The organism is Blastococcus sp. TF02-09 (assembly GCF_003319105.1).
GTDB lineage: Bacteria > Actinomycetota > Actinomycetes > Mycobacteriales > Geodermatophilaceae > Blastococcus.
Genome location: NZ_QOHH01000002.1, coordinates 56,963 through 114,633 on the forward strand (window position 1 = coordinate 56,963; position 57,671 = coordinate 114,633).

At 74.5% G+C, this 57,671-nt stretch carries 48 protein-coding genes (1 of these 48 cut by a window edge); 26 read left to right on the top strand and 22 right to left on the bottom strand.

Features of this window, described 5'->3' with window-relative positions; genetic code table 11:
* A protein-coding gene (locus tag DQ239_RS02735; protein WP_113832742.1) for a phosphomannomutase/phosphoglucomutase crosses the window boundary here: on the bottom strand, window positions 1-1,058 show its 5' portion. Its footprint begins 307 nt before the window's first position; 1,058 of the gene's 1,365 nt are visible here — the first part of the coding sequence; it begins with the start codon at window positions 1,056-1,058; the stop codon falls past the left edge of the window.
* Between the two features lie 101 nt (window positions 1,059-1,159).
* A complete protein-coding gene (locus tag DQ239_RS02740) occupies window positions 1,160-1,567 on the bottom strand; it encodes a DUF3499 domain-containing protein (protein WP_348519320.1) in 408 nt (135 codons plus the stop codon).
* A gap of 44 nt (window positions 1,568-1,611) precedes the next feature.
* Here DQ239_RS02740 and DQ239_RS02745 point away from each other — a divergent pair, with 44 nt between their 5' ends.
* The 3 genes from DQ239_RS02745 to DQ239_RS02755 are packed head-to-tail and all read left to right on the top strand — an operon-like array spanning window position 1,612 to window position 3,819.
* Window positions 1,612-2,364: an SDR family NAD(P)-dependent oxidoreductase gene (locus DQ239_RS02745; RefSeq protein WP_233488679.1), complete on the top strand. Its 753-nt coding sequence runs from the start codon at window positions 1,612-1,614 to the stop codon at window positions 2,362-2,364.
* A 40-nt stretch (window positions 2,365-2,404) separates the two neighbouring features.
* On the top strand, window positions 2,405-2,869 hold the full coding sequence (locus tag DQ239_RS02750; protein WP_113832744.1) for a metallopeptidase family protein: 465 nt from the start codon (window positions 2,405-2,407) through the stop codon (window positions 2,867-2,869).
* Between the two features lie 38 nt (window positions 2,870-2,907).
* The gene (locus tag DQ239_RS02755; protein ID WP_147251975.1) at window positions 2,908-3,819 is read left to right on the top strand and encodes a hypothetical protein; all 912 of its coding nucleotides are present in this window, start codon (window positions 2,908-2,910) and stop codon (window positions 3,817-3,819) included.
* A gap of 129 nt (window positions 3,820-3,948) precedes the next feature.
* On the opposite strand, the gene DQ239_RS02760 is transcribed toward DQ239_RS02755, so the two are convergent.
* Window positions 3,949-4,203, bottom strand: a complete 255-nt coding sequence (locus DQ239_RS02760; protein ID WP_233488764.1) for a WhiB family transcriptional regulator — start codon at window positions 4,201-4,203, stop codon at window positions 3,949-3,951.
* Window positions 4,204-4,536: 333 nt separating this feature from the next.
* Here DQ239_RS02760 and cofD point away from each other — a divergent pair, with 333 nt between their 5' ends.
* The 4 genes from cofD to DQ239_RS02780 all read left to right on the top strand — a co-directional run bounded on the left by cofD (window position 4,537) and on the right by DQ239_RS02780 (window position 9,368).
* Window positions 4,537-5,496, top strand: coding sequence for a 2-phospho-L-lactate transferase (gene cofD, locus DQ239_RS02765; protein ID WP_233488681.1), 960 nt, complete (start codon window positions 4,537-4,539; stop codon window positions 5,494-5,496).
* On the top strand, window positions 5,489-6,544 hold the full coding sequence (locus tag DQ239_RS02770; RefSeq protein ID WP_113832748.1) for a coenzyme F420-0:L-glutamate ligase: 1,056 nt from the start codon (window positions 5,489-5,491) through the stop codon (window positions 6,542-6,544). The genes cofD and DQ239_RS02770 overlap by 8 nt, the downstream gene beginning before the upstream one ends.
* A gap of 29 nt (window positions 6,545-6,573) precedes the next feature.
* A complete protein-coding gene (rfbA, locus tag DQ239_RS02775) occupies window positions 6,574-7,443 on the top strand; it encodes a glucose-1-phosphate thymidylyltransferase RfbA (RefSeq protein WP_113832749.1) in 870 nt (289 codons plus the stop codon).
* Window positions 7,444-7,574: 131 nt separating this feature from the next.
* Window positions 7,575-9,368 (top strand): hypothetical protein, encoded by a 1,794-nt coding sequence (locus DQ239_RS02780; RefSeq protein ID WP_113832750.1) that lies wholly within the window; start codon window positions 7,575-7,577, stop codon window positions 9,366-9,368.
* Between the two features lie 7 nt (window positions 9,369-9,375).
* Here the strand turns inward: DQ239_RS02780 and DQ239_RS02785 are convergent, their stop codons facing one another.
* The 3 genes from DQ239_RS02785 to DQ239_RS02795 form a co-directional block, all read right to left on the bottom strand.
* The gene (locus DQ239_RS02785) at window positions 9,376-10,227 is read right to left on the bottom strand and encodes a DNA-3-methyladenine glycosylase 2 family protein (RefSeq protein WP_233488682.1); all 852 of its coding nucleotides are present in this window, start codon (window positions 10,225-10,227) and stop codon (window positions 9,376-9,378) included.
* 181 nt (window positions 10,228-10,408) lie between these two features.
* A complete protein-coding gene (locus DQ239_RS02790) occupies window positions 10,409-11,509 on the bottom strand; it encodes a sugar phosphate nucleotidyltransferase (RefSeq protein WP_113832752.1) in 1,101 nt (366 codons plus the stop codon).
* A 1-nt stretch (window position 11,510) separates the two neighbouring features.
* Entirely contained in the window at window positions 11,511-12,479 is a 969-nt protein-coding gene (locus tag DQ239_RS02795) for a glycosyltransferase family 2 protein (RefSeq protein WP_113832753.1), read from the bottom strand.
* 152 nt (window positions 12,480-12,631) lie between these two features.
* Between DQ239_RS02795 and DQ239_RS02800 the strand changes: the two genes are divergently transcribed.
* The 3 genes from DQ239_RS02800 to DQ239_RS02810 are packed head-to-tail and all read left to right on the top strand — an operon-like array spanning window position 12,632 to window position 17,726.
* Window positions 12,632-14,581, top strand: coding sequence for an arabinofuranosyltransferase (locus DQ239_RS02800; RefSeq protein WP_113832754.1), 1,950 nt, complete (start codon window positions 12,632-12,634; stop codon window positions 14,579-14,581).
* 54 nt (window positions 14,582-14,635) lie between these two features.
* Complete coding sequence (gene glf / locus DQ239_RS02805; RefSeq protein ID WP_113832755.1) at window positions 14,636-15,823, top strand: UDP-galactopyranose mutase; 1,188 nt, start codon at window positions 14,636-14,638, stop codon at window positions 15,821-15,823.
* A 7-nt stretch (window positions 15,824-15,830) separates the two neighbouring features.
* Complete coding sequence (locus tag DQ239_RS02810) at window positions 15,831-17,726, top strand: glycosyltransferase (protein WP_113832756.1); 1,896 nt, start codon at window positions 15,831-15,833, stop codon at window positions 17,724-17,726.
* A gap of 3 nt (window positions 17,727-17,729) precedes the next feature.
* Here the strand turns inward: DQ239_RS02810 and DQ239_RS02815 are convergent, their stop codons facing one another.
* Genes DQ239_RS02815 through DQ239_RS02825 form a run of 3 tightly spaced genes read right to left on the bottom strand, consistent with a single transcriptional unit; the run spans window position 17,730 to window position 20,270 of the window.
* Window positions 17,730-18,653: a glycosyltransferase family 2 protein gene (locus DQ239_RS02815; RefSeq protein WP_233488683.1), complete on the bottom strand. Its 924-nt coding sequence runs from the start codon at window positions 18,651-18,653 to the stop codon at window positions 17,730-17,732.
* The gene (locus DQ239_RS02820; protein WP_113832757.1) at window positions 18,650-19,423 is read right to left on the bottom strand and encodes an ABC transporter ATP-binding protein; all 774 of its coding nucleotides are present in this window, start codon (window positions 19,421-19,423) and stop codon (window positions 18,650-18,652) included. The genes DQ239_RS02815 and DQ239_RS02820 overlap by 4 nt, the downstream gene beginning before the upstream one ends.
* Before the next feature lie 13 nt (window positions 19,424-19,436).
* Window positions 19,437-20,270: an ABC transporter permease gene (locus tag DQ239_RS02825; RefSeq protein ID WP_113832758.1), complete on the bottom strand. Its 834-nt coding sequence runs from the start codon at window positions 20,268-20,270 to the stop codon at window positions 19,437-19,439.
* Between the two features lie 143 nt (window positions 20,271-20,413).
* On the opposite strand from DQ239_RS02825, the gene DQ239_RS02830 reads away from it, so the two are divergent.
* Complete coding sequence (locus DQ239_RS02830) at window positions 20,414-23,488, top strand: arabinosyltransferase domain-containing protein (RefSeq protein ID WP_113832759.1); 3,075 nt, start codon at window positions 20,414-20,416, stop codon at window positions 23,486-23,488.
* Between the two features lie 31 nt (window positions 23,489-23,519).
* On the opposite strand, the gene DQ239_RS02835 is transcribed toward DQ239_RS02830, so the two are convergent.
* Window positions 23,520-25,427 (bottom strand): arabinofuranosyltransferase, encoded by a 1,908-nt coding sequence (locus DQ239_RS02835; protein ID WP_113832760.1) that lies wholly within the window; start codon window positions 25,425-25,427, stop codon window positions 23,520-23,522.
* A gap of 229 nt (window positions 25,428-25,656) precedes the next feature.
* Here DQ239_RS02835 and DQ239_RS02840 point away from each other — a divergent pair, with 229 nt between their 5' ends.
* The 3 genes from DQ239_RS02840 to DQ239_RS02850 all read left to right on the top strand — a co-directional run bounded on the left by DQ239_RS02840 (window position 25,657) and on the right by DQ239_RS02850 (window position 29,251).
* The gene (locus DQ239_RS02840) at window positions 25,657-27,216 is read left to right on the top strand and encodes an LCP family protein (protein ID WP_113832761.1); all 1,560 of its coding nucleotides are present in this window, start codon (window positions 25,657-25,659) and stop codon (window positions 27,214-27,216) included.
* A 65-nt stretch (window positions 27,217-27,281) separates the two neighbouring features.
* Complete coding sequence (locus tag DQ239_RS02845) at window positions 27,282-28,886, top strand: methyltransferase domain-containing protein (RefSeq protein WP_113832762.1); 1,605 nt, start codon at window positions 27,282-27,284, stop codon at window positions 28,884-28,886.
* Window positions 28,865-29,251 (top strand): DUF6752 domain-containing protein, encoded by a 387-nt coding sequence (locus DQ239_RS02850; protein WP_113832763.1) that lies wholly within the window; start codon window positions 28,865-28,867, stop codon window positions 29,249-29,251. The genes DQ239_RS02845 and DQ239_RS02850 overlap by 22 nt, the downstream gene beginning before the upstream one ends.
* Here the strand turns inward: DQ239_RS02850 and DQ239_RS02855 are convergent.
* From DQ239_RS02855 to DQ239_RS02870, 4 genes are read right to left on the bottom strand one after another with little or no spacing between them, the layout of a single operon-like run.
* Window positions 29,248-30,003, bottom strand: coding sequence for a decaprenylphospho-beta-D-erythro-pentofuranosid-2-ulose 2-reductase (locus DQ239_RS02855; RefSeq protein ID WP_113832764.1), 756 nt, complete (start codon window positions 30,001-30,003; stop codon window positions 29,248-29,250). The genes DQ239_RS02850 and DQ239_RS02855 overlap by 4 nt on opposite strands.
* Window positions 30,000-31,349 (bottom strand): FAD-binding oxidoreductase, encoded by a 1,350-nt coding sequence (locus DQ239_RS02860; protein WP_113832765.1) that lies wholly within the window; start codon window positions 31,347-31,349, stop codon window positions 30,000-30,002. Before DQ239_RS02860 ends, DQ239_RS02855 begins: the two co-directional genes overlap by 4 nt.
* Complete coding sequence (locus DQ239_RS02865; RefSeq protein WP_113832766.1) at window positions 31,342-32,325, bottom strand: decaprenyl-phosphate phosphoribosyltransferase; 984 nt, start codon at window positions 32,323-32,325, stop codon at window positions 31,342-31,344. Before DQ239_RS02865 ends, DQ239_RS02860 begins: the two co-directional genes overlap by 8 nt.
* Complete coding sequence (locus DQ239_RS02870; RefSeq protein ID WP_113833281.1) at window positions 32,322-32,855, bottom strand: phosphatase PAP2 family protein; 534 nt, start codon at window positions 32,853-32,855, stop codon at window positions 32,322-32,324. The genes DQ239_RS02865 and DQ239_RS02870 overlap by 4 nt, the downstream gene beginning before the upstream one ends.
* A 91-nt stretch (window positions 32,856-32,946) precedes the next feature.
* On the opposite strand from DQ239_RS02870, the gene DQ239_RS02875 reads away from it, so the two are divergent.
* The 4 genes from DQ239_RS02875 (at window position 32,947) to DQ239_RS02890 (ending at window position 40,773) form a co-directional block, all read left to right on the top strand.
* Window positions 32,947-33,786 (top strand): TIGR03089 family protein, encoded by an 840-nt coding sequence (locus tag DQ239_RS02875; protein ID WP_233488685.1) that lies wholly within the window; start codon window positions 32,947-32,949, stop codon window positions 33,784-33,786.
* A gap of 187 nt (window positions 33,787-33,973) precedes the next feature.
* Complete coding sequence (locus tag DQ239_RS02880; protein WP_113832767.1) at window positions 33,974-34,582, top strand: hypothetical protein; 609 nt, start codon at window positions 33,974-33,976, stop codon at window positions 34,580-34,582.
* Window positions 34,579-37,518 (top strand): lysozyme M1, encoded by a 2,940-nt coding sequence (locus DQ239_RS02885; protein ID WP_113832768.1) that lies wholly within the window; start codon window positions 34,579-34,581, stop codon window positions 37,516-37,518. The genes DQ239_RS02880 and DQ239_RS02885 overlap by 4 nt, the downstream gene beginning before the upstream one ends.
* A 78-nt stretch (window positions 37,519-37,596) precedes the next feature.
* Complete coding sequence (locus tag DQ239_RS02890; protein WP_113832769.1) at window positions 37,597-40,773, top strand: arabinosyltransferase domain-containing protein; 3,177 nt, start codon at window positions 37,597-37,599, stop codon at window positions 40,771-40,773.
* 39 nt (window positions 40,774-40,812) lie between these two features.
* Here DQ239_RS02890 and DQ239_RS02895 read toward each other — a convergent pair whose 3' ends face one another.
* On the bottom strand, window positions 40,813-41,403 hold the full coding sequence (locus tag DQ239_RS02895) for a hypothetical protein (protein WP_113832770.1): 591 nt from the start codon (window positions 41,401-41,403) through the stop codon (window positions 40,813-40,815).
* A 178-nt stretch (window positions 41,404-41,581) separates the two neighbouring features.
* Between DQ239_RS02895 and DQ239_RS02900 the strand changes: the two genes are divergently transcribed.
* Window positions 41,582-42,877: a HupE/UreJ family protein gene (locus tag DQ239_RS02900; RefSeq protein ID WP_113832771.1), complete on the top strand. Its 1,296-nt coding sequence runs from the start codon at window positions 41,582-41,584 to the stop codon at window positions 42,875-42,877.
* On the opposite strand, the gene DQ239_RS02905 is transcribed toward DQ239_RS02900, so the two are convergent.
* The 3 genes from DQ239_RS02905 to DQ239_RS02915 form a co-directional block, all read right to left on the bottom strand.
* Window positions 42,852-44,006 (bottom strand): acyl-CoA dehydrogenase family protein, encoded by a 1,155-nt coding sequence (locus tag DQ239_RS02905; protein ID WP_113832772.1) that lies wholly within the window; start codon window positions 44,004-44,006, stop codon window positions 42,852-42,854. The genes DQ239_RS02900 and DQ239_RS02905 overlap by 26 nt on opposite strands.
* Before the next feature lie 73 nt (window positions 44,007-44,079).
* On the bottom strand, window positions 44,080-44,589 hold the full coding sequence (gene purE / locus DQ239_RS02910) for a 5-(carboxyamino)imidazole ribonucleotide mutase (protein ID WP_113832773.1): 510 nt from the start codon (window positions 44,587-44,589) through the stop codon (window positions 44,080-44,082).
* A 9-nt stretch (window positions 44,590-44,598) separates the two neighbouring features.
* Window positions 44,599-45,810: a 5-(carboxyamino)imidazole ribonucleotide synthase gene (locus tag DQ239_RS02915; protein ID WP_113832774.1), complete on the bottom strand. Its 1,212-nt coding sequence runs from the start codon at window positions 45,808-45,810 to the stop codon at window positions 44,599-44,601.
* A 56-nt stretch (window positions 45,811-45,866) separates the two neighbouring features.
* Here DQ239_RS02915 and DQ239_RS02920 point away from each other — a divergent pair, with 56 nt between their 5' ends.
* Window positions 45,867-46,430 carry a GtrA family protein gene (locus tag DQ239_RS02920; protein ID WP_113832775.1) on the top strand — a complete coding sequence of 188 codons (564 nt, stop codon included), beginning with the start codon at window positions 45,867-45,869 and terminating at the stop codon, window positions 46,428-46,430.
* Between the two features lie 36 nt (window positions 46,431-46,466).
* Here DQ239_RS02920 and DQ239_RS02925 read toward each other — a convergent pair whose 3' ends face one another.
* Both DQ239_RS02925 and DQ239_RS02930 read right to left on the bottom strand, forming a co-directional pair.
* Entirely contained in the window at window positions 46,467-49,427 is a 2,961-nt protein-coding gene (locus tag DQ239_RS02925; protein WP_113832776.1) for an SMC family ATPase, read from the bottom strand.
* Complete coding sequence (locus DQ239_RS02930; RefSeq protein ID WP_113832777.1) at window positions 49,424-50,584, bottom strand: exonuclease SbcCD subunit D; 1,161 nt, start codon at window positions 50,582-50,584, stop codon at window positions 49,424-49,426. The genes DQ239_RS02925 and DQ239_RS02930 overlap by 4 nt, the downstream gene beginning before the upstream one ends.
* Before the next feature lie 139 nt (window positions 50,585-50,723).
* Here DQ239_RS02930 and DQ239_RS02935 point away from each other — a divergent pair, with 139 nt between their 5' ends.
* Window positions 50,724-51,224, top strand: coding sequence for a hypothetical protein (locus DQ239_RS02935; protein WP_147251978.1), 501 nt, complete (start codon window positions 50,724-50,726; stop codon window positions 51,222-51,224).
* Here the strand turns inward: DQ239_RS02935 and DQ239_RS02940 are convergent.
* Complete coding sequence (locus tag DQ239_RS02940) at window positions 51,211-51,801, bottom strand: PH domain-containing protein (protein ID WP_113832779.1); 591 nt, start codon at window positions 51,799-51,801, stop codon at window positions 51,211-51,213. The two genes, DQ239_RS02935 and DQ239_RS02940, sit on opposite strands and share 14 nt — an antisense overlap.
* A gap of 31 nt (window positions 51,802-51,832) precedes the next feature.
* Complete coding sequence (locus DQ239_RS02945; RefSeq protein WP_113832780.1) at window positions 51,833-52,672, bottom strand: biotin--[acetyl-CoA-carboxylase] ligase; 840 nt, start codon at window positions 52,670-52,672, stop codon at window positions 51,833-51,835.
* Between the two features lie 94 nt (window positions 52,673-52,766).
* Here DQ239_RS02945 and DQ239_RS02950 point away from each other — a divergent pair, with 94 nt between their 5' ends.
* The 5 genes from DQ239_RS02950 to DQ239_RS02970 all read left to right on the top strand — a co-directional run bounded on the left by DQ239_RS02950 (window position 52,767) and on the right by DQ239_RS02970 (window position 57,584).
* Window positions 52,767-54,395: an acyl-CoA carboxylase subunit beta gene (locus DQ239_RS02950; protein WP_113832781.1), complete on the top strand. Its 1,629-nt coding sequence runs from the start codon at window positions 52,767-52,769 to the stop codon at window positions 54,393-54,395.
* Complete coding sequence (locus DQ239_RS02955) at window positions 54,392-54,616, top strand: acyl-CoA carboxylase subunit epsilon (protein ID WP_113832782.1); 225 nt, start codon at window positions 54,392-54,394, stop codon at window positions 54,614-54,616. Before DQ239_RS02950 ends, DQ239_RS02955 begins: the two co-directional genes overlap by 4 nt.
* A 73-nt stretch (window positions 54,617-54,689) precedes the next feature.
* Entirely contained in the window at window positions 54,690-55,298 is a 609-nt protein-coding gene (locus DQ239_RS02960) for a Maf family protein (RefSeq protein WP_113832783.1), read from the top strand.
* A 67-nt stretch (window positions 55,299-55,365) separates the two neighbouring features.
* Entirely contained in the window at window positions 55,366-57,093 is a 1,728-nt protein-coding gene (locus DQ239_RS02965; RefSeq protein WP_113832784.1) for a serine hydrolase, read from the top strand.
* Window positions 57,090-57,584 (top strand): hypothetical protein, encoded by a 495-nt coding sequence (locus DQ239_RS02970; protein ID WP_113832785.1) that lies wholly within the window; start codon window positions 57,090-57,092, stop codon window positions 57,582-57,584. The genes DQ239_RS02965 and DQ239_RS02970 overlap by 4 nt, the downstream gene beginning before the upstream one ends.
* The last annotated feature ends 87 nt before the right edge of the window (window positions 57,585-57,671 follow it).

Below are 57,671 nucleotides of genomic sequence, written 5' to 3' on the forward strand. Positions count from 1 at the left end.
AGCGCGGCCAGCACGTGCATCGCGGCCAGCATGCCGGTGTCGGCCCGCCAGAAGTCGCGGAAATAGTAGTGCGCCGAGTGCTCCCCGCCGAAGACGGCGTCGGTGCGGGCCATCTCGGCCTTGATGAACGAGTGCCCCACCCGCGTGCGCACCGGCTCGCCGCCGTGCTCGCGGACGATCTCGGGCACCGCCTTCGAGGTGATCAGGTTGTGGATGATCGTCGTCCCGCGGCCCTTGGCCAGCTCGCGGACGGCGACCAGGGCGGTCACCGCCGAGGGGCTCACCGGCTCGCCGCGCTCGTCGACGACGAACACCCGGTCGGCGTCGCCGTCGAAGGCCAGGCCGATGTCGGCGCCGTGCTCGCGCACCGCGGCCTGCAGGTCGACGAGGTTCGCCGGGTCCAGCGGGTTGGCCTCGTGGTTGGGGAAGGAGCCGTCGAGCTCGAAGTACAGCGGGACGATCTCCAGGGGCAGGTCGGCCAGGACCACCGGCACGGTGTGCCCGCCCATGCCGTTGCCGGCGTCGACGACGACCTTGAGGGGGCGGCCGCCGGACAGGTCGACCAGCTCGCGCAGGTGCGCGGCGTACTCGTGGATGATGTCGCGCTGGCTGACCGCGCCGACGCGGCCGGGGTCGCGGTCGTAGGCGTTCCGCTCGGCCATGGCCCGGATCTCGGCCAGGCCGGAGTCCTGCCCGATGGGTGCCGCGCCCGCGCGGCACATCTTGATCCCGTTGTACTTCGCGGGGTTGTGGCTGGCCGTGAACATCGCGCCCGGGATGTCCAGCGAGCCGGCGGCGAAGTACAGCATGTCGGTCGAGCCCAGCCCCGCCTCGACGACGTCGAGACCGCGGCTGATCACGCCCTCGGCGAAGGCCCGCGACAGCGGCACCGAGGACTCCCGCATGTCGTGGGCGGTGACGATCTGCGTCGCACCGCTCTCGGCGTGCACGAACTCGGCGAAGGCGGCCCCGATGGCCCGGGCGACGTCCTCGTCCCACTCGTCGGGAACGACACCCCGGACGTCGTAGGCCTTGATGATCGATGAGAGGTCAGCCACGTGCCGGACGATAGCCGCGTACGCGAACGCGCGCGCGCACGGCCACCCTTCAGGGACCCGCGCCGAGCTCGCGAGGCGTGGGGGGAAGGGTGGTCCTTCTACTACTGGAGGTCGGGGAGGACGCGCAGGTGGCCGCGCCGGGTGCCGCGGCCGTCGTCGGCCGGGTCGCGCGGCGGCTCGGGACGGGCGGCCTCGCGCACGGCGTCGGCCAGGGCGAGCAGGTCGTCACCGGTCGGGCCGACGTCGTCGAGGTCGATCTCGTGCCGGACGACCTCCCAGCCGCGCGGCACGGTCAGCCGCTCGGCGTGGAACTCGCAGAGGTCGTAGCTGTGCGGCTCCGAGAAGGTCGCCAACGGGCCGACAACGGCCGTGGACTCCGCGTACACGTAGGTCAGAGTCGCCGCTGCCGGTTGCGCGCAGCCGCTGCGCGAGCAGCGACGTGACTGCCTCACCACCGGTTCCTCACCCGAGCACCGTAAACCCGCGTGCTGGCACTCCGCAGCAGGCACACCGGGATTTCGGAAGCGGCCGTCCCATCCTGCACGATGACCCCGTGGGCATCGACACAGGTCCGGTCCTCGTCCTCGGGGGTCGCAGCGAGATCGGCACGGCCGTCGCCGTCCGGCTCGCGGCGCTCGGGTGCGGCACGTTCGTGCTGGCCGCGCGCCGCGTCGCCGACCTGGACGAGCAGGAGGCGGAGCTGCGTGCGGCGGGCGCCACCACCGTGGTCCGCGTGGCCTTCGACGCCGACGACCTGGCCGGTCACACGGCGGTCCTGGACGAGGTGGAGGCCCGTGTCGGCGTCCCCGCGACCGTGGTCGTGGCCTTCGGGGTGCTGGGCGACCAGGCCACCGCCGAGCGCGACCCGGCCGCCGCGGTCGCGATCCTGCACACCGACCTCACCGCCCAGGTGCACGTGCTCACCCTGCTGGCCGGGCGGCTGCGTGCGGCCGGCCGCGGCACCCTCGTCGTCTTCTCGTCGGTGGCCGGGGTCCGGGTGCGCCGGGCCAACTACGTGTACGGCTCGGCGAAGGCGGGGCTCGACGGGTTCGCCAGCGGGCTGGCCGACGCCCTGGCCGGGTCCGGCGTCCGGCTGCTGCTCGTCCGGCCCGGCTTCGTCGTCGGCCGGATGACCGAGGGCATGTCGCCGGCCCCGTTCTCCAGCACCCCGGACCAGGTGGCCGACGCCGTCGTCGCGGCGCTGCGCGGACGGCGGGGCGAGGTGTGGGTGCCGGGCGTGCTGCGGCCGGTCTTCTTCCTCATGCGCCTGCTGCCCCGCGCCGTGTGGCGCCGGCTCCCGCGGTGACCACCCCGCCCGCTCCGCGCGCCGTAGGCTTCCCGGCGTCATGACCGGTCCCTCGCGCCGCCCCGCCCGCTCCCGCCGCGACCGGCACGGCCGCGGCCTGCGTGGCCGACTGGTCCCGGCGGAGGTGCCGCTGGCGCGCAGCCGCGCCGAGCAGTTCGACGACCTGGTGCTCGACGCCGTCGAGGACCTCGAGCGGCGGTGGGAGCGGGAGCTCGCCGGCGTGGAGTTCGCCGTCGAGGACGTGCCGTGGGTCGACCACACGAGCCCCGACGACGTCGTGCTCGACGCCGACGTGCTGGACGACGCCAGCGTGCCGCTGGCCCGCGTGCTCCCCGCCCACCGCGAGGACGGCCGCGACGTGCCGCCGCGGATCATCGTCTACCGGCGCCCGCTGGAGCTCCGGGCCGGCGACCGGGACGACCTGGCCGACCTGGTGCGCGACGTCGTCGTGGACCAGGTGGCCGTGCTGCTGGGCCGCGATCCCGAGGAGATCGACCCCACCTGAGCTGCTGAGACGGCTCGGCGGCTGCGATGCTGGGCGCGATGGACGTCCCCGCCGCGCCCTGGATCGCGCTCGGCGCCGTGCTGGGGGCGCTGCTGCTGCTCGCGGTCGCCGCCACAGCCCTCCGGCTGCGCGTCCCGGCGCGGCCGGAGCCGGCCACCCCTCCCCCGGCGGGCGAGCCGCGCGACGACCTCGCGGACTTCCTCGACCACCCACCGGGCACCCGGAGCGGGCCGGCCGACGACGGCGACGCCTGGGTCCCGCTCGCGTCGCCCGCCCCGCCGGTCCGGCACGAGGAACCCGCACCGCCCCCGGCGGGCACGGGCCCGGCCGGGGTGCTGGCGGGGCTCGCGGTCGGCGCGCTGGTGCTCGTCGGGATCGCGGCCGCGCTCGCCGCGGCGCAGCGGGCACCCGCCGCGGAGCCGGACGCGCCGTCCACGAGCACGTCCCCGTCGGGCGCCGCACCGTCGGACGCGGGCCGGGAGGGCACCGTCGCCCGGCTGGCCTTCGGCGGCGTCGTCCTGGAGGAGCACGCCGTCGGCATCACCGCGGCCTACCCCGAGCTGGAGGTGGGCGTGGACGGCGAGGGACGGGACGTCGCGCGGCTGCGGCTTCCGGCGGTCAACTGCCTGGCGGTGACCGCACCGCCGGAGCCCGGCGACCCCGGCTGCCGCGCCGCGCGGACCGAGTACGCCGAGCTGGCGGCGCCGGCCCTGCGGGTCGAGCGGGACGGCGACCGGCTCACCGTGACCGGCCGCTTCGCCACCGCGCTGCGCTCCCCCGGGGCCGCGGCCGAACCCACCGGGCGGAGCTACGCGGTCGAGGTGACCGTCGCCGCCGCGGGCGACGGGGGCGCGGAATGGCGGCGGGCGGAGGGTGAGCTGCGCTGGGACGACCAGCGCACCGCCACCCGCGAGGACGGTCCCGCCAGCGTCCTCCGCGCCGAGGGCTGAGGCCCGGCCCCGGAACGCACAGCAGCCGCCGACGAGGGGTCGTCGGCGGCTGCGGTGAGGCGCTGGAACGGCCCCTCCACAGGGGCCCACCGCGAGCGTGCGAGCGGTGGGGGGTGGAGGGGTCCTTCCTCAGATGGCGCGGCGGCGCAGGCGACGGCGCTCGCGCTCGGACAGGCCGCCCCAGATGCCGAAGCGCTCGTCGTTGGAGAGCGCGTACTCGAGGCACTCGGCCTTGACCTCGCACCCGGTGCAGATCTTCTTTGCCTCCCGGGTCGAGCCGCCCTTCTCCGGGAAGAACGCCTCCGGGTCGGTCTCGGCGCACAGGGCGCGCTCCTGCCAGGACTGCCCCTCGGTCTCCAGGCCGATGCCCAGCAGGTCACCGATGCCGGCCGCGGGGACACCCCCCAGACCCTGCCCGGCACCGAACCGGTCGGTCGTCCGGTCGCTCCCGTTGACGTAGTCGCTCAACCACGAGACCTCGGCCATGACGATGCGTCCCCTCTCGCTCTCGTCCCGGTGCGCGGCTCCCGGGAGGTTCCCGACCGCTCATCACTCGATGACGTCTGCGGAATTACACGCGTGTCGTTGCCCGGCCGTCAACTTCGCCCGGTGTAAGCGACACGCCACACCAGTCACTCCGGTCACACCCCGTTCGTCACATCTCGTGCGCTACCCCGACACGCCCGTGGAACAGTGCACAACTGCCTATGGGGCACGATGCGTTTCGTGCAGATCGTGGTGCTGGCGGGTGGGACCGGAGGGGCGCGATTCCTCCGCGGGGTGAGGGCGGCGGCGCCGGACGCGGAGATCACCGCCGTGGTGAACACCGGTGACGACGTGACGCTGCACGGGCTGCGCATCTGCCCGGATCTCGACACCGTCGTCTACACCCTCGGCGGCGGCATCGACGAGGAGCGCGGCTGGGGCCGGGCGGACGAGAGCTGGACGGTCAAGGAGGAACTGGCCGCCTACGGCGCCGACCCCGACTGGTTCGGCCTGGGCGACCGCGACCTCGCCACGCACCTCATCCGCACCCGCATGCTCGACGCCGGTTACCCCCTCTCCGAGGTCACCGCGGCGCTCGCCGACCGCTGGCAGCCCGGCGTCACCGTGCTGCCGATGAGCGACCAGCGGGTCGAGACGCACGTCGTCGTCACCGACCCGGAGAGCGGCCGCCCGCGCGCCATCCACTTCCAGGAGTGGTGGGTCCGGCACCGCGCCGGCCTGGAGGCGTCGGCCTTCGTGCAGATCGGTGTGGACGCCGCCCGTCCCGCCCCCGGGGTGACCGAGGCCTTCGCCGCCGCGGACGCCGTGCTGCTGGCGCCGTCGAACCCGGTGGTGTCGATCGGCACGATCCTCGGGGTGCCGGGGCTGCGCGAGGCGCTCCTGGCCACCCCGGCGCGCATCGCCGGCGTCTCCCCGGTCGTCGGCGGCGCCGTCGTGCGGGGGATGGCCGACCGCTGCCTGCCCGTGCTCGGCATCGAGGTCAGCGCGGAGGGCGTGGGCCACCACTACGGCGCACGGTCCGACGGCGGCCTGCTCGACGCCTGGCTCGTGGCGCCCGGGGACCCCGCCGACGTCGCCGGCGTCGACGTCCGGCAGGTGCCGCTGCTCATGTCCGACCCCGACGCGACGACGGCGCTGGCCCGCGCCGCCCTGGACGCGGCCGGTGTCTAGGCCCCCGGCGGGCCTCTCGATCCTCCCGGTACCCGGGCTGCCGGAGTTCGCGCCCGGCGACGACCTGGCCGGCGCCATCGCGGGCGCGGCCCCCTGGCTGGCCGACGGCGACGTCGTCGTCGTGACCTCCAAGGTCGTCTCGAAGGTCGAGGGCGCGCTGGTCCGGATCGAGCCCGGCGCCGACCGCGAGGCCGCCCGCCAGGCGGCGATCGACGCGCAGACCGTCCGGGTGGTGGCCCGCCGGGGCCCGCTGAAGATCGTGCAGACCCCGCACGGCTGGGTGGTGGCCGCCGCGGGCATCGACGCGTCCAACGTCGACCAGGGCTCGCTGGTCCTCCTCCCCGAGGACGCCGACGCCTCCGCCCGCGGCCTGCGGACCCGGCTGGCCGAACTGCTCGGCGTCGACGTCGCGGTGGTGGTGAGCGACACCTTCGGCCGCACCTGGCGGGAGGGGCTCACCGACGTCGCCGTGGGCGCCGCGGGCATCCCGGCACTGGTGGACCACCGGGGCGCGGTCGACGCCCACGGCAACCGGTTGGAGACCACCCGCATCGCCGTCGTCGACGAGCTGGCCTCGGCCGCCGACCTGGTCAAGGGCAAGCTCGACGGCGTCCCGGTCGCGGTGGTCCGCGGCCTCTCGATCGACGAGCCCGCCGACGACGAGGGCACCCGCCCGCTCGTGCGGCTGCCCGCCGAGGACCTCTTCCCCTACGGCTCCCGCGACCTGGTCGGGTCCCGCTCCCCCGGCGCCGACCCGGTGCCGCGCGGCGGCGAGCTGGACGCGGTCGCCGCGGCCTTCCGGACCGCCAGCGCCGCGCTGCCGGAGTTCCCGGTGGTGCTGCGCTACGGCGGGGAGGGCGACGGCGTGGTCGACGTCCACCTGAGCGACGCCGTCACCACGACGACCGCGCTGAACCTGGGCGCCCTGCTCGGCGCCGCGGTCGTGCAGCTGCACGCCGAGGGCTGGGCCACCCGCTGGGAGCCCGCCGCCACGGCCGGCGGGACCTCGCTGGTCGGCAGGCTGTGGGTGGGCACTCCTCCCGACTGACCAGCGGGCACTCGGTAGCGTGCCTCACCATGCGCGGGATCATCCTGGCCGGTGGCACGGGAAGTCGGCTCTTCCCCATCACCCAGGCCGTGAGCAAGCAGCTCATGCCGGTCTACGACAAGCCGATGATCTACTACCCGCTCTCGACGCTGATGATGGCCGGCGTCCGCGAGGTGCTGATCATCACCACGCCCGGGGACTCCGAGGCGTTCCGCCGGCTGCTCGGCGACGGCAGCCGCCTGGGCATGCGCATCGAGTACGCGGTCCAGCCGCGCCCCGAGGGCCTGGCGCAGGCGTTCCTCATCGGGGCGGAGTTCCTGGACGGCGCGGCCGCCGCGCTCGTGCTGGGCGACAACATCTTCTACGGCGCGGGCCTCGGCACCGCGCTGGCCCGGCTCCCGGAGCCGGCCGGTGGGCACGTCTTCGCCTACCACGTCGCCAACCCCCAGGAGTACGGCGTCGTGGAGTTCGACCGCGACGGCCGGGTGCTCTCCATCGAGGAGAAGCCGGCCGCACCCAAGAGCTCCTACGCCGTCCCGGGGCTGTACTTCTACGCCGGCGACGTCGTCGACGTGGCCCGGGGCATCCGTCCCAGCGCGCGCGGCGAGCTGGAGATCACCGCGGTCAACGAGCACTACCTGCGCGAGGACCGGCTCACCGTCTCCGTCCTGGACCGCGGCACCGCGTGGCTGGACACCGGCACGTTCGCCTCGCTGCGCCAGGCCACCGAGTTCGTCTCGGTGGTCGAGGAGCGGCAGGGCCTGAAGGTCGGCTGCATCGAGGAGGTCGCCTGGCGCAACGGCTGGCTGGACGACGACGGCCTGGTGCGCGCCGCCGAGCCGCTGGCGAAGAGCGGGTACGGCGACTACCTGCTGGGCCTGCTCGCCGAAGGGCGCTGATCCCGCCCTCACCGGGGGGCATCCGGGCCTAGGCTGGACCACGGGCCTCCGGGCCGGCGGGTCCTCCCGGCGCGCCGACGTCCGGGGTCACGGGGACGACCGTGCACCCGCGCAGGACGGACGGCCCTCCCGTGTCCAGCACCGCCCCGGACCTCGCCGCCGACGGGACCGCGGACGTCCCGGCCGGACCGCGGGCGCCCGCGCTCCCCGGCCCCCTGACCACCGTCGAACGGGTGCTGTACGCCGCCGTCGTGCTCGCCGTGCTGGTCGCCGGCTGGGCCCGCCGCTGGACGTCGGACGACGCCTTCATCACCTTCCGCGTGGTCGAGAACCTCCTCGCCGGCAACGGCCCGGTGTTCTCCGCCGGAGAGCGGACCGAGGTGGCCACGAGCCCGGCCTGGCTCGCCGTGCTCACCCTCGCCGAGGCGGTGGTGCCCGGCGACGCGGTGGCCTGGAGCTCGGTCGTCCTCGGGATCGCCGGGACGGCGACCGGCGTCCTGTTCGCCATGCTCGGCGCGCGGCGGCTGTTCGCGGGCAGCGGCGCGCGCCTGTCCGTGCCCCTGGGCGTCGTCGTGTTCCTCGCCCTGCCGCCCACCTGGGACTTCACGACGTCGGGCCTGGAGACCGGCATGTCGTTCGCCTGGCTCGGCACCTCGTTCTGGGCGCTGGTCCGCTGGCTGCAGACCGGGCAGCGGCGCGCGGGCCGGCCGGTGTGGCTCTACGTGCTCCTCGGCCTGGGGCCGCTGGTGCGGCCGGACCTCGCCCTGATCGCCGCGATCCTGCTGCTGTGGCTCACCGTGGCCGCCGAGGGGCGGTGGTGGCGCCGCGGGCTGGGCCTGGTCGCCGCGGGGGTAGTGCCGGTGGCCTGCCAGGTGTTCCGGATGGGGTTCTACGGCCTGCTCGTGCCGAACACCGCCGTCGCCAAGGAGTCCGCCCGCCCGCTCTGGGGCCGCGGCGCCGGCTACCTGGCCGACCTCGTCGGGCCCTACCTGCTCTGGCTCCCCGGCCTGCTGCTGGTGGCGACGCTCGTCGCGCTGCTGCCCACCCTGAGCTGGCGCGCGGTCGAGTGGTCGCTCGTGGCCACCGTGTGGCTGGCCGCCGTGGCGCACGCGCTGTACGTGGTGCGGGTCGGCGGCGACTTCATGCACGGGCGGCTGCTCATGCCGAGCCTCTTCCTCCTCCTGTGCCCGCTGGCCACCGTGCCGCTGACCCGGGTCCGGTTCCGGGCAGGCGCGGTGCTGCTCGCCGCGACCGGCGTCTGGGCGGTAGTCGCGGCCGCCACGCTGCGCGTCGACTACGCCGACGGCGTCTCCGCCGACGGCATCGCCGACGAGCGGGGCTTCTACGCGGCCCTGGCCGGGGTGGCGCACCCCGTCACGATCGAGGACCACGGGGGCGCCGGCGTCGCGGGTTACGTCGACCGCGTCAACCGGCTGGCCGCCGACGGCGCGGACCTCGTCGTGCTGCAGGTGACGCCCGTGCGCCCCGACACCCCCCTCGACGTCCTCGCCCCGTCCGCGGGCCGCCTGGTGTTCTCGGTCGGCAACGCCGGGTTCTACGGGTACGCCAGCGACCTCGACGTCGTCGTCGTCGACGGCCTGGGCCTGGCCGACGCGGTGAACAGCCACCTGGAGCCGGGCCCACCCGGGCGGCCGGGGCACGAGAAGGTCTACCCGGTCTGGTACCTGCTGGCCCGCCACGGCTCCCCGGCCCTGGCCGCGCGGCAGGTCGAGGGGCTGCCCGACCCCGACCTGGTCGCGGCGTCGCGGGCGGCGCTCGCGTGCGGGGACCTCGCCGAGCTCGTCGAGGCGACCACCGCGCCGCTGACCCTCGAGCGGTTCACCGACAATCTGCTCGGCGCGCGCGAGCGCACCTCGCTGCGCGTCCCGGTCGACCCGTTCGCGGCCGAGCGCCGGTTCTGCTGAGCGGCCCTCAGATGCGGCGGTGGTCGACGGGGGCGTTGCGCGGCCCGAAGCGGGGCGCCCGCGCCACCCCGTTGACCAGCAGCAGGCGCACCACCCGGTGCCGCTGACCGGTCCACGGCTCGAGCAGCGCCATCATCGCGTCGTCGTCGGTGCGGGCGGCGCCGGTCAGCGCGAAGCCGACCTGGTTCTTCAGGTGGTAGTCGCCGTAGCTCACCGTGTCGGGGCAGCCGAACACCCGCTGCACGACCTCGGCGGCGGTCCACCGCCCGATGCCGGGGACCGTGGTGAGCCGGCGCTGCAGGTCCGCGGAGTCGCGCGCCTCCGGGGGTTCCATGCGGGCGGCCACCGAGGCGACCGCGCGCAGCGCCCGGCGGCGGGCGCCGTCCAGGCCGCAGCGGTGCCACTCCCAGTCGGTCACCTCGAGCAGCCGGCGGGGCGAGGGCGGCACCCGCATGCCCTCGGGAGCCGGTCCGGGCGCGGGCTCCCCCGCCAGCCGCAGCAGCGCCCGCCAGACGCGGTGCGCCTCCGTGGTCGTGACCTTTTGCTCAAGGACCGCGGGCACCAGGGCGTCCCACGTCCGCTCGGTGCGGCCCAGCCGCAGCCACGGGGTCGTGCGCTGCAGCCGGGTGAGCAGCGGATGGCCGCCGCAGTCCAGCGCGTCGGCGTCGTCCAGGGCTCCGAGCCATCCGGGAACCCGCCGGGCGGCCCAGTCCGCGCCGGGCCCCCAGGCCTGGATGCGGACCTCGCCTCCGACCACGGTGAGGCGGACCGTCGCCGCACCTTCGGGCGTGGTCGTCACCCGCCACGTCCCGTCCGGCGCGAAGCGCAGCGTCGGGTCGCCGGTGCCGCGCAGGTGCACCCCCAGCGTCCGGCGGACGTCCAGCGGCCAGTCCGGCCGGAAGGCCGACTCGACGGCGGGGGCAGCGCCCTGCGGAGGGGCCTGCGGAGGGGTGCTCAGGGCGTGCTCCGGGGTGGGCGGTGGGCGGTGCTCGCCTCGGACGGGTCAGCGGTGCACGACGGTACCCGCGCGCGGGCGGCCGTCAGCCGAAGCGGCCGGCGAAGCGGGCCTCCACCTCGGCGAGCAGCTGCTTGACCCGCTCGGCATCCGCCACGGGGCAGACCATGGTCACGTCGGCGGTGTGCACCACGACGCAGTCGCGGACCCCGACCAGGGCCACGAGGTGCTCCGGGTCGTCGGAGAGGACGACATTGCCGGAGCTGTCCAGCAGCACCCGCAGACCCCGCCCGGCGTTGCCGTCGTCGTCGGTCTCGAGGGTGTGCGCCAGCGCCGGCCACGACCCGATGTCGAGCCACTCGACGTCGAGGTCGACGACGGCGACCCGCCCGGGCTCGGCGGCCGCCGGCTCCAGCACCGCGTAGTCCACGCTGATCTTCGGCAGGGTCGGGAAGACCTCGGCGAGGACGGCGTCGCGCGCAGGTCCCGCGGGGGCGGCCACGATCCGCGCCAGCCCCTCCGCCGACTCCGGCAGGTGGTCGGCCAGCGCGTCGAGCACCGTCTGGGCCCGCCAGACGAACATCCCGGAGTTCCAGAGGTAGTCCCCCGACGCCAGGTAGGCCTCGGCGGTGGCCCGGTCCGGCTTCTCCCGGAACGAGACCGCCTCGGCTGCGCCCGGCACCTCCGTCGGTGCGCCCTTCTGCACGTAGCCGAAGCCGGTCGCCGGGGACGTCGGCGTGACCCCGAGGGTGACCAGCGCCGTGGGCCGGGCACCGAGGAGGTCGTAGGCCGTGGTGAGCGCTGCGGCGAACGCCTCGACCGGCCGGATGACGTGGTCGGCGCTCACGACGGCGAGCTCGGCGTCGGGGTCGACGTCGGCCACCAGCGCGGCGGCCAGCCCGACGGCGTTGGCGGTGTCCCGGGCCGTCGGCTCCAGCACCAGCCGGTCGGGCCGCAGCCGCGGGAGGGCCGCGCGCACCAGCTCGGCGTAGCGGGCCGCGGTGCACACCCAGATGCGGTCCGGCGGCAGCACCGTCTCCAGCCGGGCGAAGGCCTCGGCCAGCAGGCTGTGCGCCCCGCCGTCGGCATCGGCCACGACGTCCAGCAGCTGCTTGGGGCGCTGCGCCCGCGACAGCGGCCACAACCGGGTGCCCGAGCCGCCCGCCATGATCACCGCGTGCCGCACCTCAGCGCTCCCCGGTGTCGGCCTGGCCGGCCGCGGTCGACCGGCGCGCCTCGGCGGCGGCCAGGGAGTCCAGGTCGGCGGCCCGGCGCTGGAAGCGGGCGCCGGCGGCCACCCGGCCGCTGAGGTAGGAGAGCAGCATCCGGGCACCGAGACCGGCCCGGAGCGCGGCGCGCAGCGGTAGGTTCGACGGACCGGGGTACTGCCCGGACATGTAGCGCAGCGCGCTGGTGTGGTGCACCCGGCGCATGCGGTAGGGGTCGCGCTGGGTGGCGTGACCGCCCTCGTGGACCACCACGGCCGACGGCACGTAGACGTGCAGCCAGCCGCGGCGGCCGAGGCGCTCGGCGAGGTCGACGTCCTCGAAGTACATGAAGTAGCCCGGGTCGAAGCCGCCCACCGACCAGAACGCCTCGAGGTTGACCAGCAGGCAGGACCCGGACAGCCAGCCGGCGGGGCGCTCGCGCGGCGCCTCGCGCTCCCGCCGGTACCGCGCCGTCCAGGGGTTCGCCGGCCAGGCCCAGCCCAGGAGCGCGTGCCCGGCCCCGGTGGACAGCCGCGGCAGGTCCCGGGCCGAGGGGTAGAGGTCGCCGTCCGGCGTCTTGATGGCCGGTCCGATCGTGGCCGCCCGCGGCCAGCGCTCCGCCGCCTCCAGCAGCGCGTCGATCGAGCCGGGCTCGAAGTGCAGGTCGGGGTTGGCGACGATCGCGTAGCCGCTCGTCAGCCCGGCGAGCCCGGCGTTGGCCGCGGCGCCGTAGCCGACGTTGCCCCCGGTGCGCAGCACCGTGACGTTCCCGTGCTCCGCGGCCGCCCGCTCCGGCTCGCCGTCGGTCGAGCCGTTGTCCGCCAGCACGATCTCGACCGGGCGGCTGGTGGCCGCCTCGACCGACGCGACGAAGTCGCGGAGGACGGCGCCGGGCGAGTAGGTGACCGCCACCACCCGGAGCGGGAGGTCGGCAGGGGCTGATCGCATGAGGAGAACGTAACGGGCGCAGGCATCGGGCACCGGCGGCCGCCCGGCGGCCCGGCCCGCGTGGCCGACCGCCGGACGCGCGCGGTCGTGTATGCAGGGACAGTTGCCGCGGGCCACCCGACCGGCCCGGCACGACGACCCCGAGGGCGGAGATGAGCACGCAGGTGTCCCCGAGGACGACCCCCGCCGGGCCGGCCGCGCCGACCGAGGCCGGACCGGGCTCCGCGGCCCGCACCGGCCGCCGCTCGCTGCTCCTCCCGTGGGTCCTGGTCCCCCTCGCCGTCCTCGCCGGGTACCTGGTCCTGCCCCCGGCGGCGGAGCTGCGGGCGCAGTACCAGGCCTCGGCCCTGGTGCTGGTGGCCGCACCGCTGCTGGCCTGGCTGCTCACCCGCGCCTCGCCGGTCGCGCACTCCTGGGCGGGGGCGATCACCGCGGCGGTGCTGCCGGCACTGACCCTCGTCGCCCTGAACGGCACCGACTGGTACTTCTCCGGCCCGCGGGGCGACCAGTCCTTCCGGATGGAGTACGTCACCCGCTTCGCCGACTCCCTGGCGCTGCAGGACTACACCTACCGCGACGTCCCGGCGTTCTACTCCCCCGGCTGGTTCTGGCTGCAGGGCCTGGCCTCCCAGCTGACCGGCGTCGAGGGCTGGCGGATCTACAAGTGGGCCTCGATCGTCACGCTCTACCTCGCCGCCGTCGTGGCGTTCGCGCTGTGGCGCCGGACCTGCAGCAGCCGGCTGTCGGCGCTGCTGGTGGCGGTCACCGTCGTCGGCCTGCCCGCGGTCGGGTCCGCGTGGCTGGGTGCGCAGACGCTGTTGTTCTCCGGCGCCTACGAGCCCTACGGCTGGCTCGTCGCGCTGCCCCTGCCCGCCCTGCTCGCCTGGTTCGCCGCTGCCCGCGGGCCCGCCTCCTGGAAGCGGGGGGTGGCGCTCGGGGCGATGCTGGCCGCGGCGGCCTGGCTCTACCTCCTCTACGCGCTGGTCGCCGTCGTCGGTGTGCTGGCCGTCGCGGCGTGGCGCCGGCGCGACACCGCCCGCCTGCGCGAGGTCGGGGTGGCCGGCCTGACCTCGATCGTGCTGGTGTCCCCGTGGCTGGGCCGGTTCGTGGTCGAGTACGTCGCCGCGGGTCTCCCGCCCGCGGCGGCCACCACCTGGGTCGAGGGAGAGGACTCCTACGTCCACCTCGTGACGCTGGGCCCCTCCCCCTGGCTGTGGGTGGCCCTGCTCGGCGCCGTCGGCCTGCTGGTGCTCGACGGCGAGCGGCACCCCCGGCTCCGGGGCGTGCAGGCCCTCGGCGTCGCGGTGCTGCTCCTCGGCGTGGTCCAGCTCGTGGCCGGCCAGGCCTCGGGCGGCGTGCTGTTCCACCGCATCCTGCTCGTGCTGGGCGTGTGCCTGCTCGCGGCGGCGGTGCTGACGCTGGCCGCGGTCGCTCCCGACCTGCGGTCCCGCCTGCGCGCCGTCCGGCCGGGGCTGCCCCTGCGCCGGCTGGCCTTCGCCGTCCTCACCGTGCTGCTGTTCCTCAACCTCTCGGCGCACGCCCGCGAGTGGATGAACCGGGACGTCGACCTGAGCCGGCTGGCCTTCAACCACCCCTATCCCGACGGGACGCTCCCCGCGCTGGCGTCGACCGAGGACCGCGAGGAGGCCGAGGACGAGGAGCCGGGCGAGCCGCCGGTGACCGAGGTGGCCGACGCCATCCGGGCCTCGGCGCGCGCGGCGGGCCAGGAGGGGGACGTCGTCGTCCTCACCGACCGCATCCCGCTGCTGGCCACGCAGCCCTTTACCGCCTACCAGCAGTGGTGGGGTCTGTACGCCAACCCGCTGGGCGAGTACGCGGAGCGGCGGACCTTCCTCGAGTCCCTCGAGGGCCTGCCGGCCGACCGGTTCGTCGAGCGGCTGCGCTCCGACGACCGGGCCCCCACCGTGTTCGCCCTGGAGGTCGAGGACGGCGAGGTGACGTTCGACTCCACCGACCGGGACGCCGGCGGGGACCGCGGATCGGCCTGGACGGCGAGCTTCCCGGTGGAGCTCCTGGAAGGGCCCGAGTTCGAGAGCACCCGCGTCGGCGACTGGCTCGTGGCGGCTCTCCGGAAGGAGTGAACGACCCCCGGTTGCGCCCAGCCGGATCGCCTTCTCCCGGTATCGTCACGACACGTGACCTCCACCGGACCTGAACTCGTCGTCGTCGGCTCCGGGTTCTTCGGGCTCACCGTGGCCGAGCGCGTCGCCAGCCAGCTGGACAAGCGGGTGCTGGTCATCGACCGCCGCGACCACATCGGCGGCAACGCGTACTCCGCGCCCGAGCCCGAGACCGGCATCGAGGTCCACGTCTACGGCGCGCACCTGTTCCACACCTCCAACGAGCGCGTGTGGAACTACGTGAACCAGTTCACCGAGTTCACCAACTACCAGCACCGGGTCTTCAGCACCTACCAGGGCCAGGCCTACTCGCTGCCGATGAACCTGGCCACGCTCAACCAGTACTTCGGCAAGAGCTTCTCCCCCGCCGAGGCCCGCGCGCTCGTGGCCGAGCAGGCCGGCGAGATCGACACCGCCGAGGCCGCCAACCTCGAGGAGAAGGCGATCTCCCTCATCGGGCGGCCGCTCTACGAGGCCTTCATCCGCGGCTACACGAAGAAGCAGTGGCAGACCGACCCGACCGAGCTGCCCGCGGCGATCATCGCCCGGCTGCCGGTCCGCTACACGTTCGACAACCGCTACTTCAACGACACCTACGAGGGTCTGCCGAAGGACGGGTACACCGCCTGGCTGCAGCGCATGGCCGACCACCCGAACATCGAGGTGCGGCTGGAGACCGACTTCTTCGACGTGCGCGACGAGCTGCCCGCCGACGTCCCGACCGTCTTCACCGGCCCGATCGACAAGTACTTCGGCTACGAGGCCGGCGAACTGGGCTGGCGCACGCTGGACTTCGAGACCGAGGTCCTGCCGATCGGCGACTTCCAGGGCATCGCGGTCATGAACTACGCCGACGAGGACGTGCCGTACACCCGGATCCACGAGTTCCGGCACTTCCACCCGGAGCGGGACTACCCGGCGGACAAGACCGTCGTCGTGCGCGAGTTCTCGCGGTTCGCCCAGACCGGCGACGAGCCGTACTACCCGATCAACACCCCGGAGGACCGGGCGAAGCTCGAGCGGTACCGGGAGCTGGCGAAGAAGGAGGCCGAGGAGAAGCGGGTGCTCTTCGGCGGCCGGCTGGGCACCTACAAGTACCTCGACATGCACATGGCGATCGGGTCGGCCCTCACCATGTTCGACAACCGCATCCGGCCCTTCTTCGACCAGGGCGGGTCGCTCGACGGCCGGCTGGAGGACTGATCCCCCGATGACCACCACCACCGCACGACCGGACGCCACCGGCACGACCGACGCCGCCGGCCCGGCCGGCACCCTGCTGCAGCGGGTCCTCCTGCCGCGCACCGAGGACCCCGCGAAGGTGCGCACGCTCTACGTCGAGGAGGACGCCGACCGGCTGCGCGTCGTCGACCGCGCCCGCGGCTCGGTCCCCGCAGGGGCCGAGATCTCCTTCGCCACCTACTTCAACGCCTTCCCCGCCGCCTACTGGCGGCGCTGGACGACGCTGCCCAGCGTGCTGCTGCGCCTGGAGCTCCGCGGCACCGGGCGGGTCGACGTGCACCGCTCCAAGGCCGACGGCACCGCCGTCCACGACCGCTCGGTCACCGTCACCGGCGACGGCCGCGTCGAGCTGGAGCTCGACCTCACGCCGTTCGTCGACGGCGGCTGGTACTGGTTCGACCTCGTCGCCGACGGCGAGCTCGAGCTGGTCGAGGCCGGCTGGTACGCCACCCGGGCGCCCGAGCGCGAGGGCCGCCTGGCCGTGGGCATCTGCACCTTCAACCGCCCCGCCGACTGCGTCGCGGCGATGTCGACGATCGCCGCGGACCCGGTGGTCTCCGCCGAGCTCAGCGCCGTCGTCGTCGCCGACCAGGGGAACAAGAAGGTGCGCGACGACGCCGGGTTCGCCGACACCGCAGCCGCGCTGGGCGACCGGCTGCGGCTGGTCGAGCAGGGCAACCTCGGCGGCAGCGGCGGCTTCGCTCGCGCCATGTACGAGACGCTCGAGCACACCGACGCCACGCACCTGCTCTTCCTCGACGACGACGTCCAGCTCGAGGCCGACAGCCTGCACCGGGCGCTGACCTTCAGCCGGTACACCACCGAGCCGGTGCTCGTCGGCGGCCAGATGCTGCACCTGCAGAACCGCTCCGTGCTGCACACCATGGGCGAGGTCGTCGACCGGCACGCGTTCCTCTACCGCCCGGCCGCCTACGCGCAGATGCAGCACGACTTCGCCGAGGAGTCCCTGCGCGAGACCGCCGAGCTGCACCGCCGGGTCGACGTCGACTACAACGCCTGGTGGATGTGCCTGATCCCCCGCGAGGTGCCGGAGAAGATCGGGCTGCCCCTCCCGCTGTTCATCAAGTGGGACGACGCCGAGTACGGGCTGCGCGCCAAGTCCGCCGGGTACCGCACGGTGACGCTGCCCGGCGCCGCGATCTGGCACCTGGCCTGGACCGACAAGGACGACGTCAGCGACTGGCAGGCGTACTTCTTCGCCCGCAATCGGCTGATCGCGGCCGCGCTGCACAGCCCGCACGCCGACGGCGGCGGCATCCCGGCCAGCGCGGTGAAGGCCGACCTCAAGCACCTGCTCAAGCTCGAGTACTCGGCCGTCGCGCTGCACGTGAAGGCCTACGAGGACTTCCTCGCCGGCCCGTCGGCGGTGTTCGCCTCGCTGCCCACGGCGCTGGCCGACGTGCGCGCGCTGCAGCAGGAGTACGCCGACAGCACGGTGCTGACCGGCGACGTCCCCGAGCCGGAGATGGACGCGGTCGTCGTCGAGGGCATGGCGACGCCCCCCGTGGGCACGGTGGCCATCGGCAAGGCGCTGCTGCGCGCCGCGCGCCAGGCCCTGCGGCCGGCCCGTCCGGTGGGCGGGCGGCCCCAGCTGCAGGTGCCCGCCCAGGACGCGCAGTGGTTCGTGCTGTCCCGGCTGGACAGCGTCACCGTGGGCACCGCCGACGGCCGCGGCGTCACCTTCCGGCACCGCGACCCGGCGACGGCCAAGCGGCTGGGCAAGCGCTCCCTCGAGCTCAACCGGGAGATCCGCCGCCGCTTCCCCGAGCTGTCGCAGCAGTACCGCGCGGCGTGGGACGACCTGACCTCCAAGGACGCCTGGCGGGCGACGTTCGGCGAGTAGCCGTCAGGGGCGGGTGAAGCGCTCCCGGCGTCCCTGACGGACCAGGCCCAGCCACGACCGCAGGCCCGGGACGTCGCGGCGGGCAAGGAAGAACCAGGAGAACCGCACCAGCTCCAGCGGGAACAGCCACCGCATGCCCGGCTGCGCCATCAGGTAGCCGCGGTTGCGGTAGGTGAAGAAGCGCTTGGCCTCGTCGGCGGGGTACTGCGCCGACAGCCGCCCGGCGAGGATCGGCTGGAACTCCTCGGTCCCCTCGGGGTGGAGGTAGGCCGCCTGCAGGCAGGTGCCGAACGGCAGGCCCGAGCGGACCAGGCGGCGGTGCAGCTCGGTCTCGTCCCCGCGCAGGAAGAGCCGGTAGTCCGGCACGCCGACGGCGTCCAGCGTCGACGCGCGGAACAGCGCCCCGTTGAACAGCGAGGCATAGCCCGGCAGCAGCTCCAGGCCCGCGAAATCGGCCCGCGTCCGGCGCCACCGCAGTCCCCGGCGCAGCGGGAAGGCCAGCAGGTCGGGGTCGGCCTTGTCGACGACGGCCGGGGACACCTCGGCCAGCTCGTGGGTCCGCGCGCACTCCAGCAGCGTGGCCAGCACGGTCCCGTCCGCGGGGCGCCCGTCGTCGTCGGCGCACCACACCCAGTCCGCGCCCTGCGCCAGCGCGGTGAGCATGCCCAGCGCGAAGCCCCCGGCGCCGCCGAGGTTGCGCTGCGAGGGCAGGTAGGTGGTGGGGACGTCGGCGGCCGCGACCACCGCGGCGGTCTCCTCGTCGGCCCCGTTGTCGACCACCACCACCGCGTCCACCGGCCGGCTCTGCCCGGCCAGCGCCGCCAGGCTCTCCGCCAGCAGCGCGGGGCGCCGGTGGGTGACGACGACGGCGACGACGCGGTCGGGCCGCTCGGCGCCGGCGGCCGGCACCGGAGCCGGGAGGGTCACGTGCGGCTCGGCGCGTCGTCGAGGAACGGGTCCCTGCCCTTGTAGGCGGTGAGCACCTCGCGCAGGCCGCCGCGCTGCTTGACCCGGCCGTGCTCCATCCAGATGGCCGAGGTGCACAGCCGGCGCAGGAACTCGTCGGAGTGCGAGGCGAAGACCAGCAGGCCGGCCCGCTTCACCAGCTCCTCCAGCCGGTCGCGGGCCTTCTCCAGGAACGCGGCGTCGACGGCGCCGATGCCCTCGTCGAAGAGCAGGATCTCCGGGTCGATGCTGGTCACCACTCCGAGGGCGAGCCGCACCCGCATGCCGGTGGAGTAGGTGCGCAGCGGCATCGAGAGGAAGTCGCCCAGCTCGGTGAAGTCGGCGATCTCGTCGACCCGGGACTCCATCTGCTTGCGGGTCATGCCCAGGAAGAGCCCGCGGATCATGATGTTCTCGTAGCCGGAGATCTCCGGGTCCATCCCGACGCCGAGGTCGAACACCGGCGCGACCCGGCCCTCAATGACCGCGGTCCCGCTCGTCGGGGCGTAGATGCCCGACAGCAGCCGCAGCAGCGTGGACTTGCCGGCACCGTTGTGCCCGACGAGAGCGACCCGGTCGCCCTCCTCGATGGTGATGTCGATGTCGTGCAGGGCCTGGATGACCGGCACCTTGCGGTCGTCGGAGCTGATGTTGCCGCCGACCATGCCCAGGACGGCCTTCTTCAGCGAGCGGGTCTTGGCGTCGAAGATGGGGAAGTCGACGCTGGCCTGCCGGGTCTCGATCCGGACCACGTAGTTGTTCCTCTCAGACCCAGTAGGGGACGCGGGTGCGGTAGCGGCGCATCGCCCACAGGGTCACCGCCCAGCCGACGAGCGTGAGCACCAGGACGACCGCCCAGTGGCGCCAGACCGTCTCCTCGCCGAGCATCGGCCGTCGGATCATCTCGATGTAGTGCAGGAACGGGTTGATCTCGGCCAGGCGCGCGCGCTCGGCGATGGCCGGGTTGGGGCTGTTGAGGAAGTCCTGGTAGATCCAGACGATCGGGGTCAGGAAGAACATCAGCTGCACGACGCTGCCGATGATCGGGTTGAGGTCGCGGAACCGGCTGCTGGCCATGCCGAACAGCAGGGCGACCCAGGCGCCGTTGACCGCCAGGAGCGCGAAGGCGGGCAGGGCCAGCAGGCTCGACCAGCCCAGCGGCTGCGGCCAGATGAACAGCATGACCACGTAGACGATCAGGTTGTGCGCGAACAGCAGCGTCTGGCGCCACACCAGCCGGTAGACGTGCACGGAGACCGGCGCCGGGAGGTGCTTGATCAGCCCCTCGTTCTTGATGAAGACGTCGGCGCCCTCGAGGATGCAGCCGGAGATGAACGCCCAGACGATGAAGCCGACCAGGATGTAGGGCAGCTGCTCCTCGAGCGGGTTGCCGAACAGGCCCGCGTAGAGGATGCCCAGCGCGATGGCCGTGACCGCCATGCTGATGGTGATCCAGATGGGCCCCAGCACCGAGCGGCGGTACCGCTGACGGATGTCCTGCCAGCCCAGGTGCGCCCACAGCTCACGGGAGCGCCAGCCGGCGACGAGATCCTTCCGGGCACCTCCCCAGGCAGCGTTCGACGACGCGGTGACGGCCACGTTGGTCGAGGCTACCGTCCGGTGCCCGCCCGCCGCCCTCCTCGGTGGTCCACGGGGCTGCCGGGGCGCACGGGTCGGCAGGGACGAGGGGCCGCACTGGGCGGAGACCCGGGGCGCGGACCGGCCCCGTCTACCCTCGCCGCATGTCGTCGTCCCGGCCGGCGGGGGGCCGGGGAGTCCGTGCACGGCTGCCCCTGCTCCTGCTCGCGGCGCTCTCCCTGCTGTCCGCCGCCGCCTTCGTCCTAGCGCCGGTGGAGCGCCCGGAGGCGGTCTACTCCTGGCCGTCGGCGCCGGGCGACGCGACGTCCGTGGCGATCCCGCTCATGCTCGAGCGGCCCACCGCGGTGCGCGCCGTCGTCGACTGCACCGCCGCCCGCGCGGCCGGGGACGGCACCGTCCTGCTCTCCACCACGGCTCCGGACGGTCGCGCCGGTGACGCCGGGCTCGCCGGCGGCCTGCGCGTCGAGGTGACCGACGGGGAGCTGGCCGTCCGCACGGGCGCGACCGAGCTGCCCCCGCAGCCGATCCCCGCCGCCGGCGACTGCGCGTTCGAGCTCGCCTCCTCCGCCGCGGGGACCACGCTGCGCCTGGACGGGCAGGTCGTGGCCGACGAGGCGGCCGACCTGCGTCCGGCGGTCGCGGGCGTCTTCACCGGCGTCGCCGACCCCGAGGGGCTCGCGGTCGACGTCACCGCCGACACGGTCTTCCAGACCTCCCCCACCCCGCTCAAGGTCGCGCTGGCGGCGCTCGCCGTGCTGGCCCTGGCCGGCGCCCTGCTCCTGGTCGCCCGCCGGGAGCGCGTCCCGGCACCGGCCGACGGCGACACCCCCGCCGACGGCGCGGTGGAGGCCGGCTCCCGGCGCGGACCCGTGCGGCTGGCCGTGGACGCCGTCGTCGTCGTCACGCTGGCCGTCTGGACGGTCATCGGGCCCATGACCGTGGACGACGGCTACATCGCCGGGATCATCCGCAGCCGGGACGAGAACGGCTTCGTCGGCAACGTCTACCGCTGGTTCAACGTCCCCGAGGCGCCGTTCGGCTGGTTCTACGAGGTCATGGACCTGTGGTCGGGCGTCAGCCAGAGCACCCTGTGGATGCGCATCCCCTCCTCGCTGCTCGGGATCGCCACCTGGCTGCTCATCGGGCGGGGGCTGCTGCCGCGGCTGGGGAGCTTCACCCGGTCGCCGCGGACGTACGCGGTCGCCGCGGCCGCGTTCGGGATGTGGTGGCTGCCCACCAACCTCGGCCTGCGCCCCGAGCCGTGGGTCGCCGCCGGCCTCGCCGCGGTCATGGTGCTGGTCGAGCGCGCGGTGCGGCATGGCCGCGTCACGCCCGTGCTGCTGGCGCTGGTGGTGGCCGGCGCGACGCTCGCGGTGACCCCCACCGGCGCGGTCGCCTACCTGCCCGTCCTCGCCGCAGCCGTGCCGATCCTGCGCCTGGCCCGCACCTCGCCGGTCGCCCTCCCGGCCCTGGCGGTCACCGCCGCGGCCGCGGCCGGCTCGGTCGTGCTGTTCGTGTTCGCCGACCAGAGCCTGGGCGCCGTCCTGGAGGCCCAGCGGATCCGCGGGGCGCTCCCGGGCTCCCTCCCCTGGTCCGCCGAGCCGGAGCGCTGGTACCTGCTGCTGACCAACGGCGACCTGCAGGGCTCCCTCGGCCGGCGGGTGCCGGTGCTGCTGGCCGTCCTCGCCGTCGCCGGGATCGTCTGGCAGCGGCTCGCCGGGCGCTGGCCGGAGGGAGTCGACCGCGCGGCCGCCGGGCGGCTGGTCGCGATCGCCGGCCTGTCCGTGGTGGTGCTGCTGGCGACCCCGACCAAGTGGACGATGCACTTCAGCGCGTTGGTGCCCGTCGGCACGGCGCTCCTGGTCGTGGCCGTGCACCTCTACGCCCGGGCGCCCGCCGGGGCGGCAGCCGACCGGGGCCGGATCTCCACGGCGTCCCTCGTCCGGTGGGCGGCCCCCACCGTCGCCGTGCTCGTGGTGGGCGCCCAGTCGTGGGCCGGGCTGAACCAGTGGGCCTACCTGTCGGACCTGGGCGTGCCGTGGAACGACATCCCGCCCCAGCTGTTCGGCCTCACCTTCTCCTCGATGTTCCTGATCCTGGCCGTGCTGGTCGCCGTCGCCACCGCCGCGACGGTGGTCCGGGCCCGGTCCGGCGGCCGCGACGAGGTGCGCCTGCCGCTGGCCCGCTCCCTCCCCTCGCCCGGTCTGGTGGCGGTCGGGCTGGTCCTGCTCACCGTCGCGCTGCAGCTGGGCAGCTTCGTCCAGGCCACCCGGGCGCAGGCCGGGAGCTACTCGCTCGCCGCCGACGCGGCCGCCACGGTGGCCGGCCGGCCGTGCGGGCTGGCCGAGGAGCTGACGGTGGAGCCCGACCCCGCGGCCGGCCTGCTCCGCCCCGCGGCGGCCGGCACCGGTGAGGACCCCGTCCTGGACGGCTTCGTCGCGGTGGACGACGGTGCCACCCCGGAGGGCCCGGACCTGGAGATGGCCGGCACGGAGCTGCCCGGCTGGGCCGCCACCGGCCACACCGGCCGGGACGGCGAGGGCGCGGCCCGCCTGGTGACCGGCTGGTTCGAGCTGCCGCCGTCCCTCCGCGAGGACGACGTCCCCCTCGTGGTCACCACCAGCGGCAGCCGGGAGGCGGGCACCAGCGTGGTCGCCGAGTTCGGGGCCGTGGACGGCGACGACGTGCGGGTGGTGGCGAGCGCGCCGGTGCCCGACATCGGCGGCGGCCCGACCGCCCGCGACGGACGGCTGGACCCGGGCGTCGTCCCGGCGGACGCCGGCGTGGTCCGCCTGGTCGCCGAGGACGGCGGCACCGAGAGCGATCTCCCGCTGGCGGTGTCGGCCCCCCGGGTGCCGGTGACCGTCCCCTTCTCCGACGTCGTCGACCCCGGCTCCCCCGCCCTGGTCGACTGGCCGGTCGCCTTCGTCTTCCCCTGCCAGGAGCTCGCCGTGCAGCGCAACGGGCTCACCGACGTCCCGGACTGGCGGATCTCCCCCGCCGCACCGGGCACCGCCGGCGACATCGTCGTGCAGGTCCCGCTCGGCGGCCCCTACGCGCCGGCCCGCAGCCTCGTGGACCAGGAGCACGTGCCGGTGTACGTGACCGGCCGCCCGCTCGAGCGGCCCGTCTCGCTGTACGCCTGGGAGCCGCGGACCGAGCTGGCCGAGCCGGTCTCGCGGATCACCCCGACCACGGTCGCCGGCTGGGCGCGCTGACCTCCGTGCGGGCGGCGCACCCGGAGCCGGGTCAGCCGCGGCGGCTCGCGACCAGGTAGTCGCCCACGGTGGCGGTCGCGAACTCCGGGCCCGCGAACAGCTCGGCCGGGAACACGACGTCGTAGAACTCGACGTTGGGCGCCGCCGGGAAGACGTCGCGGCACAGCCGGACGTGCAGGCCGTCGTCGGCGACCCGGAGCACGAAGGCCGTGGGCGGTGCCCACGGCGCGCCGTCCAGGCGGTCGAGCAGCTCACCGGCGCTGCCGCTGCGGGCGAGGTCGGCCACGAAGGCCGACCGCTCGGCGTAGTCGGACAGCGGGTTGGCGTAGTGCGGGGTGAGCTGCTGGAAGCCGCGGTAGGGGTGGAAGGAGAGCAGCGAGTAGTGCGTCGTCAGCACCACGGTGTCGCGCGGCCGCTGCCCGGTCAGCCGGTCGAGGGCGGCGGCGAGCTCGTCGCTGGCCCCCTCCTCGCGTCCCGGGTCGACCTCGCCCCGGGCGTCCGGGCCGTCCGGGTAGGGGGTGGTCCACGCCTGCTCCACCCGCTCGTCCAGGTCCCCGACGCGGTCGGAGAGCACCTGGGTCGCGGCCACGGCGGCGAGCAGGCCGCCCGCGAGGGCCGTCCGCCCGGCCGGCCACCCCGGGGCCGGCACCCGGTCGGCGAGCAGGACCGGCAGCTCGGCGAGCACCAGGACGCCGGCCGTCCCCAGGGCCAGCACCAGCACGCTCTCCATGCGGAAGGCCAGCAGGGTCGTGGACCCGGCCAGCGCCAGCGTGCTCAGGGCGTACCAGGCGTATCCGCACGCGACGGCGACCCCGAGCGCGGCGAGGACGTCGGGGCGCCGGCCCCAGGGCGCGCACACCCGGGCCGCGAGGCCGAGCAGCCCGATCGTGAGCAGCAGCCGCCACGGGTCGGCGCCGAGCACGTCGGGCAGCACGGCGGAGGTCTCGGGCAGGTAGTGGGCGGCGGCGTTGGGCCCGACGCCGGAGCGCACGGCGGTCACCAGGAACGGGGCCCACACCGGCAGCGCCACGACGACGGCGACCGCCGCGACGACGCCGACGTCGCGCAGCGCCCGGCGCGCGGTCCCCCGCCGGTCCGCCCTCGCGGTGAGGACCGCGCCGGCCGCCGGCACGACGACGAGCAGCGCCGCGAGGAAGCCGTAGAGCGTGTAGGAGCTGCCGGCCAGGCCGACGAACACGCCCACCGCGACCAGCCGGCCCACCGCCGCCCGCGGCCCGGCCACCACCTGCGAGAAGGCGACCGCGGCGGCCGGCAGGAGCGTGGCGGCCGGCCACGAGTAGGGCTCGGTCGCCGCGAGCGACACCCCGGCCACCAGCGTGACCGCGGCGATCGCCACCGCCGTCCGCGCGCCCACCAGCCGCGACCACACGCACCAGGCGACGGCCGGCATGAGCGCCACCGTCGCCAGTGCGACCGGCTTGTAGGCCACCCACGGCTCCACCCCGGCGACCGCGGCGACCCGGCCGGCCAGCCAGAACCAGCCGGCGGGGTAGAACGGCGGCAGGTCGGCGTAGTTCATGTCGCTCAGCGCGGGGCTGTCGGCCAGCCGGGTGAGGTACTGCACGCGGAACTGCTGGTCGCTGACCAGCCCACCGAAGTAGTAGGCGGTCCCGTGCAGCGGCAGGGCCAGCACGGCCGTGGCGGTGCCGGTCAGCCCCGTGACCACCAGCACCGCGCGGGCCCAGCCGGGCAGCCGCCCGGACAGCGTCCCGGCGAGGACGACGGCGGTCCCGAGCACGACCGACCAGGTGGTCAGCGCCGCCGGCACGTTCGAGGTGGCGGGCAGGTCGACCGCCGCGATCCCCGCCTGGACGGTGCCCGTGACCGCCACGGCGACCACCGCCAGCACGGGCAGCAGCCGCCACGGCACCGCCGGCTCCCGGGCGTCGCCGTCCCCGCCCGACGCTGCGCGTGCCACCCGGCCTCCCGACGTCCCCGGTCCGGCACGCCCGTCCCTCGCCGGCCGATCCTCGCACCCGGCGTGTGACCACTGCGACCAGCGGGGGCTCGTGTGACCAGGCGGGCAGGACGGGGGTCCCGGGGCGGCGCAGCTGTGTCGGTCGACGGATCGGCGGCTCCGCCCGACCTACCATCGCCTCCACGCCGGCCAGCCCGGCAGGACCCGTTCGCCAGCAGTGAGGACACCCGTGAGCCGAGACCGGAACGAGCCCGGCGACCGTCCCGGTCGTCCGCTCCCGCCGAGCCTCGATCCTCGCGCCGGTCGTCCCCCGCGGCGGCGGGCCGACGGCGACACCTCGCGCGCCGAGGACACCGGCCGCACGCGGACGGGGTCCCGTCGCGCCGCCACCGCGTTCCGCGCGCTGGCCACCGTGCTCTCGCTGGTGCTGCTGGTCGGCAGCGGCTGGGGCTGGTACCTGGGCCGGGTCGCCGACGCCTCGGTCAACCGCACCGACGCCATCCCGACCGACGGCAACAGCGGCGGCGGCGGGTCGGCGATGAACCTCCTGCTGGTCGGCAACGACAGCCGCACGACCCTGTCCAAGGAGCTCCAGTCCGAGCTGCACACCGGCGGTGACCAGGGGTTCAACACCGACACGATGATCCTGGTGCACGTGCCGGCCGACGGGTCCCGGGCGTCCTTCGTCTCCTTCCCCCGCGACTCCTACGTGGAGATCCCGGGTTATGGCAAGGACAAGCTCAACGCCGCCTACGCCTACGGCCGGCAGAACGCCCCCGAGGACGCCTCGGAGGAGGAGAAGGCCGGTCAGGGCGCCCAGCTGCTGGTGCAGACCGTGAGCGGGCTGACCGGGCTGCGGATCGACCACTACGCCGAGGTCGACCTGCTCGGCTTCTTCAACCTCACGGAGGTCGTGGGCGGCGTCGAGGTCAACCTGTGCAAGGCGGTCGACGACAGCAAGTACTCCGGCGCCGTCTTCCCGGCCGGACCGCAGGTGATCACCGGCGCCGACGCCGTCAAGTTCGTCCGGCAGCGCCACGGGCTGCCGCGCGTCGACCTCGACCGCATCGTCCGCCAGCAGGTCTTCATCGGCGGTGTCCTGCGCAAGATGCTGTCCGAGGACGTGATGCTCGACCTCGGCCGGCAGCGCCAGCTCGCCGAGGCGGCCTCCGAGGCCCTCACCGTCGACCGCGACCTCGAGCTGCTGGACCTCGCCCAGCAGATGCAGTCGGTGACCGCCGGCAGCATCGAGTTCCAGACCATCCCGATCGTCACCCCCGACGGGCGGGACGAGCAGGGCCGCTCGATCGTCCAGCTGGAGGACGAGGAGACCCTGCACGCGTTCTTCGCCGACCTCTCGGCCGAGCCGGAGAAGCCCGAGGCCGCGGCCACCTCGACCACCGAGGCTCCGCCCACCGCGGCGCCGTCCGAGGTGACGGTGGAGGTCTTCAACGGCTCGGGCACCCGCGGTCTCGCCGGCACCGCCGCCGACGAGCTCACCGCCGCCGGCTTCGTCGTCGGCAGCACCGGCAACGCCGACTCCATGGACTACACCCGGACCGAGATCCGCTACGCCGCGGCCGACAAGGCGCTGGCGACGACGCTCGCGAAGGCCGTCCCCGGCGCCAAGGTCACCGCCGACGAGGACGTGCCGGCCGGCACGACGCACCTGGTCCTCGGTTCGGACTTCAACGGCATCGGGCAGGCGGTGACCAAGCAGCAGCCGGCCGCCACGACGACGACGGAGGCTCCTGCCCGCACCGCCGCCGACTCGTCCTGCATCAACTGAGCGCCGGAACCTCCCGCCGGGCTCGGCGACGGCCGCCGTCCACCGGCTGCTAGCCTCGGCCGCCGATGCTGTCCCACCTGGTCCTGGACGACGAGGGCCTCTCGTTCACCGCCCCGGCCGAGGACGACGACCGCGTCGTCGACCTGCTCCTCGCCGGCCGCCGCATCTGGTCGTTCCGGGTCTCCATGACCGAGGCCGACCCCTCCGGCGCGCCCGACCGCCGCCGGCTGCCGTGGCCGAGGCCGCTGCGGCCCTACCTGACCGGCACCGGCACCATCGGCCTGCGCCCGATCGACGGCGGGCCCGACGAGCTCACCGCCCCCGCCCGGTTCGGCGACGGCGACCACCCCCTCCGCTTCGACCACCGCCACGGCATCGGGCTGGTCATCAACAAGTTCGGGCGGATCGGTCACGCGCTGGCCGACTACGACCCCGGCATGGTGCCGCGCCTGCTGGACAACCTCGACCGGATCCGGGCCGTGCTCGCCGAGCACCGGCCCGACCTGCCCGTCTACGTCATGAGCGGCACGCTGCTCGGCCCCTACCGGGACGGCCGGATCATGCCGCACGACGACGACGCGGACCTCGGCTACCTGAGCCCGCACACCCACCCGGCGGACGTGGTCCGCGAGGGCTTCGAACTCGGCCGGGCGCTGCGCGCCGCCGGCTTCGAGGCGCTCCGGGCCTCGGCCGGGCACGTGCAGGTCCACTTCAGCCACGAGGGCCGGCCCGACGCCTACGTGGACCTGTTCACCGGGTTCATCGACGAGCAGGGCTGGTGGCAGCACACCTTCGCCATCCGGCTGCAGGCCCGGCGCAACCAGGTCGTCCCCACGATCACCATCGACGTCGAGGGGCGCCCCGAGCCCGCGCCCCGCGAGCCGGAGCTCATGCTCAAGGCCAACTACGGCCCGGGCTGGAAGGTGCCCGACCCCTCCTACCGGTTCGACATCCCCCGATCGGTCCAGGACCGGTTCTGGGGCTGGTTCTCCGACTACGGCATGGACCGGACCATGTGGGAGGACTTCTACCGCTACGACATCGAGGGCGCCCGGGTGCCGCTCGGCAGCGCCCCGTCGGACTACGCCCGGTGGCTGGCCGGCCGCATCCCGGCCGGGTCGCGGGTGCTGGAGCTCGGCGCCGGGCGCGGTCACGACGCGCTGTGGCTGGCCGGGCAGGGCTTCGCCGTCGAGGCGCTGGACTACGTGCGCTGGCCGATGCGTGCGGCCGCCGAGGCGGCGGAGGAGCAGGGTGCGGGCGCCCGGTTCCGGGTGCTCAACCTCTACGACCTGCGCCGGGTGATCACCCTGGGCGCGGAGCTCGCCGCCGACCGCGAGCCGCTGGTCGTCTACGCCCGGGGGCTGCTGGGCAACTACTGGGACATCGGCCGGCCGATCCTGCTGCGCGGGCTGTCGATGCTGCTGCGCAGCGGCGGTCAGGCCCACCTGGACGTGCCGCGCTCCAGCCTGATGCCGATCCCGGGCACCGGGATCCCGATGCACCGGGCCGTCCCGGTGGAGACGCTGCGCGCGGAGCTGGCCCGCTACGGCCTGCGGATCGACGAGGTGCACGACGCCGACGAGGTCGTCGAGCACACCCCCTGGGAGACGGGCACCGACCCGCTCCCGACGACGAGGATGGTGGTGACATGGCAGCGGCCGGTGCGGTGAAGCGGCTGGTGCGGGGCCCGGCGAAGGCGTTCCGGAAGGCCCTGTTCCCCGACTACGAGGTCGTGCTGGCCGACATCCGGCTGGCGTTCGACTCCCTGGAGGCGGCGCACCGCGGGATCGCCGACCTGCAGGTGGAGAACGCCGCGCTCCGGGCCCGCCTGGACGAGGCGCACCTGCGACTGGACGAGGCGCAGGGCCGGCTGGACGAGGCGCTGCCCCGGCTGAGCGAGGGCCTGCTCGAGGAGCGGCGGCTGAACCTGCGCATCGCCGAGCTCACCGACCTGGTGACCGAGCTCGTGCTGCCGCTGCACGACCGCGACATCGACCCGCAGCAGCTCCAGCGGCTCTCCCCCGAAACGCTCTAAAAAGGGAGCCGACGGAAGACCGGTCGCGGCGTGTGCCGCAGCCCGCTCATCACCCAGCGCATCGCGCCGGGGACCCACACGGTGTGCCGGCCCTTGCGGACGCCCGTGACGATGGCCTCGGCCACCGCCTCCGGCGTCGTGGACAGCGGCGCCTCGGGCAGGCCCTCGGTCATCTTCGACCGGACGAACCCGGGCCGGACGACGAGCACCGAGACGCCCGAGCCGACCAGGGAGTCCGCGAGGCCGGAGAAGTAGGCGTCGACACCGGCCTTCGTGGAGCCGTAGACGTAGTTGGACCGGCGGGCCCGCTCCCCGGCGACCGAGGACAGCGCGACGATCACGCCGTGCCCCTGTTCGCGCATCCGGTTGGCGAGCACGGTGCCGACCACCACCGGCGCGACGTAGTTGACCTGGCCGAGCGCGGCGGCTGCGGCGGGGTCGGCGGCGAGCTGCTCCTGCTCGCCGAGCTGACCGAAGGCGATCACGGCCACGTCGATGTCGCCGCCGGCGGCGGCCGCAGCGACCATGCGCTCGGCGGAGCCCGCGTCCTCGGCGTCGAAGTCGACCACCTCGACCTCGCCGCCGGCGGCGCGCAGCTCGTCAGCGACCGCCGACCGGCGCGGGGTGTCCCGGGCCGCGACGACGACGCGCAGCGGCCGCTCCGCCAGGTAGCGGCGGGCAGTGGCGACGGCGATGTCGGACGTGCCGCCGACGAGCAGCAGCGATCCGGGGGATCCGAGCGCGTCGATCACAGTGCGAGCCTCCTGGCCAGGTCGGAGGTGAAGATCCCCTCGGGGTCCACCCGCTTGCGGACCGCGCGGAACTCCTCGAGCCGCGGGTACATCTGCGCGAAGGTCTCCGGGCGGACCCGGGAGTCCTTCGCCAGGTAGGTGCGGCCCTCGGCGGCGATGACCACCTCGTCCAGCGAATCGAGCAGGCCGGCCAGCCCCTTCATCACAGGGATGTCCAGCGCCAGCGTCCAGCCCGGCGACGGGTAGGACAGCATGCCGGGGTTGCCGGGGCCGAACCGCTTGAGGACGGCGAGGAAGGACGCCGTCCCGAACGAGCTGAGCCGGTCCAGCACCTCGCGCATGGCCTCCTCCTGCCCGAAGGGCACGGTGACCTGGTACTGCACGAACCCCCGAGGGCCGTAGATGCGGTTCCAGCCGCCCACGGCGTCCAGGGGGTGGAAGAACGTCGGGATGCTCTGCAGCTGGTTGCGCTTGAGCTTCGGGGACTTCCGGTACCAGAGCTCGTTGAAGGCGGCCACCGTCGCCAGGTTCAGCAGCCCGGGCGGGAAGACGTCGGGCACGGTGACCTTGATCGACCCGTGGTACTTCAGCGGGTCGGCCTGCCACTTCGCGGGCAGCTCGTCGCGCGTGGCGAACCGGCCGCGCGTGACCACCGAGCGGCCCATGCGCTTGCCCTTGGCGAGGGTGTCGATCCAGGCGACCGAGTACTCGTAGAGGTGGTCGGTCTCGGCCAGCAGCGTCATGAGCGAGTCGAGGTCGGGCGTGCGGTCGGTGTCGACCAGGCAGCGGGAGGACTCGATCCGCTTCATCTGCACCTGCGCGCGCAGGATGACGCCGGTCAGGCCCATGCCGCCCGCGGTGGCCCAGAAGAGGTCGGGGTCCTGCTCGGTGCTCACCCGGCGGACCTCCCCGTCGGCGGTGAGCAGGTCCAGCCAGCGCACGTGCTGGGCGAAGCTGCCCGCGACGTGGTGGTTCTTGCCGTGGATGTCCGCGCCGATCGCGCCGCCGACGGTGACCAGGCGGGTCCCGGGGGTGACCGGCACGAAGAAGCCCTGCGGCACGAAGCGGTTCATCAGCTCGTCCAGCGAGATCCCGGCCTCGACGTCGACCAGCCCGGTCTCCGCGTCGAACGAGAGCACGCGCGCGGCCGCGGTCATGTCGAGGACGTGGCCGCCGGCGTTCTGCGCGGCGTCGCCGTAGCTGCGGGCCAGCCCGCGCGCCACCAGCCCGCGCCCGCCCGCGGCGGCGAGGACCGCGCGCGCCTCGGCGTCGTCGTGGACGGGGGTGAGCACCGCCGGGGTGGGCGCCGTGCGCCCCCACCCCTGGAGCAGCGTTCTCTCAGACATCGAAGACTCCCAACGCCATGGTGGCCACCCAGAGCACACCCAGGCAGAGCAGGACACGGTCACGCAGGACGATCTCCTCGGGCGCACCGGCGGCGCCCTTGTCGACGTCCACGGCGTACCGGAGGATCGCCATCACGAACGGGGCGATCGAGATGGTGGACCAGGGGATGCCGTCCTGGGCCTCCCCCAGCTCGAAGGCCCACAAGCTGTAGGCGGTGACCGCCACGCCGGCCGAGAGGCTCCAGACGAACCGCAGGTAGCTGGCCGAGTACTCCTTGAGCGTCTTGCGGGTCGCGGCGGCGTCACCGACCAGGACGAGCTCGGAGTAGCGCTTGCCGGCCACCATGAACAGCGAGCCGAAGGCGGCCACGAGCAGGAACCACTGCGACAGCAGCAGTCCGGCGGCCACGCCGCCGGCGATGCCGCGGAGCAGGAAGCCCGAGGCGACGACGGCGAGGTCGATGACCGGCTGGTTCTTCAGGAAGACGCAGTAGGCCAGCTGGATGACCACGTAGCTGGCCAGCACGAACGCCAGTTCGGGCCGGGTGAGCAGCACCGCGGTGACCAGCGCGACGGTGAACAGCACGGCCGCCAACGCCACGGCGAGCCAGCGCGGCACGATGCCGGCGGCGATCGGGCGGAACCGCTTGCGCGGGTGGCGGCGGTCCTCCTCCACGTCGATCGTGTCGTTGACGAGGTAGACCGCCGAGGCGGAGAGGCAGAACAGCACGAACGCGACGGCGGTCGGCCGCATCACGTCGCCGTTGAAGATCTCCCCGGCGGCCAGCGGGGCCGCCAGCACCAGGACGTTCTTGACCCACTGGCGGGGTCGGAGGGCCCGGACCACTCCCCAGGCGAAGCTGCCCCGGAAGCCGGGGAGCCGGGGGGGCAGGTCCGGCACGGGCGAGAGCTCGCCGTCGGCCGGGGCGATGCCCTCGGGAGCCAGTGCGGGGCTCGGCTGCGGATGCACGGTCATGCCTTCCTGCCTGCGTCTCTGGTCATCCGACGGCGCACGGCCGCGGCGACGCCGGAACCGAGCACCGCGCCCGACACGACGTCCGAGGGGTAGTGGACGCCCAGCAGCACGCGGGAGACCAGCATGACGCCGGTCGCGGCCACCAGGGGCGGGCGTCCGAGCATCGGCCCGAACCCGACGGCCGCCGCGGCGGTGGAGCAGCTGTGCGCGCTCGGGAAGGAGAGCCGGCTCGGCGTCCCGACCAGCGCCGGCACGTCCTCGAGCGAGGGGCGCACCCGGCGCACCACGCGCTTGACCGCCACCCCGGCGGCGTGCGCGGCCACGACACCGGCGATGCCGGCGACCCACTCGTCGCGCCGGCGGCCGGTGGCCCACCCGGCGGCACCCAGCGCCAGCCAGCCCAGCGCGTGCTCGCCGAAGTGCGACAGCCCCCGGGCGACGCCGACGGCAGGGGTCTCCCCCAGCGCACGGCGCGTCGAGCGGAGCACCGCGTGGTCGATCCGGATCAGGGCAGCACTCGGTGAGGTCATCGAGGGACGACTGTAGACGGGGAGCACCGGGATCGCCCGGACCACGCGGGGCGGACCGATCCGTCGCATCGCGCCCTGCCACTCTTGTCCCGTGCCCCCCTCGAGCCCCACCCCGTCCGCCGCCGGCCGGGCCCGGCTGCCCGGCGAGCTGCTCGCCGACGCCGTCCGCCGGAACGCCGCCGCCCCGCTGCTCACCGCCTACGACGACGCGGCCGGCTCCCGCGTGGAGCTGTCCGGGGACACCCTGGCCAACTGGGTGGCCAAGACCGCGAACCTGCTCCAGGAGGAGTTCGACGTCGGCCCGGGCAGCACGGTGGCCGTGGCGCTCCCGGTGCACTGGCAGACCGCGGCGGTGCTGCTGGCCGCGTGGAGCTGCGGGGCCGCCGTCCTGGACACGGCCGTCGAGGACGACGACCGGCTCACCGGCGCCGACGTCGTCCTGGCCGACCGGGACCGGCTGCCGGCCCTGGAGGACGCGCTGGGCGCGGATCCCGCGGTGGAGCTGCTCGGCCTGTCCCTGCACCCGCTGGGCCTGGGGATGACCGACTACGTGGGACCGGCGCGGGACTTCGCGCTCGAGGTGCGGGCCCACGGCGACTTCTTCGCCCCGTGGGGAACGCCGGACCCCGACGCGCCGGGCCTGGTGACCGGCGGGCTGACGCTGACCCTCGGCGGCCTGGTCGCCGCCGCCGGGGAGCTCGCCGCCCGGCTGGACATCCGGCCCGACGACCGCGTGCTGGTCGACGCGGGCACCGCGGCGGAGGCGGGGCCGGTCGCCTGGCTCCTGGCCCCGCTCGCCGCGGGCGCGTCCACGGTGCTGGTGAGCAACCCGGCGCCCGAGGGGCTCCCCCACCGGGCGGCCACCGAACGCGTGACGGCCACGCTGGGTGTGCGGATCGAGGGCATCCGCGTGCTCGGAGCGCCCGGCTGAGCTCCCGCGACGGCGCCATTTGACGACGCGCCGTGATCGGTCGGTTACTGGACGCGGGCAGCTCCTCCCTGGTCTGCTGACCCGCGCTCCACATGTTCCGACCCGCTGCTCAGCCGCCTCGGATGCGACGGCTCAGCCGTCCGTCCGTTCCTCGGTGCGCTGCGCTCCACACCACTGAGGTGTCGCCGTGCCTTCCCGCCCCAGCCCCCGCCGGTCCCGCCTCCGGCGCACGCTCCTGGTCCTCCTGACGGTGGCGGTCGCCGCCGCCGCCGGCTACTGGCTGGCGGTCCGCACCGACGACGACGGCGGCACGACCGCCGCCGGCAGCTCGCCCGTCGCGGCGCCGACGAGTGCGGCGCCGACGACCGAGGCCCCCGTCGCGGACGGGGATCCGGTGGCCAGCCTCGAGCCCGAGCGCACCGGCGGGTCCCCCATCCCGACCGAGCCCGCGGGCGAGGTCGCCACCGACACTCCGGTCCCGACGGAGGACGCCGGGGAGGAGGTGACCCCGCAGCTGACCTACTACGGCTGGGTCGACGGAACCTTTGCGGTTGAGGTCGGCGCCTACGTGGCCGGGGTCGTCGAGTCCAACGGCTCCTGCACGCTCACTCTGACCTCCGGCAGCGACTCGAGGACGGCCGTAGTAGCCGGTGAGGCGGACGCCACGACGACCTCCTGCCCGACCATGGTGGTCCCGGGTGCCCAGTTGTCGTCCGGTATCTGGAAGGCGGTCGTCAGCTACGAGTCGCCGTCCAGCGCTGGCGAGTCGGCTCCGATCGAGGTCACGGTCCCGTGACGCGCGTCCTGATTCGACTACTGACTGTCACCGCGCTGATCGCCTCCGCACTGCTCGTGCCCACGGCCGGTGCCGGGCCCGCGAGCACCGCGTCGGCCGCGAACCTCTCCTACTTCAACCCAGGCAACATCATTTCCGACGCCGTGTTCTTCGACGGCCTGGCGATGAACGCCCCAGCCGTCGACGCGTTTCTCGACGCTAAGGGTGCGAAATGCGTGGCGGGTGAGATGCCCTGCCTCAAGGACTACACGCAGACAACCTATGACCAGGCCGGTGACGCTTACTGCGCGCCGTACCGAGGTGCGCAGAAAGAGAGCGCGGGTGCGATTCTGGCGAAAGTTGGTGCCGCCTGCGGTATTAACCCCCGCGCGCTCATCGTCCTGCTGCAGAAGGAACAGAGCCTAATCACCGGGACGAGGCCGCAGGCCCGCGCCTACAACAAAGCCACCGGTTTCGCGTGCCCGGACACCGCGGCTTGCAACCCGGCCTTCTCAGGCTTCGCGAGCCAGGTCTACTTCGGGGCCCGCCAGTTCCAGCGGTACGCCGCGGGCGCCGCCGGAAGCTATCGGGCGGGGCGAAACAACACTGTCGCTTACTACCCCGCCATCAGGGACAGCTTCGGCGACAACCGGAACAACGTCCGCTGCGGTACCTCACAGGTGTTTATCCAAAATAAGGCGACCGCCGGCCTCTACAGTTACACCCCATACCAGCCCAACGCGGCGGCCCTGGCGGCCGGCTACGGCTCCGGCGACACGTGCTCCGCCTACGGCAACCGGAACTTCTACAGCTGGTTCACCGATTGGTTCGGCTCCACGCAGCACGCAACCGGTGGCGCCGTCGTGGCCCGCGCCAACCAGTCGGACACCCGCGCGGCGATCGGGCTCGCGACCGGCAACGTCAGCTGCGGCCTCCTGGAGGGCGGCTGCTTCCAGCCGTTCGAGCGCGGCGCCATCTACTGGTCGCCCGCCACGGGAGCGCACATCGTCAAGGGCGCCATCCACCAGCGGTGGGCAGGCATGAAGTGGGAGACCGGGCGTCTCGGCTACCCGACCGGCGAGGAGATCTGCGGCCTCAAGGACGGCGGCTGCTTCCAGGACTTCCAGCGGGGCGCCATGTACTGGTCGCCCGGGACCGGCGCCCATCCGGTGGAGGGGTCCATCCAGAAGAAGTGGGCCTCGACCCGCTGGGAGACCGGCTACCTCGGCTACCCGACCGGCGCGGAGAAGTGCGGGCTGACCGACAAGGGCTGCGTCCAGCAGTTCCAGGGCGGACGCATCTACTGGTCGTCGGCGACCGGCTCGCACATCATGGTCAGCGGCCCGATCTGGAACGCCTACACGGCCGCCGGCTACGAGACGAGCTCGCTCGGCTACCCGAACGGGGAGCAGGTGTGCGGCCTGCGCGACGGCGGCTGCTTCCAGGACTTTCAGCGCGGCGCCCTCTACTGGACCTCCACGACCGGTGCGCGACCGGTCGTGGGGTCGATCCAGAAGAAGTGGGCGTCGACGCAGTGGGAGACCGGCTACCTCGGCTACCCGACCGGCGCGGAGAAGTGCGGCCTGACCGGGAACGGCTGCGTCCAGCAGTTCCAGGGCGGACGGATCTACTACTCCCCCGCGAGCGGTGCGCAGGTCATGGTGGGCGGCGCCGTGTGGAACTTCTGGCGGGCCGGCGGCTACGAGGCAGGCCCGCTGGGCTACCCGACCGCCGACCAGCAGTGCGGCCTCTCGGACGGCGGGTGCTCGCAGGCCTTCCAGAAGGGCACCGTCTACACCTCGGCGTCGAACCCCGCCCGCAGCGTGAGCGGTGCGGTGCTCGCGAAGTACACCGCCGCCAAGGCCACGGCCGGCACGCTCGGCTACCCCACGGACGCGGCCCGGTGCGGCCTGGCGGGCGGTGGCTGCTTCCAGCAGTTCCAGGGCGGGCGCATCTACGCCTCCGGTTCCGGCGTCGCGGCCACCATGGTGGCGGGCCCGATCCGGGACCTGTGGACGTCCCGCGGCTCCGAGAGCGGCGCCCTGGGCTACCCGACCGGTGACCAGCAGTGCGGCCTCGCGGACGGCGGGTGCTCGCAGGCCTTCCAGAAGGGCACCGTCTACACCTCGGCGTCGAACCCGGCCCGCATCGTGAGCGGTGCGGTGCTGACCGAGTACGTCGCGGGCAAGGCGCAGGCCGGGGCGCTCGGCTATCCCGTCGGCACCACCGTGTGCGGTCTGATCGACAGCGGGTGCTACCAGAACTTCCAAAAGGGGTCCATCTACACGTCGAAGGGGGCCGGGACGCACACGGTGCTCGACGGTCCCGTGCGCCGGGTGTGGGACGCCCAGTGGTGGGAGACCGGCCCGCTGGGCTACCCGACCCGCAACCAGGTCTGCGGGCTGACGCGGGGTGGCTGCGTCCAGCAGTTCCAGGGCGGTGGCGTGTACACCACCCCGGCCACCGGCACCCGGGGCGTCTGGGGCGCCATCTACCAGGCGTGGAACGCGCAGGGCCGGGAGCGGGGCGCGCTCAAGTACCCCACCACTGACGAGAAGTGCGGGCTGTCCGGGGGCCGCTGCCGGCAGGACTTCGAGGGCGGGTCGATCGTCTTCTCCCCCGCGACCGGCAACCTGGTCGTCAAGGGTTCCATCGGGAAGCTGTGGCTCGCGGACCCGGGAGCGCAGGGCTACCCGACGACCGGCGAGACGTGCGGCCTCGTCCGCGGCGGCTGCTTCCAGGTGTTCCAGAAGGGACACGTGTACTGGTCGCCCACCACCGGCGCGCACATGGTCAGCGGGAAGATCTTCTCCACCTATGCGGCCCAGCGCTGGGAGACGGGATCGCTCGGCTACCCGACGGGTCCGGCCGTGACCACGGCCTCGACGATCACCCAGCCGTTCCAGGGCGGAACGCTCGTGCAGAACCGCAGCACCGGCAAGGTCACCCGTCGATAGACGGACGCGCGGGAGCGGCCGGCGTGGGTTCCCCACTCCGGCCGCTCCCCATTTCCGGAGAAAGTAGGGTGCGCGGTGATGACGACCGCCCCCGCCGGGCCTGGTTCTCCGGTGACCGGGGACTCGCCCGACGCGCCCCGATCCGGAGCGACGGCCACGCAGTCCGGCGAGCCGGCGGCCGGGCTCGCACGGTGGTGGCGCCCGGCCGCCTGGGTGCTCGCCGCGCTGACCCTGGTGTTCGCCGTGGCGCTGCCGCTGGCCCCGGTCTTGGTGGACACCCCCGAGGTCCAATGGCCGCTGGACCCGGCGGACCCCCAGCCGACGACGGCGCTGTTCATGCCGTACCGCCCGATCGACCTCACGGCCACCGCGCCCTGCGCCACCGTCCGCGAGCTCGCCGCCCGGCAGGTGGACGGCGCGTCCGCCGTCGTCCTGGCGACGGCGCTGCCCGACTCCACCCGCGGCAACGAGCGGGCGCTGTCGATCACCGTCGGCAGCGACACGCTCCGGGTGGTTTCCTCGGGCGCCGAGGTCTGGCAGGGACCCGTCCCCGCGGAGGCGGACTGCTCGCTCGTCGTCCGGGCCGACCAGGAGGGCACGCGGGCCACCCTCGAGAACCCGGGTGCCGATCCCGAGGTGCTGGCGGACGCCCCCGGGGCCAAGGTTCCCGAGGTCACCGCCTTCACCACCGACGTCACCGCGGCCGACGGCACCTCGCCGTCCGTGGTCGCCCATCCCGACGCCCGGTTCCAGACCTCGCCCACCACGGGCAAGCTCGTGCTCGTCGCCCTGCACGTGCTCGGCGTGCTCGCCTGCCTGTGGCTGCTCCGGCGGGCCAGTCCGCCGGCGACGCGCGGCCGCGATCGGGCGGTGGCCGCCGACGGGACCGAGCGGCCCCCGCTGGCCTACGAGGGCGTGCGGTGGGGCCGCGCCATGGCGGTGCTCGCCGACGTCGGGGTGGTCCTCACGCTCGTGGCGTGGACGGCGATCGGCTTCCTCAACACCGACGACTACTACTACAGCCTCGAGGCGAGGACCCTGGACAGCGCCGGCTTCGTCGGGAACCAGTTCCGGTTCTTCAACGTGCCCGAGGTGCCCTTCGTCCTGCTGCAGACCCTGCTCGCACCCCTGACCGAGCTCTCCACCCAGCCGGTCGTGCTGCGCCTGCCCTCGCTCCTGGCGGCCCTGCTGGTGTGGTGGCTGCTCACCCGTCAGCTCATCCCGCTGCTCGTCGACCGGCCCCACCCGGCGCTGCGGATGGTCGCCGGGGTGGCGCTGCTGGCCTGGTGGCTGCCCTGGAACATCGGGACCCGGCCGGAGTTCCTCGTCACGCTGGCGTGGGCCGTGACGGCGACGCTGGCGCTGCAGGCGATCCGCCAGCAGCGCGCCTGGCTCATCGGGCTCGCCGCCGCCGTCGCCGGCACGGCGGTCACCATCACCGCGTCCGGGCTCGCGTGCGTGGCGACGCTGGTCATCCTGCTGCCGCGGATGTGGCCGACGCTGAGCCGGTCGGCGCTGGGCGCGTGGCGGTCGCTCGCGCTCGTGGTGGCCTGCGCCAGCCTGCCGGCCACCGTGGTCTTCTCCGACTCGACCCTGGCCACGGCCATCACCGCGCTGCGCGTGCACCAGGAGGTCGGCCCGGCCGAGTCCTGGGACATGGAGATCATGCGGTACTGGTACCTGACCCTGGGTCCCGACGAGAACATGCGGACCTTCGCCAAGCAGCTGGTCGTCGTCCTCACCGTCGTGGTGGTCATCGCCGTCTCGATCAGCCTGCTGCGCATGACCCGCCCCCGCGGCGGGCGCACCAGCTGGCTGGTGCCGGCCATCGGCTTCCTGTTCACCGTCGTCGCCCTGGTCCCCTCCCCGACCAAGTGGACCCACCACTTCGGCGCCCTGGCCGCACCCGGCGCCCTGGCCCTGACCGTGGCGGTGGCGCTGCTCGTGCGACGGCGCCCGGACCGGTGGGCCTCCGCCGGGATCCTCGGCGTGGTGGCCTTCACGGCCGCGCTCGCCTTCCACGCCGGCAACCGGCAGGTCGAGTCTTCCGCGTACGGTGTCACGCCGGTGCTGCCGAACCTGCTGGGCAACCCCGTGCTGTGGCTGGGCACCGGCCTGCTCTTCGCGGCCGCCGCCTGGTACGTCCGCCGGCGGATCGGGTCGACCGGCCGGCAGCCCTGGCCGGAGGCGGCCGTCGGCACGCTGGCGGTCGTGCTCGTCGTGTCCGTCGGCGTGCAGACCGCGAGCGCGGCCCTGGCCACCTGGCGGTACAAGGACACCTTCTCCCTCGCCGGGAACGCGGTCAGCGCGCTCACCGGCGGAGAGGACTGCGGCTTCGCCGACCACGCCGTGGCGCTGACCGACCCGGTGGAGCTGCGCGCGCTGCCGGCCGACGACGCCGACGCCGAGGGCTCCCCCGACGCCGACTTCCCCGGGGTCGAGGGCTCCGCGGGCGAGCTCGCGCCGGACGGCGTGCGCCGGTGGTCGACCTGGACCGACGAGCCCACCACCGGGCCGACGACGATCACGACGCCCTGGCTGGAGATCGGCGACCTCACCGAGCGCGACGTCCTCGCCCTGTCCCTCACCGGCGACCTGGACTCCGGCACCGAGGTGAGCGTCGAGCTCGGCGCGGCGGGCACCGGCGGCGAGCCCGCCGTGCTCGACACCCTCGAGCTCGACGTCGAGGGCGACGAGGAGGACTACGAGGGGTCGTGGGAGCAGGAGCGGCTGGGCTCGACCACGCACCTGCCCGCCGGGGCGACGCTGGTCCGCGTCCAGGCCGTCGACCGCAACTTCACCGGCGGTGGCTGGCTCGGCGTCACCGACCCCTACCGCGTCGACGGCACGATCCTGCGCGAGCTGTTCGAGGGCGAGGACGTCGTCCTCGACTGGCCCGTGGGGTTCACGCTGCCGTGCGTCGAGCCGCCGCGCATCGCCGACGGCATGGTGCCGCCGGTGGAGTGGATCATGTTCAGCGAGAAGTACGCCGACGCGCCCGAGCTGCTGGTCATCGACGATCGCGGGGGCAGCTACTCGACGATGACCGAGGTCGCGGATGCGACCACCTATCCGGGCTTCTCCCCCGGCGTCGGTCCCGAGTACACCGAGTGGGGACGGCTCGTGCGCTACGACCGGCAGCTGCCGGCCGACGCGTACCGGTTGGTCGAGGACGAGCGGGTCATCGCCGGCTGGGGCTGGTGGCCCGGCGCCGGCGACGGCCCGGTCCCCGACGGGGACAAGCCCGACCTCTGAGCGCCGGGCCCGCGGTCGGGGCCGTCCCCGACGAGCGGGTCAGGCGTCGAGGCCGCTGAACGTCGGTGTGGCCTCCTCGCCGTCCCAGTTCACCCGGAAGCTGAAGGCGTCCTCCAGCGCGGCGCGGTACTGGTCGGCCTCGTCCTCGGTGATGGTGCCGGCGGCGAGCAGGCTGTCGATGGCGGGGCTGTACTTGGCGACCAGCGCGTCGATCAGCGTCTGCGGGTCGATGCCGAGGTCCTCGGCCACCGCGGCCAGGTTCTGCCCGGCGTCCATGCGCACGTGCAGCTCGTCGTGGCTGATCGTCAGGACCTCGTCCAGGACGTCCTCGACGGGCTGGTGGCCGCGGTGCAGCCCGAGGCCGCCGTCGCCGTAGGCCTCCTGGATCAGCTCGACCAGCTGCTCCTCCGTCGTGACGGAGGAGACGTCGACCGAGCCGGGGCCACCCGTGCCGCCGGACGGCGCGCCCTCGGGCGCACTCGCCTCGGTGGTCGTGCCGGTGTCGGTCGAGCTGACCGAGCTGCTGGTGTCGCTGCTCGCCGTCGAGGCGTCGGTTGCGGTGCCGCACGCCGCTGCGATCGGGACCACGGCGGTCAGGAGGGCGGCGGCGATGGTCCTGCGAAGCTTCATGGTGGGCTCATCTCGTTCGTCGGGGTGAGTCGATCGAGCACCACCATCACCACGTCGGCTCCGATGCGACTGGACGACCGCTGCGAGAACGCTGTGCGCGTGAACGCATCCGCCGGGTGACTAGAGACGTCCAGGCACCGTCCAGGTGGCTCCCAGGCGGCGTCCGCAGGCTGCCGGCATGACCTTCCTGCCCCGCCGGCGCACGCTCGCTGCCGGCGCCGCCGTGGCCGGCGCCGTGGTCCTCCTGACCCCCACTGCTGCCGGCGCGCACAGCCTCGAGAGCAGCACGCTGTCGGTCCGAGTCGGCGAGGAGTCGGTCGACACGACGATCAGCGTCGCGCTGGACGCCCTGGACGCGGCGCTGGGTACCGACTACAGCGCGTCGACCGACACGTCCGCCTATGCCGACGCGGTCACCGCCTACCTCGACGACCACCTCACGGTCACCGGGGCCGACGGAACGGCGTGGACCGAGACCTACGGCGACGTCGTCCGGGAGTCCGTCGAGGGCATCGATTCCCTCAGCATCGACGTCGCACTGGACCCGGCGGGTGCCGATCCGTCGAACTTCCTCCTCACGTACGACGCGATCATCGAGAGCGACGCCGGCCACGAGGCTGTCGTCGTCCTCACCGACGTCGACGGCGACATCTCCACCGCCGGGGTCCTCGACGCCTCCGACACCACTCTCCGGATCGGGGAGGCCGCCGGGACCGGGATCGGGGACATGGTCGGGTACGGGTGGCACCACGTCCTGGAGGGCGCCGACCACCTGCTCTTCCTGGTGACGCTGCTGCTGGTCGCGCCGCTCGTGGTGCGGGCCGGCCGGTGGCGTCGGCGGGAGGGCCTGGTGCCCACGCTGCGCCGCGTCCTCGGCGTCGTCACCGCGTTCACCGTCGGGCACTCACTGACGCTGCTCGCCTCGGCCCTCGGATGGGTCTCGGTGCCCGGACAGCCGGTCGAGGTGCTGATCGCCGCCTCGGTGGGCGTGGCCGCGCTGCACGCGATGCGGCCGCTGGTCCGCGGCGGGGAGGTCCTCATCGCCGGCGGGTTCGGGCTCGTGCACGGGCTGGCGTTCGCCGGCATCCTCACCGGCCTCGGCCTGGACGGCTCCGCGTCCGTGCCGTCGCTGCTGGCCTTCAACGTCGGCGTCGAGCTGGCGCAGCTGGCGACCGTGGCGCTGGTGTTCCCGTCGCTGTTCGTCGTGTCGCGCACGCGCTTCTACCCGGCGCTGCGCCTGACCGGTGCCGGTCTGGCGCTGGCGGCCGCCGTTGCCTGGGCGCTGGATCGCCTCGGCGTCCTCGCCGACCCGCTGGCCGGCGCGGAGGAGGCCGTCATCGCCCACCCCTGGTGGGTGGTGTCCGGGCTGGCCGTCGTCGCCGCGGCCTGCCGGCTGGCCGACCGCCGACCCGTGTCGCAGCCGCCGCGCCCCGTCGCGGTCGCGGCCCCTACTTCAGCAGGCTGCGGGCGATGACCATGCGCTGGACCTGGTTGGTGCCCTCGTAGATCTGGGTGATCTTGGCGTCGCGCATCATGCGCTCGACCGGGAAGTCCTGCGTGTACCCCGCACCGCCGAACAGCTGGACGGCGTCGGTGGTCACCTGCATCGCGACGTCGGAGGCGAAGGCCTTCGCCGAGGCCGAGAGGCGGGTGACGTCGGGGCGGCCCGCCTCGCCGGCCGCGGCCGCGACGTAGACCAGGTGCCGGGCGGCCTCGATCTTCATCTCCATGTCGGCGAGCATGAACTGCACGCCCTGGAAGCTGCCGATGCTCGTGCCGAACTGCTTGCGGTCCTTGACATAGGCCACGGCGGCGTCGAGCGCACCCTGGGCGACGCCCACGGCCTGCGCGCCGATCGTCGGGCGGGTGAAGTCCAGCGTCCGCAGCGCGGTCTTGAAGCCGGTGCCGGGCGCGCCGATGATCCGGTCGGCGGGGATGGTGCAGTCGGTGAAGTAGAGCTCGCAGGTGGGCGAGCCCTTGATCCCCATCTTGCGTTCCTTGGGGCCGACGGCGAAGCCCGGGTCGTCGCGGTGGACGGCGAAGGCGGAAATGCCGTTGGCGCCGGCCTCGGGATCGGTGACGGCCATGACCGTGTACCACTCGGAGATGCCCGCGTTGGTGATCCAGGCCTTGGTGCCATTGAGCACCCAGGTGTCGCCGTCGCGGCGGGCGCGGGTCCGCATCGCGGCGGCGTCCGAGCCCGCCTCGCGTTCGGAGAGCCCATAGCTGATCATCGCCTCGCCCGCGGCGATCGACGGCAGCACCGTCCGCTTCACCTCGTCGGAGGCGGACAGGATGATCGGCGTCGACCCGAGCTTGTTCACCGCCGGGATGAGCGAGGCGCTGACGTCGACGCGGGCGACCTCCTCGATGACGATGCAGGTCGCGATGGCGTCGGCACCCTCGCCGCCGTACTCCTCGGGGATGTGGGTGGCGTGGAAGCCGGCCGCGGTCAGGGCCTTGAGCGCCTCGACCGGGAAGCGGGACTCGGCGTCCACCTCGGCCGCGTGCGGCGCGATCTCCCGCTCGGAGATGTCGCGCACCGCCTCCCGGATCGCCTCGTGGTCCTCGGTCAGCGCGTACGGCCCGGCGTTGTTACCCACAGGTAGATACTAGTTGAAGGACCCCCTGCCCCCCTCCACTCGCACGCTCGTGGCGGGGCCCTGCAGGGGGCCGCTAACCCTCGGCGGCGAGGCGCTCCTGGAGGGTGCGGTCGCGGGCCTCGACCGAGGCCGCCAGGTCGGCCTGGAAGCGGCTGACCTCGGCCAGCAGGGCGGGGTCGCCGGCGGCCAGGATGCGCACGGCGAGCAGCCCGGCGTTGCGCCCGCCGCCGATGCTCACGGTCGCCACCGGGACCCCGGCCGGCATCTGCACGATCGACAGCAGGCTGTCCAGGCCGTCGAGCCGGTCCAGCGGGCGCGGGACACCGATGACCGGCAGCGGGGTGGCGGCCGCGACCATCCCGGGCAGGTGGGCCGCTCCCCCGGCGCCGGCGACGATCACCCGCAGACCCCGGCCGGCGGCGGCCTCCGCGTAGTCCAGCATCCGGCGCGGCGTCCGGTGCGCGGAGAGCACGTGCGCCTCCCAGGGGACGCCGAACTCGTCGAGCGCCTCGGCGGCCGGCTGCATCGTCGGCCAGTCGGAGTCGCTGCCCATGACGATGCCGACGACGGGGTCGTCCTCCATGCCCACTCCTCAGTGGTCGTACTCGAAGGCGAAGGCCGGGTCCACGACGCCGTCGGCGAGGTAGCGGGCGGCCGCCACCGCCCGGGCCCGGACCTCGGCGACGTCGTCCCCGAGCGCGGTGAGGTGGCCGAGCTTGCGGCCGGGCCGCTGGCTCTTGCCGTACCAGTGCAGCTTGACGTCGGGCCAGTGCGCCATGAGGTGGTGGATGCGCTCGTCCAGGCCGGGGCCGTCCCAGTCCGGCGACGACGCCGCACCGCCCAGGACGTTGGCCATCACGGCGACGGGCGCGGTCATCGCCGTCGAGCCCAGCGGGTAGTCGAGCACCGCCCGCAGGTGCTGCTCGAACTGGCTGGTGCGGGAGCCCTCGATGGTCCAGTGACCGGAGTTGTGCGGGCGCATGGCGAGCTCGTTGACCAGGACGCCGTCGGCGGTCTCGAAGAGCTCGACGGCGAGCATCCCGACCACGCCGAACCGGTCGGCGATGCGCACGGCCAGCTCCTGGGCCGCCGCGGCCAGCTCGTCGGAGAGCCCGGGCGCCGGTGCCACCACCTCGGCGCAGACGCCGTCTCGCTGCACCGTCTCGACGACCGGCCACACGGCCACCTGCCCGAACGGGGAGCGGGCCACCTGCGCGGAGAGCTCGCGCAGCATCGGCACCCGCTCCTCGACCAGCAGCGTCCCGTGCCGCTCGAGCAGATCGGCCACCTCGTCGGGCCCGTGGACGACGAAGACGCCCTTGCCGTCGTAGCCGCCGCGCGGGGTCTTGAGGACGACGGGCCAGCCCACCTCGTCGGCGAAGGCGGTGACGCCGTGGACGGTGGACGCCCGGACCCAGGCCGGCTGCGGCTCCCCCGCCGCGGCCAGCGCCTCGCGGAGCACGAGCTTGTCCTGGGCGTGGACCAGGGCGGCGGGCCCCGGGGCCACCCGGTGGCCGGCCTCCTCCAGCGCACGCAGGTGCTCGGTGGGCACGTGCTCGTGGTCGAAGGTCACCACGGTGGCACCGTCGGCCAGCTCGCGCAGGGCGTCGAGGTCGGTGTGGTCCCCGATGCGCACGTCGGCGGTGACCAGCGCTGCGGACTCCTCGGCTCCGGCGGAGAGCACCCGGAGCGACTGGCCCAGCGCAATGGCGGCCTGGTGGGTCATGCGGGCGAGCTGCCCGCCGCCGACCATCGCGACCACGGGGAGCCCGGTGACGGCGGAGAGGGGCGCGGGTCCGGACATGGCCGCACGAGCGTAGCGGGCCGCCGGTGGGCACCCGCATGCCTAGAATCAACCGGATGTCTTCCCCCCACGGCCGGTCAGCCCCGATCGGCGGACGGTTGCGCCTGCGCCTGAAGGAGATCGGCGCCTTCGGCGTGGTGGGCGGGATCGCCTTCGTCGTCGACATCGGGCTGTTCCAGCTGCTCTACGGGCACCTGGGGGTCGGCGCGGTCACCGCCAAGACCCTGGCCACGCTGGTCTCGATGGCCGTCGCCTTCCTGGGCCACCGGGCCTGGTCCTTCGCCCACCGGGACACGACCGCCGTCCGCCGATCGTTCACGCTGTTCGCGCTGATCAACGTGACCACCCTCGTCCTGGGTGCCGCGATCATCTGGTTCGTGCGGTACCCGCTCGGCCAGGAGAGCCTGCTGGTCGTCCAGACCGCCAACATCATCTCCATCGGGATCAACAGCGTGTTCCGCTACCTAGCCTACCGGCGGTGGGTCTTTCCCGCGGTCGCCGATCCGGACGCCGCGGAGAAGCCGCAGGTGCCGGCGGACGGCGCGGTGGCCGACGACGGCGCCGTCCCGCCGGCGGGCCGCGACGAGACGGTCCCGGCGGTCACCCGCCGGGTTCGCTGACACCGGCGGCCTAACCGAGCGGCGGCCCGGACCCGGTCAGCCGGCGAGCCGTGAGCCGTTCCGGCCGGGGACGACCTCCAGCCGGCTGGTGATGCGGGTGCGCAGCTCCTCGACGTGGCTGATGACGCCGACCGTCCGCCCGCCCCGCCGGAGCTCGTCGAGCACGTCCATCACCGCGTCCAGCGCCAGCGGGTCGAGCGTTCCGAAGCCCTCGTCGACGAAGAGGCTGTCGATCTGCACCCCGCCGCTCTCCGCGGTGACGACGTCGGCCAGCCCCAGGGCAAGCGCGAGCGAGGCCATGAAGCTCTCCCCACCCGACAGCGTCTTGGTGGGCCGCCGCATGCCGGTGTACTCGTCGAGCACGTCCAGGCCCAGGCCGCCGCGGGCCCCGTGGCGCCCCTGGGCGTCGCTGTGCAGGAAGGTGTAGCGCCCGCCGGACATGTCCTGCAGCCGGCGGCTGGCCACCTCGGAGACCTGCTCGAGGCGGGCGGCGAGGACGAAGGACTGCAGCCGCATCTTCAGCCGGTTGGCGCCGCGGCCGGTGGCGAGGTCGGCCAGCGCGGTCACCTGCTCGGTGACGGCGCGCTGCGCGTCGAGCTCGATCTCGACCCCGGTCAGCTCGCCGGCCAGCTCGTCGAGCCGGACGACCCGGCGACGGGCGTGCTCGAGCCCGGCCACCGCCGACTCGCGGTCCGCCGTCGCCGCGCGGCAGCCGTCGGTGAGGGCGGCCAGGTCGGGACGGTCGCCCAGGTCGGCCAGCTGCGGCTCGGCCAGCACGCCGGCGGCGACGGCCAGGGCGCGGTCGTGGTCGACCACCTGCCGGGCGAGCTCGTCGGCCCGGCCGGCCGGCAGCAGCGCCCCGGCGGCCGCGTCCAGGTCGGGGAAGCCGGCCGCCTCCACGCGCGCCGTGGCGACCGCCAGCGCCGACTGCTCGGCCTGCCGCGCCCGGGCGTCGGCGGCGGACTCCTCCACCTGCGCCTCGCAGCGCTCCGCCTCGGCGGTGAGCCGGGCGATGCGGGCGGGGAGGTCGGGGTCGTCCCCGCAGGCCGCGGCGAGCTGCCCGGACAGGTCGGCGAGAACCGAGCGGACCGCGGCGACGGCGGCCTCCTGCCGTCCGGCCTCCTCCCGGTCGGCGGCGAGCGCGGCCGCGGCGGCCTCCCATTCGCGCCGCAGCCGGTCGAGGGCGGCGCGCGCGGCGTCGAGCCCATCGGCGAGCGACTGCGCCGCCCGCTGGTCGGCGACGAGCGCGGCCAGGTCGGCCTCCTGCGCGGTCAGCGGCTCGGTGCCCGCCTGGGCGCGGGCCGCGGCCAGCTCCCGCTCGGTGTCCGCGCAGGCGTCGCGGGCGGTGGTCCAGCGGAGCTCGGCACCCTCCGCCTCCAGCCGCGCCGCCTCCTCCTCGGCCCGGGTGACCAGCGGACCCCCGGGCTGCGCGGGGGCAGGGTGCTCGAGAGAGCCGCACACCGCGCAGGCGGAGCCGTCGGTCAGGGCCGCGGCGAGCTCGGCGGCCATGCCGTCGAGCCGCTGGCTGCGCAGGTCGTTCCAGCGCTCGCGGGCGTCCAGCCAGTCCCCCCGGGCGGTGTCGGCCGTCTGCCGGCGGTCGGTGAGCGCGGACTCCAGCGCGACGGTTCGCCGGGCCGCCTCGAGCGCAGTCCGCCGGTGCGCGACCGCGGCGGAGAGCCCCGGAAGGCGGGCGGCGGCCGACGCCGCGGCGTCCACCGAGCCCTCCTGGGCCAGCAGGCGGGCCGGCCAGCCGGCCATGGCGTCCTCGGCCGCGGCGCACCGGGCGGTCAGCCGACCGACCGCGCGCTCGCCGGCGGCGAGGTCCCGGGCCAGCGTGCCGGCGCGCTCCACCTCCGGCAGCAGCGCGCGCAGGGCCGCGGCCTCGTCGCGCAGCGTCCGCGCCAGTGACGCGTCGGCCTCCCGCCCGGCGGCGATCTCGGCCCAGGCCGACCGGGCGGCGGCGAGGCCGGCCGCTGCCTGCTCCGCCTCGAGCGCGGCCCGCCCGGCCGCCTCGAGCACGTCCCGCACCGGCTCGGCCCGGCGGGCGGCGTCCAGCTGCGCACGCACCGGCTCCAGCGCCGGTGACGCCGCCTCCAGGCGGGCCAGCTCGGCCACCGCCCGGTCCCGGCGGGCATGGCGCTCCTCCTGCGCGCGGGCCTCGACGAGGGCCGCCTCCCGCGCGCGGGCCTGCTCGGCCGCAGCCTCCGCCGCGGCGTCGGCCCGCGCGGCGGCGTCCGCGGCCGCTGCCCGGACGCGGCGCACCCAGGCGGTGAGCGGCGACCCCGGGGCGGCACCCACCAGCGCCGGGGCGAACTCCTCCGGGACCGTGACGTCGGCGGCCTGGGCCACCAGCGAGACCAGCGTGCCGGTGCGCGCGCGGATGCGGTCCAGCTCCTCGCGGGCCGCCGTCCGCTGGGTCACCAGCCAGTCCTCGACCCGGGCGAAGCGACCCACGTCGAACAGCGTGCGCAGCAGGCGGCCGCGGTCCTCGGGCTCGGCGCGCAGGAAGCGGGCGAAGTCGCCCTGTGGCAGGAGCACGACCTGGCAGAACTGCTCGGCGGAGAGCCCCAGGCGCGTCCGGAGGTACTCCGACCCCTCGTCGATGCGGGTGCTGACCGGTTCCCACCCGTCACCGACCCAGCGCTGCAGGGTGAGCCGGGCCTGCTCGGTCGTCCAGCCCTCGCCGCGGCGCTTGGGCCGCTGCTGCTCGGGACGCCGGGTCACCCGCAGCCGCTCCCCGCCGAGCGTCAGCTCGAGCTCGACCTCGGTGCGCACGTCGGCGGCGGCGTGGTCGCTGCGGAGCCGCTTCTCCTCGCCGCGCGCCCCGGGCACGCTGCCGTAGAGGGCGAAGACCACGGCGTCGAGCAGCGTCGTCTTGCCGGCGCCGGTGGGCCCCCAGAGCAGGAAGAGCCCGTCGCGGCCGACGTCGTCGAGGTCGACGTCGACGCGGGTGGCGAACGGGCCGAACGCGGTGATCGCGAGCTGGTGGACCCTCACGCGGCGTCCTCGCCGGCCGCCGCGGCCAGGGCGCGCCGCAGCAGGTCGCGCTCGGTGTCGCCGGCCGCGGCCCCCCGGACGTGCTCGACGAACTCCTCGGTCACCTGCAGGTCGCTGCGGCCGCGCAGCCGCTCCTGGTAGCTGCGCCCGTCGACCGAGGCGCCCGCGCCGGCCCACTCCAGGTGCACGCAGTACGGGAAGCGCTCGCGCAGCTGCCGCATCGGGTCGGCCGGGCGGACGGTGTCGGTCAGCCGCGCCGAGACGAAGTGCTCCTCGACCCCCGCGTGCTCCGGCGCGGCCAGCAGGTCGGCCAGCTCGCCGGTCAGGATGCTCAGCTGCCGGGGCGCGGGCAGCGGAACCGGGCGGACGTCGGCGAGCCCGGCGGCGTCGAGCTCCACCAGCCAGGCCTGCTTGCGCTGCCCCGCCTCGCCGAAGGAGTAGGCCAGCGGGGAGCCGCTGTAGCGGAGCCGCTCGGTCAGGGTCTGCGGACGGTGCAGGTGGCCCAGCGCCACGTAGTCGACGCCGTCGAAGACGGCGGCGGGCACCAGGTCCACGCCGCCGACGCAGATGTCCCGTTCGCTGTCCGTGGGCACGCCGCCGCCCACGAAGGCGTGCGCGAGCACCACCGACCGCACGCCGGGACGGAGGAAGAGGTCGGCGCGGATGCGCTCCATCGCCGCGGTCAGCACCCCCTCGTGCCCGCGCACGGCCTGCTCGCCGCGGCCGGCGAGGCCGAGCTCGTGCCGCGCGACCTCCGGCTCCAGGTAGGGGATGCCGTAGACGGCCACCTCCCCGTGCTCGTCGGCCAGCAGCACCGGCTCGTCGAGGGACGGCGTCGCGGCGCGGACGTGCAGCCCGGCGGCGGAGAGCAACCCCGAGAAGGTGCCCAGCCGGCGCGCCGAGTCGTGGTTGCCCGGGGTGAGCACCACCTGCGCACCGGCCGCGAGCAGCCGGGCCACGACCCGGTCCAGCACCGCGGTGGCGTCCGCCGAGGGCACCGCGCGGTCGTAGATGTCGCCCGCGACGACCACGAGGTCGACCGACTCGGCGGCCACCACCGAGGCCAGGCCAGCGAGCACGGCCTCCTGCTCGGCGAGCAGGTCGGTGCCGTGCAGCGTCCGGCCGATGTGCCAGTCGGAGGTGTGCAGCAGGCGCATGCGTCGACCGTAGGCGGGGGCACCGACAGAACCGGTCCGGGCAGGGCGGGTGTGCACCGTGTGACGCGCGGGGAGCGAGGGAGGACACGCCGCCGCTGCGCGCCCCGTCCGGGACCGGCCCGTGTCGGAGACTGGCCGCATGCCGGCAACCGGGACGCACGTGCACGGGCGGCAGGCGTGGGACGCCGCGGTGGGCCGACTGCTCGCCGAGTCGGCCGCCGCCGAGGCGCGAATGGGAGCCCTGCTGCGGATCCTCGTCGGCGTCGACGGCCCCGGCGCCGCCGCCGTCCTCCCGCGGGAGGTCCCCGCCATGGTCGCCGTCGCGGAGGACCTGCTGCCGGTCCATGTGCGCGACCGGCGGCTGCTCGACGACTTCCGGCGCTGGGTGCACGCCGTCGCGCGGCTGTGCGAGCTGCGCGCCACCGTCGTCCACGCCGTCTGGGAGCCGCGGCACGAGGACGGCCGGACGGTCATGCACCCCACCTGGTCCGGCCGCGACCCCGGCCGGTTCCCCATGACCCCCGGCGAGCTGTCCCGGACGACGGCCGCCGTCGCCAAGCCGCTCGGCGCGCCGTCCGAGGACCTGCTGCTGCGGCTGGACAAGGCCGCTCCGGAGCTCGGGGTCTTCAGCCGCCGCTGAACCGGTCGCGCCACCGCGAGGGCGAGGGCTCGGCCGGCTCCTCGTCCCAGCCGTCGCGGATCCAGCCGGCGCTCTCCTGCGCCCGGCGGTCGGCGTCCTCCTCGACCATGTGGTTGAGCAGCTGCTGGACGCCGTCGGCGTCCGGGATGCGGGCGAGCACCGTCGCGCCGCCGTCGCCGGCCGTCTGGATGGTCAGCGTGCCGGAGCGGATCACCCGCTCCCCGAGCGTCTGCGTGTACGAGACGTCGGTGATCCGGCTCAGGCCCAGGTCCCGGCCGCGCCGGACGAGGATCCCCTCGCGGAACAGCAGCCGGTGGGTGCTGACGACGTAGTGCGTCGCCCGCCAGCGTGCCAGCGGCACGACGACGGTGACCAGCAGCAGGAGGACGGCGACCGCCAGGAGCGCCAGCCGGTAGACGCCCTGCTGCCGCCCGGCGGGGATCACCGCCATCCCGAAGGACGTCGCGCCGACGATCAGCAGGAAGCGCACCACCGGCCAGAACACCGTCACCCAGTGCGGGTGCAGGTGCCGGACGACCTCTTCGTCCTCGGCGAGCAGCTTGTCCGGGTACGGCACCGGTCCAGGATGACTCAGCCCCGGCCCCGGGTCATGCCTCCGGAGCGCGTGTCCGGACGTGCCGCACGTCGCCGCTGGCCAGCTCCACCACACCGGCGGAGGTGCGCACCACCAGCCGGCCGTCCCAGTCGACGGCCTCGGCGACGCCCTCCAGCGCCGACCCGTCCGGCAGCTCCACGCGCACCTCCGACCCGACGGTCGACGACCACCGCAGGTAGTCCGCCGCCAGCCCCGAGGACACCGGGTCGCCCAGGTGCTCCACCCAGCGCAGGTAGCGCCGCTCCAGCGCGCGCAGGAAGGCCAGCAGCACTGGCGCCCGGTCGACGGTCCCGCCGGTCACCTCGGTGAGCGACGTCGCGGTGTCGGGCAGCTCCGCGGCCGTCGACGAGACGTTGAGGCCGGTGCCGACGACGACGGCCCCGCCGGAGCTCTCCGCGAGGATGCCGGCCAGCTTGCGGCCGTCGCGAGCGAGCAGGTCGTTGGGCCACTTGACCGAGGCGAGCACGCCGGTGGACTCCCCCACCGCCTCGGCCAGGGCGACACCGGTGAGCAGCGGGAGCCAGCCCCGGCGCGCGGCGGGGACGTCGGGACGCAGCAGCACCGAGACGGTCAGCCCGGCCCGCGGCGGGGAGGTCCAGACCCGGTCCAGCCGGCCACGTCCGGCGACCTGGTGCTCCGCCACGAGGACGGCGCCCTCGGGCTCGTCCCGCCCGGCGGCGGCGATCAGGTCGGCATTGGTCGAGCCCGCCTCCGGGACCACCGTGAGGGAGCGCCACAGACCGGTGTCCCGGGTGAGCGCGGCCTCCAGCGCGGCGCCGTCGAGCGGCGGACGCCCCAGATCCGACCATCGGGGTGAGGAGTCCTCGGGCACTCCCCTACGCTACGGAACCCGTGGCCGGGCGTGCGCGGCCAGGGATGAGCACAGCGGCCGTTCCCCGGCCGTGGTGCGTCGGCGAGGAGGAAACGTGAGCGCGGCTGAACTGGAGAGCGCCGGGGAGCAGGTCCCCGGGGACATCGACATCCACACCACCGCCGGCAAGCTGGCCGACTTCGAGCGGCGCGTCCAGGAGGCGCAGCACGCCGGGTCCGAGCGCGCGGTGGAGAAGCAGCACGCCGCCGGGAAGATGACCGCCCGCGAGCGCATCGAGGCGCTGCTGGACCCGGGCTCGTTCACCGAGTTCGACGAGTTCGCCCGCCACCGCTCCACGAACTTCGGCATGGACGCCAAGCGGCCCTTCGGCGACGGCGTGGTCACCGGCTACGGCACGGTCGACGGCCGGCCGATCGCGATCTTCTCCCAGGACGTGACCGTCTTCGGCGGCGCGCTCGGCGAGGTCTACGGCGAGAAGATCGTCAAGGTCCAGGACTTCGCGATCAAGAACGGCTGCCCCGTCGTCGGCATCAACGAGGGTGGTGGCGCCCGCATCCAGGAGGGCGTGGTCTCCCTCGGCCTCTACGGCGAGATCTTCCAGCGGAACGTGCACGCCTCCGGTGTCATCCCGCAGATCTCGCTGATCATGGGCCCGGCCGCCGGTGGGCACGTCTACTCCCCCGCGCTCACCGACTTCATCGTCATGGTCGACAAGACCAGCCAGATGTTCATCACCGGGCCCGACGTGGTGAAGACCGTGACCGGCGAAGAGGTCACGCTCGAGGAGCTCGGCGGCGCGCGCACGCACAACACCAAGTCCGGTGTCGCGCACTACCTGGCCGAGGACGAGGCCGACGCGCTCGACTACGTCAAGGCGCTGCTGTCCTACCTGCCGAGCAACAACCTCGACCCGCTGCCGGCCCTGGACGTCGCCCCCGTGGAGACCGTCCTCCCGGACGCCCTCACCGACGAGGACCTCGAGCTCGACACCTTCATCCCGGACTCGGCGAACAGCCCCTACGACATGCACACCGTCATCGAGCACGTGCTCGACGACGGCGAGTTCCTCGAGGTGCAGCCGCTGTTCGCGCCGAACCTGCTCATCGGCTTCGGCCGGGTCGAGGGCCGGCCGGTCGGCGTCGTCGCCAACCAGCCCACCCAGTTCGCCGGCACGCTGGACATCGACGCCAGCGAGAAGGCCGCCCGCTTCGTGCGCACCTGCGACGCCTTCAACATCCCGGTGCTCACCTTCGTCGACGTCCCGGGCTTCCTGCCGGGCACGTCGCAGGAGTGGGAGGGCATCATCCGCCGCGGCGCCAAGCTGATCTACGCCTACGCCGAGGCGACCGTCCCGAAGGTCACCGTCATCACCCGCAAGGCCTACGGCGGCGCCTACGACGTCATGGGTTCCAAGCACCTGGGCGCCGACGTGAACCTGGCATGGCCCACCGCCCAGATCGCCGTCGTCGGCGCGCAGGGCGCCGTCGGCATCCTGTACCGCAAGGAGCTGGCCGCCGCCGACGACCCGGACACCCGCCGGGCCGAGCTGATCGCGGAGTACGAGGACACGCTCGCCAACCCCTACATCGCCGCCGACCGCGGGTACGTGGACGCGGTGATCCCGCCCTCGCACACCCGCGTGCAGGTGACCAAGGCGCTGCGCGTGCTGGCCAACAAGCGCCAGAACCTGCCGCCCAAGAAGCACGGGAACATCCCGCTGTGAGCGAGGGAGCCGAGCAGGCCACGCCGCTCCTGCGCGTGGTCTCGGGCAACCCGTCCGCCGAGGAGCTTGCCGCGCTCACCGTCGTCGTCGCCGCCCTGTCGCAGCGGCGCGAACGACGGCGGCCCACGCCGGTCGGTGGCTGGGCGGCCTACGGGCGCATGCACCGCACCCCGCTCCTGACCGGCCCCGGTGGCTGGCGCGTGGCAGGGGGTCCCACGTGAGCGAGCGTGCGAGCTCACGCATGAGCACAGCAGCCCCGCGAACGCGGCCGACGAGCGTCAGCGAGGAGGACGCGTGAGCGTCGACCGCAGGCTGGTCCTCGCCTCGGCGTCCCCGGCCCGGCTCTCGCTGCTGCGGCAGGCCGGGCTGGCCCCCGAGGTCATCGTGAGCGACGTCGACGAGTCGACGTATTCCGCTCCGCGGGTGGCCGAGCAGGTCGCGCTGCTGGCGGCGGCCAAGGCCGCAGCGGTCGCCAAGCGGGAGACCGACGCGCTGGTGATCGGCGCGGACTCGCTGCTGGAGTTCGCGGGCAAGCCCCTGGGCAAGCCGGCCGACGCCGCCGACGCGCGGGACCGCTGGCGCCGCATGGCCGGACGCTCGGGCATCCTGCACACCGGCCAGGCGCTGTTCGACGTCCGCGACGGCGGGGTGGCCAGCCGGGACATCGCCGTCGCCTCGACCGTCGTCTACTTCGCCGAGCCGACCCAGCCCGAGATCGAGGCCTACCTCGCCACCGGCGAACCGCTGGCGGTGGCCGGCGCCTTCACGCTGGACGGGCTCGGTGCGCCCTTCGTGCGCCGGGTCGAGGGGGACCCGGCCGCGGTCGTCGGGCTGTCGCTGACGGTGCTGCGCACGCAGCTCGCCAAGCGCGGCCTGGCCATCACCGACCTCTGGCGCCGCTGACGTCACACCCGTCACGGAACCGCCGCGTTCCTGTGGAATCGTGGCGCCCCGACCGGGGGGTGCACGCATGACCGAGCGCTGGAAGCGCACGCTCGTCGCGGCAGCGCTGGGGCTCGCGCTCCTGCTGCCGGGTGGCGGGATCGCACGGGCCGACAGCTGGCAGGACCGGGTGTCGGCCGGCAGCGCGGCGGCGACCGCGCGGGGCACGACGATCGAGATCGCGATGCTCGACCGGGTGACCGGCCAGTACCGCGACAACGGCCCCGCCGCGCACACCCGGATCGAGTCGGCCTCGGTCATGAAGGTGTTCATCGCCGAGCACGTGCTCCACCAGCGCGACCTCGGGAAGAAGGCTGTCACCCAGACCGACCTGGCCGACATGTCGCGGATGCTCCGGGCGTCCGAGAACGCCCCCGCCAACCGGCTCTGGGTCGCCTACGGGGCCAACGGCATCATCGCCGACATCAAGGCCCGCTACGGCCTCACCGAGACGGGGCCGACGTCGAACACCCGCTACTGGGGCAACACGATGATCACCGCGCACGACATGGTGGTCTTCTACCAGCGGCTGATGGACGGCTCGGGCGGTCTGTCCGCGCGGTCGCGCGACTGGATCGTCGAGCAGCTGCGCCAGTCGGTCGAGTGGGGCGACGGTGGCCGGCAGTTCTTCGGTCTACGGGACGGGCTGCCCCGCGAGCAGGTCATCTCCCAGAAGCAGGGCTGGATGTGCTGCGTCAACGGCCACATCTACCGGCACACCTCCGGCTACGCCGGCCCGGACAACCGCTTCATCGTCGTCGTGCTGACGCGTGAGCCCTCGGGCCGGGGCGGGGCGCACATCGAGGCGTCGATCACCGCCGCGGTCCGGGCGATGTTCCCCGAGGGCCTCGTCCCCCGGGTGCAGGGGCAGATCGGCGAGATGTGGGTCCGCTCGGGAGGTCACCGGGGCCCGCTCGGACTGCCCAACACCGACGAGATCCCCGTCCGCGGTGGAGCGGTCCAGTACTTCCAGGGCGGCGGGGCCTACTGGTCGCCGGCGACCGGGCCGCACTGGGTGATCGGGAGCATCCTGCAGCGCTACCGCGCGATGGGCTACGAGACGGGCCGGCTGGGCTACCCGACGAGCGACGAGATCGCGCTCCCCGGCGGTGCCCTCAGCCGCTTCCAGGGCGGCTACGTCTACTGGTCGCCCGCCACCGGGGCGCACGCCGTCATGCAGCCGATCCTCGCCGCCTACGCCGCGCAGAAGTGGGAGACCGGACGGCTGCGCTACCCCACCAGCGGCGAGATCGCGCTGCCCGGCGGTGGGGTGATGAACCGCTTCCAGGGCGGGCACGTCTACTGGTCCTCCCGGACCGGGGCGCACTGGGTGATCGGGTCGATCCTCGGCGTCTACAAGGCCCAGGGGTACCAGGCCGGCCCGCTCGGCTACCCCCTGACAGACGAGGTCGCGCTGGCCGGCGGCGCGGTCAGCCACTTCGAGGGCGGATCGGTCTACTGGTCACCGGGCCGGGGCGCCCACGCCCTGCGCGGCGCGCTCCTCGAGGCCTACCAGGCCCAGGGCGCCGAGAGGGGATCCCTCGGCTACCCGGTCAGCGACGCGTACGCGGCCGCCGACGGCACGCGCATGGACTTCCAGGGCGGCAGCCTCACCGTTCCGTCGGCGTCGTCGACGACCACCACCACCGCACCCCCGGCCGCACCCGCTCCGGGAGCGCCCACCGGCGCCGGGACCGCGACGGCGCCTGTCGCCCCGTCCGACGGTGCGGCCACCGGCGGGGACGCGCAGCCGTGAGGCCGCTGCGGCCTGCCGTCGCGGCGGCGCTGGTGCTGCTGGCCGCGACCGGCTGCACGGACGCCCCACCTGCTGCCCGGTCCGACGGGCCGGCCCCGGCGACCTCGTCCTCCTCCGGGCCGGCGCCCGCCCCGCCCGCCGGGGAGGAGGAGGCGCAGGCCCTGGCTCCGCTCCCCGACGGGGTGGCCACCGGCACCGCCGTGCTCGTCTACTCCGGCCTCGGCGAGCTGCGGGAGCCGTTCGCCGGCCAGTGCTCCCACGACGGCTCCACCACGCGCATCGAGGGCACGGCGGACACCGCGCGGATCGTCCTCGAGGTCACCCCGGACGGCGCGCGCATCGACCTGGACGACGGCGGCGTCCGCTCGAGCTCCGAGCTCAGCGCCGGCCGCTACGAGGTCAGCGGCGGCCACCTGTCGCTGCGGGCCGACATGACCCAGGACGGCGAATCCACGGGCACGGCGGAGCTCGAGATCGACTGCGGCGGCTGACCGCACCCCTCCCGGCGTCTCCGGACGGCCCACCCTGTCGCGCCGGGCTCCCGGCGGCTGGCTAATCTCCGTGCGGTCGACTGAGGA

Bases quoted from the DNA above. Each gene is read 5' to 3' on its own strand.
- cofD (WP_233488681.1), top strand. From the start codon at position 4,537: ATGCGTTTCGTGCAGATCGTGGTGCTGGCGGGTGGGACCGGAGGGGCG.
- DQ239_RS02870 (WP_113833281.1), bottom strand. From the start codon at position 32,855: ATGACCTCACCGAGTGCTGCCCTGATCCGGATCGACCACGCGGTGCTC.
- DQ239_RS02795 (WP_113832753.1), bottom strand. From the start codon at position 12,479: ATGCGATCAGCCCCTGCCGACCTCCCGCTCCGGGTGGTGGCGGTCACC.
- DQ239_RS02845 (WP_113832762.1), top strand. From the start codon at position 27,282: ATGCTGTCCCACCTGGTCCTGGACGACGAGGGCCTCTCGTTCACCGCC.
- DQ239_RS02935 (WP_147251978.1), top strand. From the start codon at position 50,724: ATGCCGGCAACCGGGACGCACGTGCACGGGCGGCAGGCGTGGGACGCC.
- DQ239_RS02895 (WP_113832770.1), bottom strand. From the start codon at position 41,403: ATGAAGCTTCGCAGGACCATCGCCGCCGCCCTCCTGACCGCCGTGGTC.
- DQ239_RS02800 (WP_113832754.1), top strand. From the start codon at position 12,632: ATGAGCACGCAGGTGTCCCCGAGGACGACCCCCGCCGGGCCGGCCGCG.
- DQ239_RS02865 (WP_113832766.1), bottom strand. From the start codon at position 32,325: ATGACCGTGCATCCGCAGCCGAGCCCCGCACTGGCTCCCGAGGGCATC.
- DQ239_RS02750 (WP_113832744.1), top strand. From the start codon at position 2,405: ATGACCGGTCCCTCGCGCCGCCCCGCCCGCTCCCGCCGCGACCGGCAC.
- DQ239_RS02850 (WP_113832763.1), top strand. From the start codon at position 28,865: ATGGCAGCGGCCGGTGCGGTGAAGCGGCTGGTGCGGGGCCCGGCGAAG.
- DQ239_RS02830 (WP_113832759.1), top strand. From the start codon at position 20,414: ATGTCGTCGTCCCGGCCGGCGGGGGGCCGGGGAGTCCGTGCACGGCTG.
- DQ239_RS02900 (WP_113832771.1), top strand. From the start codon at position 41,582: ATGACCTTCCTGCCCCGCCGGCGCACGCTCGCTGCCGGCGCCGCCGTG.
- DQ239_RS02810 (WP_113832756.1), top strand. From the start codon at position 15,831: ATGACCACCACCACCGCACGACCGGACGCCACCGGCACGACCGACGCC.
- DQ239_RS02755 (WP_147251975.1), top strand. From the start codon at position 2,908: ATGGACGTCCCCGCCGCGCCCTGGATCGCGCTCGGCGCCGTGCTGGGG.
- DQ239_RS02965 (WP_113832784.1), top strand. From the start codon at position 55,366: ATGACCGAGCGCTGGAAGCGCACGCTCGTCGCGGCAGCGCTGGGGCTC.
- DQ239_RS02890 (WP_113832769.1), top strand. From the start codon at position 37,597: ATGACGACCGCCCCCGCCGGGCCTGGTTCTCCGGTGACCGGGGACTCG.
- rfbA (WP_113832749.1), top strand. From the start codon at position 6,574: ATGCGCGGGATCATCCTGGCCGGTGGCACGGGAAGTCGGCTCTTCCCC.
- DQ239_RS02930 (WP_113832777.1), bottom strand. From the start codon at position 50,584: ATGCGCCTGCTGCACACCTCCGACTGGCACATCGGCCGGACGCTGCAC.
- DQ239_RS02920 (WP_113832775.1), top strand. From the start codon at position 45,867: ATGTCTTCCCCCCACGGCCGGTCAGCCCCGATCGGCGGACGGTTGCGC.
- DQ239_RS02915 (WP_113832774.1), bottom strand. From the start codon at position 45,810: ATGTCCGGACCCGCGCCCCTCTCCGCCGTCACCGGGCTCCCCGTGGTC.
- DQ239_RS02860 (WP_113832765.1), bottom strand. From the start codon at position 31,349: ATGTCTGAGAGAACGCTGCTCCAGGGGTGGGGGCGCACGGCGCCCACC.
- purE (WP_113832773.1), bottom strand. From the start codon at position 44,589: ATGGAGGACGACCCCGTCGTCGGCATCGTCATGGGCAGCGACTCCGAC.